At 67.2% G+C, this 52,151-nt stretch carries 50 protein-coding genes and 3 pseudogenes; 24 read left to right on the top strand and 29 right to left on the bottom strand.

Annotated features, from left to right (window positions below; translation table 11 throughout):
* Both CR157_RS23295 and tal read right to left on the bottom strand, forming a co-directional pair.
* Positions 1–176 (bottom strand): hypothetical protein (locus CR157_RS23295; RefSeq protein ID WP_146218658.1); only part of this gene is annotated, 176 nt, incomplete at its 3' end.
* Positions 177–192: 16 nt separating this feature from the next.
* Positions 193–1,152, bottom strand: a complete 960-nt coding sequence (gene tal / locus CR157_RS05910; protein WP_110282556.1) for a transaldolase — start codon at positions 1,150–1,152, stop codon at positions 193–195.
* Between the two features lie 348 nt (positions 1,153–1,500).
* On the opposite strand from tal, the gene rpiB reads away from it, so the two are divergent.
* Both rpiB and CR157_RS05900 read left to right on the top strand, forming a co-directional pair.
* Positions 1,501–1,980 (top strand): ribose 5-phosphate isomerase B, encoded by a 480-nt coding sequence (rpiB, locus tag CR157_RS05905; RefSeq protein WP_110282555.1) that lies wholly within the window; start codon positions 1,501–1,503, stop codon positions 1,978–1,980.
* A 69-nt stretch (positions 1,981–2,049) separates the two neighbouring features.
* Positions 2,050–3,027, top strand: coding sequence for a sugar-binding transcriptional regulator (locus CR157_RS05900; protein ID WP_110282554.1), 978 nt, complete (start codon positions 2,050–2,052; stop codon positions 3,025–3,027).
* A gap of 107 nt (positions 3,028–3,134) precedes the next feature.
* On the opposite strand, the gene ugpC is transcribed toward CR157_RS05900, so the two are convergent.
* The 3 genes from ugpC to malT all read right to left on the bottom strand — a co-directional run bounded on the left by ugpC (position 3,135) and on the right by malT (position 8,778).
* Positions 3,135–4,262 (bottom strand): sn-glycerol-3-phosphate ABC transporter ATP-binding protein UgpC, encoded by a 1,128-nt coding sequence (gene ugpC, locus CR157_RS05895; protein WP_110282553.1) that lies wholly within the window; start codon positions 4,260–4,262, stop codon positions 3,135–3,137.
* On the bottom strand, positions 4,250–5,920 hold the full coding sequence (locus CR157_RS05890; protein ID WP_110282552.1) for an alpha-glucosidase: 1,671 nt from the start codon (positions 5,918–5,920) through the stop codon (positions 4,250–4,252). Before CR157_RS05890 ends, ugpC begins: the two co-directional genes overlap by 13 nt.
* Before the next feature lie 134 nt (positions 5,921–6,054).
* The gene (gene malT / locus CR157_RS05885) at positions 6,055–8,778 is read right to left on the bottom strand and encodes an HTH-type transcriptional regulator MalT (protein ID WP_110282551.1); all 2,724 of its coding nucleotides are present in this window, start codon (positions 8,776–8,778) and stop codon (positions 6,055–6,057) included.
* Positions 8,779–8,922: 144 nt separating this feature from the next.
* Here malT and CR157_RS05880 point away from each other — a divergent pair, with 144 nt between their 5' ends.
* Together CR157_RS05880 and CR157_RS05875 are read left to right on the top strand one after the other, a co-directional pair.
* On the top strand, positions 8,923–9,675 hold the full coding sequence (locus CR157_RS05880) for a trimeric intracellular cation channel family protein (RefSeq protein WP_110282550.1): 753 nt from the start codon (positions 8,923–8,925) through the stop codon (positions 9,673–9,675).
* Positions 9,672–10,964, top strand: coding sequence for a DUF3541 domain-containing protein (locus CR157_RS05875; protein WP_258364072.1), 1,293 nt, complete (start codon positions 9,672–9,674; stop codon positions 10,962–10,964). The genes CR157_RS05880 and CR157_RS05875 overlap by 4 nt, the downstream gene beginning before the upstream one ends.
* On the opposite strand, the pseudogene CR157_RS23290 reads toward CR157_RS05875, so the two are convergent.
* From CR157_RS23290 to nhaD, 5 genes and pseudogenes are all read right to left on the bottom strand, one after another.
* Positions 10,879–11,565, bottom strand: a pseudogene (locus tag CR157_RS23290) (PEP-CTERM/exosortase system-associated acyltransferase); the annotation flags it as partial. The gene CR157_RS05875 and the pseudogene CR157_RS23290 sit on opposite strands and share 86 nt — an antisense overlap.
* Positions 11,566–11,623: 58 nt before the next feature.
* Positions 11,624–14,461, bottom strand: coding sequence for a bifunctional diguanylate cyclase/phosphodiesterase (locus CR157_RS05865; protein WP_110282548.1), 2,838 nt, complete (start codon positions 14,459–14,461; stop codon positions 11,624–11,626).
* A gap of 47 nt (positions 14,462–14,508) precedes the next feature.
* Positions 14,509–15,726, bottom strand: a complete 1,218-nt coding sequence (locus tag CR157_RS05860) for an OprO/OprP family phosphate-selective porin (RefSeq protein ID WP_219999883.1) — start codon at positions 15,724–15,726, stop codon at positions 14,509–14,511.
* On the bottom strand, positions 15,695–16,129 hold the full coding sequence (locus CR157_RS05855) for a hypothetical protein (RefSeq protein WP_219999882.1): 435 nt from the start codon (positions 16,127–16,129) through the stop codon (positions 15,695–15,697). Before CR157_RS05855 ends, CR157_RS05860 begins: the two co-directional genes overlap by 32 nt.
* Before the next feature lie 383 nt (positions 16,130–16,512).
* Positions 16,513–17,997, bottom strand: a complete 1,485-nt coding sequence (gene nhaD / locus CR157_RS05850) for a sodium:proton antiporter NhaD (RefSeq protein ID WP_110282546.1) — start codon at positions 17,995–17,997, stop codon at positions 16,513–16,515.
* Positions 17,998–18,313: 316 nt separating this feature from the next.
* Between nhaD and CR157_RS05845 the strand changes: the two genes are divergently transcribed.
* Positions 18,314–19,027, top strand: coding sequence for a DUF3581 domain-containing protein (locus tag CR157_RS05845; protein WP_110282851.1), 714 nt, complete (start codon positions 18,314–18,316; stop codon positions 19,025–19,027).
* A 46-nt stretch (positions 19,028–19,073) separates the two neighbouring features.
* Complete coding sequence (locus CR157_RS05840; protein WP_110282545.1) at positions 19,074–20,789, top strand: formate--tetrahydrofolate ligase; 1,716 nt, start codon at positions 19,074–19,076, stop codon at positions 20,787–20,789.
* Between the two features lie 53 nt (positions 20,790–20,842).
* Here CR157_RS05840 and CR157_RS05835 read toward each other — a convergent pair whose 3' ends face one another.
* The gene (locus CR157_RS05835) at positions 20,843–21,739 is read right to left on the bottom strand and encodes a universal stress protein (protein WP_110282544.1); all 897 of its coding nucleotides are present in this window, start codon (positions 21,737–21,739) and stop codon (positions 20,843–20,845) included.
* Between the two features lie 231 nt (positions 21,740–21,970).
* On the opposite strand from CR157_RS05835, the gene CR157_RS05830 reads away from it, so the two are divergent.
* Together CR157_RS05830 and CR157_RS05825 are read left to right on the top strand one after the other, a co-directional pair.
* Positions 21,971–22,939, top strand: coding sequence for a magnesium transporter CorA family protein (locus tag CR157_RS05830; RefSeq protein ID WP_110282543.1), 969 nt, complete (start codon positions 21,971–21,973; stop codon positions 22,937–22,939).
* Positions 22,940–23,046: 107 nt separating this feature from the next.
* On the top strand, positions 23,047–24,282 hold the full coding sequence (locus tag CR157_RS05825) for a DUF3422 domain-containing protein (protein WP_110282542.1): 1,236 nt from the start codon (positions 23,047–23,049) through the stop codon (positions 24,280–24,282).
* A gap of 15 nt (positions 24,283–24,297) precedes the next feature.
* Here CR157_RS05825 and CR157_RS05820 read toward each other — a convergent pair whose 3' ends face one another.
* Positions 24,298–25,458: an MFS transporter gene (locus CR157_RS05820; RefSeq protein WP_110282541.1), complete on the bottom strand. Its 1,161-nt coding sequence runs from the start codon at positions 25,456–25,458 to the stop codon at positions 24,298–24,300.
* Between the two features lie 357 nt (positions 25,459–25,815).
* Between CR157_RS05820 and CR157_RS05815 the strand changes: the two genes are divergently transcribed.
* Together CR157_RS05815 and CR157_RS05810 are read left to right on the top strand one after the other, a co-directional pair.
* Positions 25,816–26,952 (top strand): alcohol dehydrogenase catalytic domain-containing protein, encoded by a 1,137-nt coding sequence (locus tag CR157_RS05815; RefSeq protein ID WP_110282850.1) that lies wholly within the window; start codon positions 25,816–25,818, stop codon positions 26,950–26,952.
* Positions 26,949–27,998, top strand: coding sequence for a proline racemase family protein (locus tag CR157_RS05810; RefSeq protein WP_110282540.1), 1,050 nt, complete (start codon positions 26,949–26,951; stop codon positions 27,996–27,998). The genes CR157_RS05815 and CR157_RS05810 overlap by 4 nt, the downstream gene beginning before the upstream one ends.
* 3 nt (positions 27,999–28,001) lie before the next feature.
* Here the strand turns inward: CR157_RS05810 and arfB are convergent, their stop codons facing one another.
* Positions 28,002–28,415, bottom strand: coding sequence for an alternative ribosome rescue aminoacyl-tRNA hydrolase ArfB (arfB, locus tag CR157_RS05805; protein WP_110282539.1), 414 nt, complete (start codon positions 28,413–28,415; stop codon positions 28,002–28,004).
* 108 nt (positions 28,416–28,523) lie between these two features.
* Positions 28,524–28,649, bottom strand: a complete 126-nt coding sequence (locus tag CR157_RS22950; protein ID WP_258364070.1) for a hypothetical protein — start codon at positions 28,647–28,649, stop codon at positions 28,524–28,526.
* A 196-nt stretch (positions 28,650–28,845) separates the two neighbouring features.
* Between CR157_RS22950 and CR157_RS05800 the strand changes: the two genes are divergently transcribed.
* Positions 28,846–30,267: an FAD-binding oxidoreductase gene (locus CR157_RS05800; RefSeq protein ID WP_110282538.1), complete on the top strand. Its 1,422-nt coding sequence runs from the start codon at positions 28,846–28,848 to the stop codon at positions 30,265–30,267.
* A 38-nt stretch (positions 30,268–30,305) separates the two neighbouring features.
* Here the strand turns inward: CR157_RS05800 and CR157_RS05795 are convergent, their stop codons facing one another.
* On the bottom strand, positions 30,306–31,460 hold the full coding sequence (locus tag CR157_RS05795; RefSeq protein ID WP_110282537.1) for a ZIP family metal transporter: 1,155 nt from the start codon (positions 31,458–31,460) through the stop codon (positions 30,306–30,308).
* A 31-nt stretch (positions 31,461–31,491) separates the two neighbouring features.
* Positions 31,492–32,577: a multicopper oxidase domain-containing protein gene (locus CR157_RS05790; RefSeq protein ID WP_110282536.1), complete on the bottom strand. Its 1,086-nt coding sequence runs from the start codon at positions 32,575–32,577 to the stop codon at positions 31,492–31,494.
* A gap of 193 nt (positions 32,578–32,770) precedes the next feature.
* Between CR157_RS05790 and mntR the strand changes: the two genes are divergently transcribed.
* Positions 32,771–33,223, top strand: coding sequence for a manganese-binding transcriptional regulator MntR (gene mntR, locus CR157_RS05785; protein ID WP_110282535.1), 453 nt, complete (start codon positions 32,771–32,773; stop codon positions 33,221–33,223).
* A 295-nt stretch (positions 33,224–33,518) separates the two neighbouring features.
* On the opposite strand, the gene CR157_RS05780 is transcribed toward mntR, so the two are convergent.
* The 4 genes from CR157_RS05780 to CR157_RS05765 all read right to left on the bottom strand — a co-directional run bounded on the left by CR157_RS05780 (position 33,519) and on the right by CR157_RS05765 (position 37,171).
* On the bottom strand, positions 33,519–34,289 hold the full coding sequence (locus tag CR157_RS05780) for a DUF1499 domain-containing protein (protein ID WP_110282534.1): 771 nt from the start codon (positions 34,287–34,289) through the stop codon (positions 33,519–33,521).
* 100 nt (positions 34,290–34,389) lie between these two features.
* Positions 34,390–35,550 (bottom strand): alanine/ornithine racemase family PLP-dependent enzyme, encoded by a 1,161-nt coding sequence (locus tag CR157_RS05775; protein ID WP_110282533.1) that lies wholly within the window; start codon positions 35,548–35,550, stop codon positions 34,390–34,392.
* The gene (locus CR157_RS05770; protein WP_110282532.1) at positions 35,547–36,686 is read right to left on the bottom strand and encodes a DUF1611 domain-containing protein; all 1,140 of its coding nucleotides are present in this window, start codon (positions 36,684–36,686) and stop codon (positions 35,547–35,549) included. The genes CR157_RS05775 and CR157_RS05770 overlap by 4 nt, the downstream gene beginning before the upstream one ends.
* Before the next feature lie 263 nt (positions 36,687–36,949).
* Positions 36,950–37,171, bottom strand: a complete 222-nt coding sequence (locus CR157_RS05765) for a DUF3820 family protein (RefSeq protein ID WP_110282531.1) — start codon at positions 37,169–37,171, stop codon at positions 36,950–36,952.
* A 96-nt stretch (positions 37,172–37,267) separates the two neighbouring features.
* On the opposite strand from CR157_RS05765, the gene CR157_RS05760 reads away from it, so the two are divergent.
* From CR157_RS05760 to CR157_RS05745, 3 genes are all read left to right on the top strand, one after another.
* The gene (locus CR157_RS05760) at positions 37,268–38,203 is read left to right on the top strand and encodes a DUF808 domain-containing protein (RefSeq protein WP_110282530.1); all 936 of its coding nucleotides are present in this window, start codon (positions 37,268–37,270) and stop codon (positions 38,201–38,203) included.
* Between the two features lie 380 nt (positions 38,204–38,583).
* A complete protein-coding gene (locus CR157_RS05750; protein WP_110282529.1) occupies positions 38,584–39,417 on the top strand; it encodes an AraC family transcriptional regulator in 834 nt (277 codons plus the stop codon).
* A gap of 181 nt (positions 39,418–39,598) precedes the next feature.
* The gene (locus CR157_RS05745) at positions 39,599–40,213 is read left to right on the top strand and encodes a LysE family translocator (RefSeq protein ID WP_110282528.1); all 615 of its coding nucleotides are present in this window, start codon (positions 39,599–39,601) and stop codon (positions 40,211–40,213) included.
* Between the two features lie 42 nt (positions 40,214–40,255).
* Here CR157_RS05745 and CR157_RS05740 read toward each other — a convergent pair whose 3' ends face one another.
* Positions 40,256–40,873 (bottom strand): LysE family translocator, encoded by a 618-nt coding sequence (locus CR157_RS05740; RefSeq protein WP_110282527.1) that lies wholly within the window; start codon positions 40,871–40,873, stop codon positions 40,256–40,258.
* A 184-nt stretch (positions 40,874–41,057) separates the two neighbouring features.
* Between CR157_RS05740 and CR157_RS23285 the strand changes: the two are divergent.
* Both CR157_RS23285 and CR157_RS23280 read left to right on the top strand, forming a co-directional pair.
* Positions 41,058–41,252: pseudogene (locus CR157_RS23285) on the top strand (nitroreductase family protein); the annotation flags it as partial.
* Between the two features lie 15 nt (positions 41,253–41,267).
* Positions 41,268–41,459 carry a hypothetical protein gene (locus CR157_RS23280; protein WP_373681011.1) on the top strand — a complete coding sequence of 64 codons (192 nt, stop codon included), beginning with the start codon at positions 41,268–41,270 and terminating at the stop codon, positions 41,457–41,459.
* Here the strand turns inward: CR157_RS23280 and CR157_RS05730 are convergent.
* Complete coding sequence (locus CR157_RS05730) at positions 41,449–42,879, bottom strand: RtcB family protein (RefSeq protein ID WP_110282525.1); 1,431 nt, start codon at positions 42,877–42,879, stop codon at positions 41,449–41,451. The two genes, CR157_RS23280 and CR157_RS05730, sit on opposite strands and share 11 nt — an antisense overlap.
* Positions 42,880–42,922: 43 nt before the next feature.
* The gene (locus CR157_RS05725; RefSeq protein ID WP_110282524.1) at positions 42,923–43,333 is read right to left on the bottom strand and encodes an archease; all 411 of its coding nucleotides are present in this window, start codon (positions 43,331–43,333) and stop codon (positions 42,923–42,925) included.
* Positions 43,334–43,729: 396 nt separating this feature from the next.
* On the opposite strand from CR157_RS05725, the gene CR157_RS05720 reads away from it, so the two are divergent.
* The 5 genes from CR157_RS05720 to CR157_RS05700 all read left to right on the top strand — a co-directional run bounded on the left by CR157_RS05720 (position 43,730) and on the right by CR157_RS05700 (position 46,201).
* The gene (locus tag CR157_RS05720; RefSeq protein ID WP_110282523.1) at positions 43,730–44,305 is read left to right on the top strand and encodes a nucleoside deaminase; all 576 of its coding nucleotides are present in this window, start codon (positions 43,730–43,732) and stop codon (positions 44,303–44,305) included.
* 34 nt (positions 44,306–44,339) lie between these two features.
* The gene (locus tag CR157_RS05715) at positions 44,340–44,825 is read left to right on the top strand and encodes a metallophosphoesterase family protein (protein ID WP_110282849.1); all 486 of its coding nucleotides are present in this window, start codon (positions 44,340–44,342) and stop codon (positions 44,823–44,825) included.
* 57 nt (positions 44,826–44,882) lie between these two features.
* Positions 44,883–45,236, top strand: coding sequence for a hypothetical protein (locus tag CR157_RS05710; protein ID WP_110282522.1), 354 nt, complete (start codon positions 44,883–44,885; stop codon positions 45,234–45,236).
* 77 nt (positions 45,237–45,313) lie between these two features.
* Entirely contained in the window at positions 45,314–45,508 is a 195-nt protein-coding gene (locus CR157_RS05705; RefSeq protein ID WP_146218653.1) for a hypothetical protein, read from the top strand.
* Positions 45,509–45,568: 60 nt separating this feature from the next.
* Positions 45,569–46,201 (top strand): SDR family oxidoreductase, encoded by a 633-nt coding sequence (locus tag CR157_RS05700; protein WP_110282520.1) that lies wholly within the window; start codon positions 45,569–45,571, stop codon positions 46,199–46,201.
* Positions 46,202–46,274: 73 nt separating this feature from the next.
* Here the strand turns inward: CR157_RS05700 and CR157_RS22520 are convergent, their stop codons facing one another.
* The 6 genes from CR157_RS22520 to CR157_RS05670 all read right to left on the bottom strand — a co-directional run bounded on the left by CR157_RS22520 (position 46,275) and on the right by CR157_RS05670 (position 50,376).
* Complete coding sequence (locus tag CR157_RS22520; protein WP_181421972.1) at positions 46,275–46,445, bottom strand: hypothetical protein; 171 nt, start codon at positions 46,443–46,445, stop codon at positions 46,275–46,277.
* A 52-nt stretch (positions 46,446–46,497) separates the two neighbouring features.
* Positions 46,498–47,682, bottom strand: coding sequence for an MFS transporter (locus CR157_RS05690; protein WP_110282518.1), 1,185 nt, complete (start codon positions 47,680–47,682; stop codon positions 46,498–46,500).
* A complete protein-coding gene (locus CR157_RS05685; RefSeq protein WP_110282517.1) occupies positions 47,679–48,245 on the bottom strand; it encodes a TetR/AcrR family transcriptional regulator in 567 nt (188 codons plus the stop codon). Before CR157_RS05685 ends, CR157_RS05690 begins: the two co-directional genes overlap by 4 nt.
* A 106-nt stretch (positions 48,246–48,351) precedes the next feature.
* Entirely contained in the window at positions 48,352–48,684 is a 333-nt protein-coding gene (locus CR157_RS05680) for an antibiotic biosynthesis monooxygenase family protein (protein WP_110282516.1), read from the bottom strand.
* A gap of 122 nt (positions 48,685–48,806) precedes the next feature.
* Positions 48,807–49,424 carry a hypothetical protein gene (locus CR157_RS05675; protein WP_219999881.1) on the bottom strand — a complete coding sequence of 206 codons (618 nt, stop codon included), beginning with the start codon at positions 49,422–49,424 and terminating at the stop codon, positions 48,807–48,809.
* A 250-nt stretch (positions 49,425–49,674) separates the two neighbouring features.
* Positions 49,675–50,376 (bottom strand): 5'-methylthioadenosine/S-adenosylhomocysteine nucleosidase, encoded by a 702-nt coding sequence (locus CR157_RS05670; RefSeq protein ID WP_110282515.1) that lies wholly within the window; start codon positions 50,374–50,376, stop codon positions 49,675–49,677.
* 159 nt (positions 50,377–50,535) lie between these two features.
* Here CR157_RS05670 and CR157_RS05665 point away from each other — a divergent pair, with 159 nt between their 5' ends.
* Together CR157_RS05665 and CR157_RS05660 are read left to right on the top strand one after the other, a co-directional pair.
* Positions 50,536–51,528: a Kelch repeat-containing protein gene (locus tag CR157_RS05665; protein WP_181421971.1), complete on the top strand. Its 993-nt coding sequence runs from the start codon at positions 50,536–50,538 to the stop codon at positions 51,526–51,528.
* Between the two features lie 260 nt (positions 51,529–51,788).
* Positions 51,789–52,151: pseudogene (locus CR157_RS05660) on the top strand (diguanylate phosphodiesterase); the annotation flags it as partial.

Below are 52,151 nucleotides of genomic sequence, written 5' to 3'. Positions count from 1 at the left end.
CGGTCGCGGTCGGGCCACTGGGGATCGGCCGGGTTGTGCTTGAGGTGGTCGTTCCACAGCACCTCGGCGATGTCGGCCATGCCCATGGGGGCGCCGGGGTGGCCGGAGTTGGCCTTCTGGACGGCATCCATGGAGAGGGCGCGAATGGCATTGGCCAGTTCGAAACGGGACGGCATTGCGATACTCCTGCGGTCAGTGGGCGGCGAGACGGTCGGCGATCAGAGCCTCGAGGCGGGCCTGGTCCTCGGCGAAGCGGCGGATGCCCTCGGCCAGCTTGTCGTTGGCCATGGCGTCCTGGTTGTGGCCCCAGCGGAACGCGGGCTCGGTGAGCGGTGCCGGCCGTGACCCGCTGGCGGATTCCGGGGTCACCCGGCGCTCCACCTCGCCGTCGCTGGCGGCGAGCTCCTCGAGCAGCGCCGGCGAGATGGTCAGCCTCGGGCAACCGGCCAGCGCCAGCACCTGGCCGGTGGTGCGGAAGCTCGCGCCCATCACCACGGTGTCGTAGCCGCCCCGGCTAGCGCGGGCGCAGACGCCGTGCACGAACTGCACGCCCGGGTCCTCGTCCGGGGTGTAGTCGCGCCCGGTCGCCTGCTTGTACCAGTCGGTGACCCGACCGACGAAGGGCGAGACCAGGAACACCCCGGCATCGAAGCAGGCCTGGGCCTGGGCGTCGCTGAACAGCAGGGTCAGGTTGCAGTTGATGCCTTCACGTTCCAGCACCTCGGCGGCGCGGATGCCTTCCCAGGTCGAGGCCAGCTTGATCAGCACCCGATCGCGACCGACACCGCGCTTCTCGTACAGCGCGATCAGCTCGTGGGCCTTGCGGATGCTGGCCTGGGTGTCGAAGGACAGCTTGGCGGCCACCTCGGTGGAGACGCGGCCGGGCACCACCTTGGCGATCTCGCTGCCCATGGCCACGGCAAGGGCATCGACGGCCTGCTCCGCCTGGACCTGGCGATCACCGGTCTCGGCCATGATCGAGGCCAGTTCCTCGTCGATCAGCGACTGGTAATCGGGCAGCTCGAAGGCCTTGAGGATCAGCGAGGGATTGGTGGTGGCGTCCTGGGGCCGGTAGCGCTGGATAGCGCTCAGGTCGCCGGTGTCGGCGACCACCAGGGAGTGCTGCTTGAGAGTGTCGAGTCGAGTTGTCATGGCATGGGCTCCTGCTGTGGCGTAGCGATGGTGTTCTTATGAATAGACGTTGATCATATGTTTGATCCTTTTTCCATAAAAGTCAAGGCGTGCTGGAGGGCTAGGGGTGGGGTGTTGGGCGGTCCTGATGGTAGTGGTTGCTGTGTTTTTATGTATATATCTGATATCGCTTTGTTTTCTCTTTGTTCCCACTCGAAGGCGGTGGTTGGGCAGCGGAGGGGCGGAGGTGTCTCATCTGAACGCGAGCTTTACAAATGTTCATTTGGTGATATGTTGAGAAGTGAGAGCAGAGCGATGGGCCTCCTCATCGCTCACTTCCCGTCTTCCTGTTCATAGAGGTGTTCAGACATGTCCAGCAACCCCAAGACCCTCCGTGTGGCCATCGGTGGGGATGAGGCCGCCTTTCAGCTCAAGGAAGTGCTGATCGAGCACCTGCGCTCCCTGGGTCACGAGGTCGATGATTTCGGTACCTACGATGCTGAACCGATCCTGTACCCCGATGTGGCGGTCGCGGTGGCGCAGGCGATTGCCGAGGGGCGCTTCGATCGCGGCATCCTGGTCTGTGGTACCGGCATCGGGGTGGCGATTGCGGCGAACAAGGTGCCGGGGATTCGTGCGGCCCAGGCCCACGACACCTATTCCGCGGGCAAGGCCAGGACCAGCAACGATGCCCAGATCGTGACCCTCGGTGCGCGGGTGGTGGGGCCGGAGCTCGCCAAGAGCATCGTCACGACCTTCCTGGACAACGACTTCCCGGGCGGCGCCTCGGCCGCCAAGCTGGCGCGTATTCAGGAATACGAGCGTGGGCTGCCCCATTCGCGAGTCTGATCACGACGCCTGGGGGGTGTGCTATCGTGTCCCGCTTGTCGAGAACCCGAGGCTTGTGGGACCCATGTCATGAATGAGCGTGTCGAGAATGCCGATATCGATCTGATGACCGAAATCGCCACCCTCTACTATGTGGAGGGAGAGACCCAGGAGGTCATCGCCAAGCGGCTGGGGATCTCGCGCGTGCGGGTCGGGCGCCTGCTCAAGCGGGCCCAGGCGGAGGGGATCGTCGATGTGCGGGTGCGCCAGCACCCCGCCGTCAGTGCCGAGATCGAACGGGAATTGAAGCGGCGCTTCGGCATCAAGCGCGCCCTGATCGCGCTGGATCAAGGCGACGCCGACGCCCAGCGTTCGGCGGTGGCCAGCCTGGTGGCGGATCATCTGTCGCGCAGCCTGGTGGAGGGCAGCATCGTCACCGTGGGCATGGGGCGTAATGTCGGCGCGGTCGCCGACAATGTGTTCACCCAGGGCGAACGGCAGTGCTCCTTCGTCTGCGCCATCGGCGGGTCCCAGCGGGCCGGCGAGTACATGAATCCCGACCATATCTGCCGCCGCCTGGCGGTGAGGTTCGGCGGCGATAGCGAGACGCTCTACGCCCCCGCCCTGGTGCAGAGCACGGCACTGCGCGACGAACTCTACGAGAACCACACGGTCAGGCAGACCCTGGACCGCGCTCGTCGCGCCGACTTCGCGCTGGTCGGCGTCGGCGACCTCAGCGAGGACAGCAACATGGTACGCATGGGCTGGTTCTCTCCCCAGGAGATCGCCGAGGCGCGCCTCTCCGGCACGGTGGGCGACATCATGGGTTGCCACTTCATCGATATCCATGGCCGGCCTTCGGCCACGCCCATGCAGGGGCGCGTGATCGGGCTCGGCCTCACCGATCTGGCGCGCATACCCGATGTCATCGCCATCGCCAGCGAGAACACCAAGGCGGCGGGCATTCTCGGCGCACTGCGCACCGGGGTAGTGGATACCCTGGCCACCAGTGCGACCAATGCGCATACCATACTGCGCCTCGATGAGGCGACGATGGTGGAGCCTTGACGCCCCGCTCGACGTTGCACCGGCTCACTCTCTCACGACGAATCGCCCCGGGCTCCATGAGCCCGGGGCGTTGTCGTGGGGGAGGTGGGGAGTCGTGGCGGCGTGGCTCAGTGGGTCACGCCGGGAATTGGCACCTGGCGCGGGCAGGCGTCGCCATCGGGGCCGAACAGGTGGCAGCGCTCACCGGCGAGCCCCAGTGCGATGGCCTGGTCATCCTCGAGGTGGGTCAGGCCGTCGAGGCGCTGGGTGATGGTCGCCGCGACGCCGTCGAGGCGCAGGTGGGCGAGGGTCTCGTAGCCGAGCTTCTCGGCGACCATCAGCCGGGCCCGCAGGCGCACCTCGGCCTGGTCGGGGGCGACGAAGTCCTCGGCGCGCACGCCGAGCGTGGCGCTGTCGCCGGCCCTGAGGCGTGCCCCGTCCACCGCCACGGCCAGGGTGTCGCCGCTCGGCAGGCGCACGGCGGTGCGCTGGCGGCCCGGGTCGACCACCGTGACCGGCAGGGTGTTGATGCGCGGCGAGCCGATGAACTCGGCGACCTCGAGGGTCCTGGGGAAGTGGTAGAGCGACAGCGGGGGGCCGACCTGGGCGATGCGCCCGCGCGCGAGCAGCACGATGCGATCGGCGAGCGTCATGGCCTCGACCTGGTCGTGGGTCACGTAGATCATGGTGGCGCGCAGGCGCAGGCGCAGGCGCCGGTGCAGCTCGGCGATCTGCACCCGCATGTCGACGCGCAGGGCGGCGTCGAGGTTCGAGAGCGGCTCGTCGAACAGGAACACCGCCGGTTCCTTGACCAGGGTGCGGCCGATGGCCACCCGCTGGCGCTGGCCGCCGGAGAGGTCCTTGGGTCGGCGCTCGAGCAGTTCGGTGAGGTGCAGCATCTCGGCGGCATGGTCCACGCGGCGGCGGATCTCGGCCTTGTCGGTACGGGCGAGCTTCAGGCCGAAGGCCATGTTCTCGGCCACGCTCATGTGCGGATAGAGGGCGTAGGACTGGAACACCATGCCGATGTCCCGCTCCTGGGGCGGGATCTCGTTGATGCGCTCGCCGTTCAGGCACATCTCGCCGCGGGTGATGTCCTCGAGCCCGGCGATCATGCGCAGCAGGGTCGACTTGCCGCAGCCCGAGGGGCCGACGAAGACGACGAATTCGCCATCCTCGATGGCCAGGTCGATGCCCCGCGAGATCTCGACCCCGTCGTAGTCCTTGCCGATGTCTTCGAGTGTCAGACGTCCCATGACAGTTCCTCCTCAGCGGGGCAGCGCGCGATGGCGATGCCGTAGGGTGGCAGCGTCAACTGGCCATCGGCCCAGCGGCCGTTGACCAGGGCCGGCGCCGCCTCCAGTGCCGCGGCGGATGCCGGGGCCGGGAGCGTGCGGGCCTCGCCCGAGAAGTTGAGCGCCACCAGCAGGCGCTGGTCGCCATGGGTGCGCTCCAGGCATAGCACCTCGTCGCGTACCGGCTGGTAGCGGACCGCCCCCTTGACCAGCGCCGGCTGCTCGCGCCGGAAGGCCAGGAAGGCGCGGGTGGCGTTGAGCAGCGACTCGGGATCGGCGTCCTGGCGGTCCACCGCCAGGTCCAGGTGCTCATCGGGCACCGGCAGCCAGGGCGCCGCGCCGGAGAAGCCGCCATGGCGGGCATCGGCCTGCCACGGCATGGGCGTGCGACAGCCATCGCGGCCCTTGTAGGACGGCCAGAAGGTGATCCCGGCGGGGTCGACCAACTGCTCGAAGGTCAGTTCGGCCTCGGTCAGCCCCAGCTCCTCGCCCTGGTAGAGGCAGACGCTGCCGCGCTGGGTGAGCAGGAAGGCCAGGTAGAGACGCAGGGCGGCCTGGTCGCCCTCGGCCTGCCAGCGGGTGGCCAGGCGCGTCACGTCGTGGTTGCCCAGCGCCCAGCAGGGCCAGCCGTCGCCGATGCGCGCCTCCATCTCGGAGAGGGTCTCGTGCAGGTAGTGCGGGTCGGCGGTCTCGGTCAGCAGGTTGAAGGAGTAGCACATGTGCAGGCGATTGCCGCCCTGGGTGTATTCGGCCATCACCCCCAGGGAGTCGTCGTCGCCCACCTCGCCGACGCTGGTGGTGCCGGGATACTCGTCGAGCAGGGCACGCAGCCGTTCCAGGAACACCAGGTTCTCGGGCTGGGTCTTGTCGTGGATGTGCCGCTGGAAACCGTAGGGGTTGTCCGGGCGCACGCCGATGGCGCCTTCCTCGATCAGCGTCGAGGGCGGGTTGTCCTCGAGCGCACCATGGGTGCAGAAGTTGACGGCATCCAGGCGGAAACCGTCGACGCCGCGCTCCAGCCAGAAGCGCACCTCGCCGAGGATCGCCTCGACGACGTCGGGGTGGCGGAAGTTGAGGTCCGGCTGCTCAACCAGGAAGTTGTGCAGGTAGTACTGGCAGCGGCGGGTGTCCCACTGCCAGGCGGGCCCGCCGAACACCGACTGCCAGTTGGTCGGCGGCGAGCCGTCGGGGCGCGCGTCGGCCCACACGTACCAGTCGGCCCGGGGATTGTCGCGGCTTGCCCGGCTTTCCTCGAACCAGGGGTGCTGGTCGGAGGTGTGGGAGAGCACCTGGTCGATGGTCACCTTGAGGCCGCGGGCGTGGGCGGCCTCCACCAGGCGGTCGAAGTCCTCCAGGGTGCCGAACATCGGATCGACGCCCCGGTAGTCGCTGACGTCGTAGCCGAAGTCCTTCATCGGCGAGGTGAAGAAGGGCGACAGCCAGATGGCGTCGACATTGAGCGAGGCGATGTAGTCGAGCTTGTCGATCACGCCCTGGAGGTCGCCGATGCCATCATCGTTGGCATCCATGAAGCTGCGCGGGTAGATCTGGTAGATCACCGCGCCGCGCCACCAGTCGGCGCCGTGCTTGCCGAAATAGGGGGAAGTCTCTGTGGTCATGCACCTTGTCCTTGTCGTGGGCCCCGCGCGGGCGTGAGCCGCAGGAAAAAACCGTCAGGCTTATGGTGGCGGCAATGTCGGCCAGGGACATCCTCCCGAAGGGAGGAGGGACGGCGTAGAAGGGGGGGAGGAGCCTACTCCCCCCGAATCCGGGCGAGCAGGTCGCCGGCCAGGGCAATGGCTTCCTCGCGGCGGCGGATGTTCTGCTTCTGGTAGAGGCTCCTGATATGGGTCTTGATGGTGGTCGGGGCCACCACGAGCTGCTCGGCGATCTGCTCGTTGGAGAGCCCGGCATGGATCAGGCCGAGGATCTGCCACTCGCGGCGGGTCAGCGGCGAGGTGCGGATCAGCTCGGGGACGTCGGGGCACGAGACGATGTCGGCGATCACCGATTCGTCGAGCATCAGCCTGACGCCGCGGCCGAAGTCGCGCTGGCGGCCGGCCAGCTCGACGAGCCGCCGCGCCCGGGCAGTGGCCAGGTCGTCGAGCCGGTCGGTCGCCAGCAGGGCCTGCAGCATCTCGCCGAGGGGGCGGCCGAGGCGCAGGAAACTGCCGACCAGGGCCGTGCGGGAGGCGAGCTCCAGGGCCTGGGCGAGATGCTCCAGCGCCGCCTCGTGCCGGCCGCGCTGCCACTCCAGGGCGGCCAGGCAGAGCCGGTTGCGATTGGCGTCGGTGACCAGGCCGAGGCGTTCGGTCCGCGCCTCCAGGGCCGTCAGCAGGGCATGGGCCTCGTCATGCCGGCCGAGCAGGGTCAGGGCGCGGGCATGGTTGCGCAGGTTGCACTGGGCGAAGTGGTTGCTGGCCGTAGCCGGGTCGCCCGGCGGGGCCTCCTGCCACCAGCGGGCCACGGCATCGAGGTCCTCGGTGGACTGCCACCAGGCCAGCAGGGTGGCGTGGGCATTGGCCAGCCAGTCGATGTGATAGTCACCCTCGGCGAGGATCTTGCGCAGGCGGCGGATATGGTCGGCGCACTGGGCCTGGTCGCCACGGGCCTGGGCCACCTTGGCCAGGCTGATGTGACACTGCAGGCTCCAGCGCTCGCCCTGGTTGTCGAGCACGGCGATCCCCTTCAGCGCCGCCTGCTCGGATTCGTCCAGCCGGTGCCACTCCCACAGCAGCTGGCTACGGATACGGTAGAGGAACTCCGAGACCGGCAGGCGATCCAGTCCGCTCTGTTCGACGTGGGCGATGGCCCGTTCCTGGACGTCGAAGGCGGCCTGCAGTCGCCCCTGGGCGACCAGGGTCTCCGACTGGTGGCAGAGCGACCAGAGCCGTAGCTGATCGTCGCCGATGCGCCCCGCCTCGCGTTCCACCTCGGCGATGCGCTCGAGGGACTCGGCGAGATGCCCCTGCACGAAGCGCGACTCGGCCAGGATCGCCGCCGCCGAGACCGGCGTGGCCGCGAGATAGCGGGCGGGCCGGGTCAGCGCACGCTCGGCCAGGGGGGCGGCCCGTTCGGCGTCGCCCTGGTTGATGGCCAACTGGGCACGCAGGGTGGCGAACTCGGCGGCGAGCTCCTGCCACGCCGGCGTCTCGAGCTGGGCCTCTATCCAGTCGATGGCCTGCCGCGTGCGCGAGAACTGGTACTGGGCGTGGGTGACCCAGCCGTGCAGCAGCGTCAAGTGTGGCGAGGCGGCAAGGCGTGTGTCGCCCAGGCTCGCCAGTGCCCGGGCCATCAGCGAGAAGTGGCCATTGGCCAGCAGGTGGGGGCCGTGTTCCTCGAGCAGGGTGGTCAGCGCCTCGGGGTCGCCCGCCTCGATGGCCTGACCCAGGGCCATGGCCGGGTCGTTCAGCGCCAGCCAGGCCTGGCTGGCACGCCGGTGCAGCTGGCGCTGGGTTTCCGGGCTCAGCTCGTCGCGGCGATGGCGCAGGTAGCCGGCGAACAGCCAATGGAAGCGGAACCACTGGTCATGGGGATCGAGCCGCTGAAGGAAGAGGCCGCGCCGCTCCAGCGCCTCGAGGCGCTGGAAGACCCGGTCGCCCTCGACCAGGCGGGCCACCAGGGCCGGCGAGAAGCGCTCGAGCACGCCGAGCTGGAGCAGCAGCCGGCGATCCGGTTCGTCGAGCGACTGTTGCAGCAGGTCGTCGAACCAGGCGACGAAGTCGGGGTGGGCGCCGCCGAGGCGGTCGACCAGACTGTCGAAGCCGGCCCGGGTCGTGGTACGTTCGATCAGCCAGGCCAGCGCCATGACCCAGCCCTCGGTGCGACGCAGGGCGCGCTCGAGACTGACCCGGGTGGGCGGGAAGCTGAGCTGCTCGGCGCACAGGGTCTGGGCCTCCTCCAGGTCGAAGGCCAGGTCGAGCAGGCCGATCTCCTCGAGCTCGCCGCGCAGGCGCAGCGCCGGGAGGCCCAATGCCGGGCGAGTGCGCGAGATCAGCGTCAGCGTCAGCCAGGCCGGCTGGTGGCGCAGCCAGTGACTGAGCCCCGCGAGGATGTCGGGGTGCGAGAGGTGCTCGAACTCGTCGATCACCAGCCGGCAGGGCTCGGCGACCTCGGGCAGCGCGGTGAGCCAGGCCTCCACGGCGGCGTCGAAGCCCTGGCCGTCGTGCGGCGCCGGGGCGCGTGCCAGTGGTTCGCTGGCCGATGCGTCGCGGCAGAGCGCCGCCAGGGCGGCATGGAAGTAGCCGGCAAAGCGTGCCGGATCGTCGTCGCGCTCGTCCAGTCGCAGCCAGGCGGCCCGCTGCTCCAGGGCCGGCAGGCGTTCGGCCACGAGCGTGCTCTTGCCGTAACCGGGCGGTGCCTGCACCACCAGCACGCGGATGCGCTCGTCGAGCACGAAACGATCATTGAGGCGCGGGCGTGCCACCAGCGACGGTGGCAGGGGCGGCGGTGCGAGTTTTTCCTGGATCAGCGGCATCGGGTTCGGGGTCGGGTCCTGGGTGGAACGGGCCCCCCAGTATGCCCGAGCGGCACCGACCTGCGGGCGGGTTACGACGAAGGTCAAAGGCAAGTCGCCGGTAATGCGCTATGCTGCCGCCCATGTCGTAAGGGAGGACGTGATGTGACAGGGATAGTCTACTGGCTGGACATGGCAGGGGTGATCGTCTTCGCGCTGTCGGGGGTGATTCTCGCCTGCCGCTCGCGCATGGATCCCTTCGGCATGCTGGTGCTGGCGGCGGTGACCGGCATTGGCGGCGGTACCCTGCGTGACCTGGTGCTGGGGGTCCGGCCGGTGTTCTGGGTCGCTGACCCGGTCTATCTCTGGGTGATCCTGGGCACGGTGGGGCTGTCGATCCTGGGATTTCACTATATCCACCGCCTGTCGCGGGTCTTCCTGCCGGTGGCCGATGCCTTCGGCCTGGCCCTGTTCACCGTGATCGGCACCCACGAGGCATTGCTGCTCGAGGCCCCCGGTGTGGTGGCGGTGCTGATGGGGCTGTTGACCGGAGTGGCCGGCGGCATGGTGCGCGACGTGCTGGCGCGCCGAATGCCCATGGTGTTGCGCCGGGAGGTCTATGCCACGGCCTCCATTGCCGGCGGCGTGACCTATGTGATGCTGGAGGCGTTGGGAAGCCCCGTCGCGGTGACCATCACCCTGGCCCTCGGGGTCACGCTCTGCCTGCGCCTGGCGGCCATCCACTGGCGGCTGGCGCTGCCGGTCTTCGCCTGGATCGTCATCCCGCGAGCAGCCGGGAACGGCACGGCCGCGGGCAGTCAGGGGGAGGGGACGGCCCCTTCCACCGCCAGGCCCAAGGTGAGGGTCAGGCTGATTCGCCCGGGGCAGTCGAAACGCAAATCGAGGTCAGAACCATGAGCATCCAGACACCACGTCGTGGCTTTCCGTTCCTCCACTGGGCATGGCTTGGCCTGCTGGTACTGCTTGCCGGCTGTGCCGCCCTCGCGCCGGAGCCCGAACGCGAGCGCCACCGTCAGGCGGGGCTCGCCATCCAGGCCGTCTACGAGGCGGCGCTGCCCGAGTTGCCGCCGAACAAGCAGCGCCACTATGCCCAGCGGCTCTATCGCATCACCGGCGATGACCGTTACCTCGAACTCAACCGTGAGTATGGCCAGCGCCTGCTGCAGCAGCTCGACGAGGAGATCGCCGGACTGGCCGATCCCGGTCATGCCGCCGAGCGCAGCCGCGAGATCGTCGAGGCGTATTCCCAGCGCACCGCCAAGCAGCGGGCCAGGCGGAAAATGCTGGCCGACTGGGGGGAGATCGCCTTCGCCAAGCAACTGCTCTTTCGCCTGGTTCAGGCCGAGTACCATGGCCTTTTGCCGGAAATCGAGAACCTGGAGCGGGCGCGGGAATATCTCGCCGGGGTCGACTGGCGGCCCTTTTTCGTCGATCCGGAGGTCATGCGCATCTATGCGGCGCAGGTGGCCAACCAGGTGATGTTCCTGCATCAACTGGGTATCGCCGATCTGCGCCGCGAGGTGGTCGAGGCCTTCCGGCGCCAGTACCCGGCCGGTAGTACCAGGCAGCTGAGTGAGCAGGAGTACCGCAACAAGCTCTACGGCATGACCCACTTCGTGATCGCCGCGAGCCGTTACTACCAGCAGCGCGTGGATGCCGAGGAGTTTGCCTGGGTACTGGAAGCGTTCGAGCGGGATATCGAGGGCATACTGGCTCGGGCCACCGAGGATATCCAGGCCGAGGTCGCCCTGAGTTTCCTGCTGGCCGGACGGGAGGAGCATCCCGTGGTGAACCGGGTCAGCGATGCCCTGGTGGCGGCCATTGACCCCGCGGCGGGCATGATTCCTTCACCTTCGGGGAGCACCGACCTGGCGCGGGGCGAACACCGTAATGTGCTGGCCATCATGGTGTTGCGCTGGCCGGAAACGCTCTATGCGGGGCCGCACCTGTCCGTGAGCGGATCTCTCCATGAGCAAGTCATGAGGTTGTCGCCGCGCATCGCCGCCGGTGAGGCATGGCGGCCGCGAGTTGAGGAGAAAGCTGCTGCTTTATGTGTCGATAAAGTGGCTTCAACTCTTCATGCATCGCCGTTTCGGCCTGCCGCTGGTCGATGTAGAAGGCCGCCCTCGGGCCATGGTAGTCGATCAGGTCGCCGACCTGCTGGAAGCTCAACCCTGATATCTTGAGGAGCCTCGCAAAGCGTGGCTCCATCATGGCGAACACATGCTGCCTTTTCGCCATGCCCACGATGGCCGTCGCGGCAAAGAACAGGCTTAGCCCTACCGGTAGAGACCGATGCTTGGCCTCCAGGTCGTGAATGTCCTTTTCCTTGACGCCCGCGATATTGCTTCTGGCCTTTCTGAATGAGGGATGTACCGCGAGTCTGGAAACTTCGCAGATGTTCTCCCTGGGAAAGGAGTCGGGATGCAGAGAGGGATGTGTCAGGCTCTGGCCGCCGTAGGTGAGAAGCGGAAGCTTTCGGCCCGAAAGGTCGCAGCCGAACCGTGGCAGGACGACACGCATGCAGCCTACCGTCAAGCCCGTCTGGTTGTGTTCGACGACACAATGAATGGCATGATCGTCGAAGACGTCATATTCAAGCTGACGCTCGGCATCCGTGGGGGGCTCGTAGTGCAACTCCGCGCAGTAGACATCATGGCGCAAGTGGAAGGCACGGCGCTTTTCCTGTTCGTTACAAGGTAGCTTGAAGCTGAACTCGTTTCTGAAACAATCGAATAGCTCTGTGATCGACCGACCTTTCCTGGGGGGTGAGGGGGTGGGGGCCATGTGATGATTCCCTTGCACAGTGGAGGTGTCAGAAACGAGTGTTCTTGTAAGTATTATATTAGCTTTTTTTTGTAAGCATACCGAAAGCCTCTTCGATAGCAATAGGCCTGCCGAGATGGAAGCCCTGTCCATAGGAGATGCCGTACGACTGAAGAATCGGTATCAGGGCTTCCTGATCGACGAATTCGGCGATGGCCTGCTTGCCGAAGCCGCTGGCGATATCGGCAATCGCCTTCACGATGACTCGACTGTCGGCACTCACCGGCAGGCTGCGGATGAAGCTTCCGTCGATCTTGATGTAGTCCACCGGTAGCTGCCCCAGATAATGGAAGCTGCTGAAGCCGACGCCGAAATCATCCAGGGCCGTGCGGCAGCCCAGGTCGCGCATGGCCTGCAGCACCCCGCGCGCGGTGGAAAAGTCGGTCACGGCGGCGGTCTCGGTGATTTCCAGGATCAGGTAGTTCGGGTCGGCGCCACTGGTGGTGAGTTCGTCGGCGAGGAATTGCTTCAGGCCGTCGTCATGGAGGGACTGCCCCGAGAGGTTGACTGCCAGGCTGATGCCCCTCTCCTGCAGCTGTCTCAGGGCCTGCAGGCTGTGGTGAAGTACCCAGCGGTCGATCTGGACGATCTGGCCGCTGCGTTCCGCCAGCGGGATGAAACGACCGGGCGAGACCAGGTTGCCGCCGGGGTCGCGCATCCGCAACAGCACCTCGTAGTGACGAACATCCCGGTCCTCGAGGCGCATGATGGGCTGCACCATCAGTGCGAAGTCGTCGTTCTTGAGGGCCTTGCGTACGCGCTCGACCCAATAGACCCGCTCCTGCAGTTCATCCTTGGCATTCTCGAGGGGAGAGAGCAGGTGCCAGCGCTGGATGCCATCCACCTTGGCCTTGTACATGGCCACATCGGCATTGGCCATCAGGTCGGTGGAGTTGTCGCCGAGGGCCGGGAACAGGGCGATGCCGGTGCTGGCGATGACCCGGTGACGTCTTCCCCCGGCATTGAAGCGGATGGACTCGAGCAGGTGGTTGATCTGCTGGGCGACACGCACCCCCTGCTCGGCATCGGCCCCTTCCAGCAGCAGCGCGAACTCGTCACCCCCCAGCCGGGCGATCACGCCGCGATGGCCCAGCTCCTGGAAGAGCGTATCGGCGACCTTGCGTAGCAGCCGGTCCCCCGCCTGGTGGCCGCTCAGTTCGTTGACGTCCTTGAACTGGTCGAGATCCATCAGCAGCACGGCACCAACCTGGCCCTGCTTCAGGGCGCTACCGAGGGCTTCCTGGAAATAACGGCGGTTGTAGAGCCCGGTCAGCACATCGCGCTCGGCCAGCCAGGTCAGTCGTGCTTCCGCTGCCTTGCGCTCGGTGATGTCGAGCCCCACGGAGATGCGTGCCGTGGTACCGTCGTTGCCGGTGGGCAAGGGGGCATGGTACCAGGCGATGGTACGGTGTCGGCCTTCCGTCATCAGCAGGGTGCGTTCCTCCTGATGCGGCACGGCGAGCCCCGTGGTGCCGACGGTCGGGGCCGAGAAAACGTCATCGAAGTGTCGTCCCAGCAGCTTCTCTTCCCGCACCGCCATCACGGACAGGGCGTAGTCGTTGACCAGGCTGATCCGCCCATGCTCGTCCTGGGTGACGATGAAGACGCGAGCGGTATCCAGCAGGCTGCCGACGAAGTCCCGCTCGCGGGCCAGTTCCTCGACCCGCTCGGCCAGCTGTTCGCCACGGGCGCTGACCTCCTGCTCCAGGGTCTCCAGCTGGCTCGAGAGCTCGAGGGTGGTGCCTTCCAGTACGTCGATCTCGTCGCTGAGCCGGCGCCTGGGGCGGGGAATGGCGGCACGTGCCTCGGCGAAGCCGCCATGGGCGAGCACCGGCAGGACTCCGGCGAGGCGCCGCAGGCGTGCCATGGGGCTCAGCAGGATGGCCAGCAGCAGCAGCTCGGCGGCCAGCCAGCCGCCCAGGCCGACGAGCATCAGGGTGCGGGTATCCTGGCCGATGGCGCGGATCTGGGGGGTGATGTCCGATGCCATCAGGAAGTAGCCCGTGCTGCGGCGGTCGCTGTCCTCCTCCATGCGTACCGCGCTGAGCTCGATGTCGCGTCCGCGATGGCGAAACTGCAGCGGTACCTGTAAGAGCTCGCGCAGCGACGCCTGTTGCGAGGCGCTTCTCAACAGCGAGAGACTCTCCTCCTGACGGGTCAGGGCCACCAGGTGGCCGTTCCAGGCCTCCAGGTGGCGCTCGGTGTCCCCCCTGTCGTCCGGCATGGCGCCGGTGACCAGCAGGGCGACGTCACTGCCGGAGACCTGCTGGGCCTGGCGAGTCACGTCGGCCAGCGAACGTGACAGGATCACGATGCCGGCGCTCTGGCCCTCGACCAGCACCGGTACCGCGGCATACTGCCGGCAATCGTTGGAGCAGCGCAGGGCGGTCAGCGGCATCTCGGTGTCCATGACTCGGCGGACCCAGGCCTGGATCGGACGTACACTCTGTGCCTGGCCCTCCTCCCCCCACTCGGCCAGTTGTGCGCCTCGAGAGTCGAAGACGAGTATCTCGTCGATACCCGCTTCGAGCTGCAGGGTCGGCCACTGGGGGCTGAGGGACTCGAGGATGTCGCTCTGGTCGCGTTGCTCCAGTGCGGGGCCGAAGTGCGGTGCGGCGGCGACCAGGGCCGCGAGCTGACGCAGGCTATCCTCGGAGCGCTGCAGGGCGAGACGGATCTCGCGCATATGGCGCTCATTGTGCTCGTCGCGGCCCTCCTGGAACTGGCGCGTCAGGTTGGCATGGCCGAGCCACGAGAACAGCACCACCAGGCCCAGCAGCAAGAGGCTGCTGAGCGCAATGACCCGCCAGGTCAGGCTCAGGCGGTGTCGTGTTCCATGGACTTTCGTGACACTCATTCCAGCATGTCCCGGGCCGGTGGAGGGGATGCCGCGAGCCCGGCGTGTCAGAAGCGCAGCGAAAGCTGGAACAGCAGCATGTTCCAGCGGCGGCTGGTCTCGCTCGGGTCGGGGTTGTCCTGAATGGGCAGCCAGCCGGTACCGTCGACATAATGATACTCGGCGGCCAACAGCACCCGGGGGTTGACGTTCCATTGCAGTCCCAGGGTGATGTCATCGGCAAACTGGGAGTGAGCGGGACCGGCACCGCTGGCTTCGAAGGCCTTGCCCGAGCGGTCATCGCGGTTGCTGGTCAGGCTGTCATAGCGCACCAGCCATTGCCAGTCGTCATGGAAGCGGCGGGTATACTGGACATACCAGCTCTCCCCCGTCACATCGAAGTTGAACCTGGGATCGTTGAAGCCTTCGAGGCCCGATTTCCGCAGGGCAAACTCCCCGGTGAGGCTCCAGAGCTCTTCATTGTATTGCAGGGAAAACACCCAGGGCTCGAAGAAGAAACCGCCATTGCTGAGGCCGGGAATGCCGGATTCGAAGCGCGCATTGGCACTCGCCGTGGTGAGCGCGGCCACGAAACGACCGCCATCATGTTCATAACGAACCTGGGCGATCGCCGAGGTCTTGGATTTAAGGTCACCCCGAACCGCATCCAGTCGAAGCGTTCGCCGCAGGTCGTCACCGGCCTGAGTGTCGCCAACACCGGCGTATGCCCGCACCGTGCCTTTCGAGAGCCGCTCTTCGGCGTAAACGAGGGCTCCGTCTGCTGAAAGGGCCAGAGAGCGCGTCCTGTCGAAATAGATGGACTGAGGCAGCAGAATGCTGGGGCGGGTGAAGGCCACGTCCCGGGTCTGGTTGTAGAAGCCGAAGGGATTCTTGAAGCGGCCGACCTGAATGCCAAGGGTGCGACGCTGATTGGAGAGCATCTGGTAGTCAATGATGCCGTAATCCAGCACGGGCTCGGCATCGCTGCCGTCGCCACCGGCGCGGCGACTCAGCACCTGGGCAGCGATCAGCACATCCTGATGGGGGCGAATCGAGGCATTGGCGCCGATCTCGGTGAACTTGAGGCTACCGAGGCCGCTGCTGCTGGGGCCGAAGAAGTCGTTACGGTCGGTGATCACCAGGGCCTGACTAAGGAAGCCATGCATCTGCAGGGTGTCGAGTACAGGGGATTCGGCCCGGGCCTGCGCACTGGTGATCAGCAGCAGGCCGCCGAGCAGCATGCCGGCACAGGCCTCAGTCCATCGTAATGACTTGGACACGATCATCCAGGTACTCCCTTTCCAGATAGCCCAGGGCACCGGGGGTGCTGGCAAGACGCTCGCGCATCTCGGCCTGGGTGGTGACGCGGTTGGGTGCCTGGCCAGTGCCCGAGAAGACCATGCGGTCCCAGGCCAGCTGCAATTGGTGGGGGTAGACCGCCAGCCGTTTCTTGGCGAAGCGCGCGTGCACGGGATGGTCATTGGCCAGCACGAAGACCCGCACGGCCTGGCCGTCGGGCCAGGTACGCTGGCGCATGGCGAAGATGGCCCGGGTGGTATCGCGAGTCAGCTGCCGGGTATCGACACCGGCATGGGCAACGAGCAGCACGGGCGCCTCCTCGGCAGTGGCCGAGGAGGCGCCCGCCAGCATCAGCAGGGCCAGCAGCAGGCGCTGCGTCAGCCTTGCCATGGGCCCGGCTCGCCGTCTGTCGAGACACGTGAGGTCGCCACTGCAGTAGCGCGGTTCAGGACGAGGGGCTGCATCGCGTGAAGAGTTCCCGTTGTCGTCTGATGAACGTCAGGTTCATGCACGGTACGGTCTTGGCCCGCACTCCAGGCGTGTATGAGTCGATGACGCTGGCTCCCTGCAAGTCGTTCCAGGCTCGTTGCCCGAGCCCTTGTCGGTATGTCGGGGAAATCGCGGTCAGATCAGCGGGCTACCCGGACCCGGCCGTGCCTTTTCGAGCCACCATAACCTGATACGCTACATCACTGGAAGGCAATGTAGGGTTTTTTGCTTCAACGCTCGGTACGAGGGGGAGTCCCGGCGGCGGGGTGCCGCCGGGCGAGAGGTCAGCCGTAGATGGCGAAGCTGTCGGCATTCAGCCACAGGTGGGTGGCCACGCTGGCGGCATAGCCCAGGGCAATCACCGGGGCCCATCGGAGATGGCCCATGAAGGTGTAGTTGCCGCGGGCCTGGCCCATCAGGGCGACGCCGGCCGCCGAGCCGATCGACAGCAGGCTGCCGCCGACGCCGGCGGTCAGCGTGATCAGCAGCCAGTGGCCATGGGACATGTCCGGCTGCATGGTGAGCACGGCGAACATCACCGGGATGTTGTCGACCACCGCCGAGATCACCCCCAGGGCAATGTTGGCGCCCGTGGCATTCCAGCCGGTGTAGAGGGCTTCGGAGAGCAGGCCCAGATAGCCCATGAAGCCGAGGCCGCCGACGCACATCACCACGCCGTAGAAGAACAGCAGGGTATCCCACTCGGCGCGGGCCACGCGGTTGAACACGTCGAAGGGCACCACGCTGCCCAGGCTCTCGAGCTTCTTCCAGTCGCCGCGCTGGCTGTAGCGGGTGCGCTTGCGCTCCAGGGAGCGCGGCAGGGTGCAACGCAGGAAGTAACCGAAGAACTGCAGGTAGCCAAGGCCCGTCATCATGCCCAGCACCGGCGGCAGGTGCAGCAGGGTGTGGCCGGCCACGGCGGTGGCGACGGTGAGCAGGAACAGCGCGATGATGCGGCGGGCGCCGCGCTTCAGCCAGACGTCCTCCTGGACCGAGTCCGGCTTGCGGTTCTTGATGAAGGCGCTCATCACCACGGCCGGGATCAGGAAGTTGACCAGCGACGGGACCAGCAGTTCGAAGAACTCGTAGAATTGGACAATGCCGGCCTGCCAGACCATCAGGGTAGTGATGTCACCGAAGGGGCTGAAGGCGCCACCGGCATTGGCCGCCACCACGATGTTGACGCAGGCCAGGTTGATGAAGCGCTTGTCGCCCTCGGCGACCTTGGTCACCACGGCACACATCAGCAGGGCCGTGGTCAGGTTGTCGGCGATCGGCGAGATCACGAAGGCCAGCACCCCGGTGATCCAGAACAGCGAGCGGTAGCTGAAGCCCTTGCGGACCATCCATGAGCGTAGCGCATCGAAGACCCGGCGCTCCTCCATGGCGTTGATGTAGGTCATCGCCACCAGCAGGAAGAGCATCAGCTCGGTGAACTCGAGCAGGGTCACGCGGAAGGCATGCTCGGAATCGGCAGACATGCCGTTCTGTACATAGACCCAGCCGATCAGGCCCCAGATGATGCCTGCCGCCACCAGCACCGGCTTGGACTTGCGCATATGGATCTTCTCCTCGGCCATCACCAGGGCGTAGGCGAGGACGAAGATGGCGACGGCCAGGAAGCCAACCGAGGTGCTGGTCAAGTCCAGCTCGCCGGTCACCGCATGGGCGAAGGGGCTGAACAGCAGGGCCAGGACCGCGAGAACGAGGGGGCTCGACCACCAGGCGGGACGCCGGGGTCGTTGGAGTGACTTGCAGGGTGTCAGCATGGCTGAAATGTCCTGAGGAAAGAGGAAGGGAAGGGTTAGAAAGTCGCGCGGATTCTATCACACCATGATGCGATGCAATATGAACGAAAGTCGCTAATCGCCCCGTTTTCCCATGCCGTCCTTGCATACTCTGCTCAGCTTGTCGGGAGCGTCAGGGGGGGCCTGCCGGGGGGCAGCAGGCTCCGCTCCCGTGGTTGCCCCCTGTCATGGTAATCTTCGGTAAGGCTTCGTTGCCGCGGGTTTTATGGCATCATCTGCCCTCCGGCAGTGGCCGGCAGAAGATGGATCGCCAACGATGCAGGGCAGGCACAGCAGCATGTTTCTCGATGAATTCCATACGCCCACGGGGCAGCGGGTACGCATCTCCGCGGAGCAGGCCAGTCGGTTCGCCAAGCGAATCGCCGGCGACTACAACCCCATCCACAACCCGGATGCCCGCCGCTTCTGCGTGCCCGGCGACCTGCTGTTCGCCCTGGTGCTGGCCCGTTTCGGCCTCTCCCAGCACATGAGCTTCCGCTTCCTGAACATGGTCGGCGACGGCACGCCGCTATGCTTCCAGGAGCTCGACGACGGCCGGGTCCGCGTCTGCGACGAGGGCGGCAAGTCGTACCTCGAGGTGGAGCGCAGCGGCGCGACGACCCGTGACGAGACGGTGGTCGAGGCCTTCACCCGCTGCTACGTGGCCTTCTCGGGCAAGAACTTCCCCCACTATCTCAAGCCGCTCATGGAGGAGAAGGGGGTGATGTTCAATCCGCGTCGTCCGCTGGTGATCTACGACAGCATGGGCTTCTCGCTGGAGCGGCTGGACGCCCTGGCGCCCGGACTGGAGCTGGCCCGCTCGTCGCTCGAGGTCACCGGCAAGCGCGGCGATGCCCTGCTGGAATTCCGCATCGCCGCCGACGGTGAGCAGATCGGTACCGGCTCCAAGAAGCTGGTGGTCAGCGGCCTGTGTGAATACGACCCCGCCGCCATGGACGACATCGTGGCCGAGTTCTATCGCCTCAAGGCGGCCTACGAGACCGGCGCCTGAGGTGATGCGACATTCGCCGGCGATGGCGTCGGCCAGCAGGTGAGGCATGCCCAAGACCTCCGGCGGGGGCGAGGGAGCCGGCACAGGTACCCCGCTTCCGGACATCGAGATCGCCCGTCGGGTTCGGCTCGAACCGATCCTCCCGCTGGCCAAGGCGCGCCTCGGCCTCACGCCGGAGCACCTGGTGCCCTTCGGCCAGCATCGCGCCAAGCTGTCCCTCGAACTGCTCGACGAGCTGAAGGCACGGCCCCGTGGCCGGCTGGTGGTGGTCTCGGCGATCACCCCCACGCCCGTCGGCGAGGGCAAGACCACCGCCTGCGTGGGCCTGGTGGATGCCCTCAACCGGCTGGGCGTGCCTTCGCTGGCTTGCCTGCGCGAACCCTCCCAGGGGCCGGTGTTCGGCATGAAGGGCGGTGCCGCCGGCGGCGGTCGTGCCCAGGTGGTGCCGATGGAGGCCATCAACCTGCACTTCAACGGCGACTTCCATGCGGTGACCGCGGCCCATAACCTGCTGGCCGCGCTGATCGACAATCATCTCTACTGGGGCAACGCGCTGGGCATCGACCCCGAGCGGGTGGTGTGGCGGCGGGTGGTGGACCTCAATGACCGCTCCCTGCGCCGGGTGACGACTGGCCCGGGAAACGGCGCCGGGCACGCTACCGGCTTCGATATCACCGCCGCCTCCGAGGTCATGGCGATCCTCTGTCTGGCGGAGGACCTGGCCGACCTGCAGCGACGGCTCGGGCGCATGGTAGTGGCCTGGCGCGCCGATGACACCCCGGTCACCGCGGCGGACCTGCAGGCGGCCGGCGCCATGGCAGTGCTGCTGCGCGATGCCCTGGCCCCCAACCTGGTGCAGACCCTGGAGCACAACCCGGTGCTGATCCATGGCGGGCCCTTTGCCAATATTGCCCACGGCTGCAGTTCGCTGATGGCCACCCGCGCCGCCCTGGCGCTGGGTGAGGTGGTGGTCACCGAGGCAGGCTTCGGCGCCGACCAGGGGCTGGAGAAGTTCATCGACATCAAGTCGCGGCAGTCGGGGATCTATCCCGACGCGGTGGTGATCGTCTGCACCCTGCGGGCACTGCGTTTTCATGGTGGCGCGAGTCGCGAGGCCATGAACACACCCGATCGCGTGGCGCTGGAGCGAGGACTGGGCAACCTGGTTCGCCAGGTCGAGGTGGCACGCGCCTTCGGCCTCGAACCGGTGGTGGCCCTCAATGCCCTGGCCTCGGACAGCGCCGACGAGTGTGCACGGCTCGCTGACTGCTGCCGGGGCCTGGGGGTGAGCATGACGGTGAGCGACCACTGGGCCCGCGGTGGCAAGGGAGCACGGCCGCTGGCCCGCCGGGTGCTGGAACGGCTGGACGCCGGACCGGTAGGGCCCGGGGTGGCGCCGCTCTATCCGGACGACCTGCCCGTCGAGCAGGCCCTGCGTACCATCGCGACCCGGCTCTATGGCGCCCGGGACATCGAGCTGGCGCCACTGGCGCAGGCACAGCTCGATCGGCTGACCCACCAGGGCTTCGGCACCCTGCCGGTGTGCATCGCCCGTACCCAGTTCAGCTTCTCGGACGATCCGGCCGACGGCGGCCTGGTGACCGGCCACCTGCTGCGCGTGCATGAACTGAAGCTGTCGGCGGGTGCCGGTTTCGTGGTGGCCATCTGTGGCCGGGTCATGACACTGCCCGGCCTGCCGCGGGAGCCGGCGGCACTGGCGATGGGTCTGGACGCCGACGGTAATGTCATCGGGCTGGCCTGAGGCGATGCTGATGGCGTCGTGGATCAGCGCGGCGTGGCGCCGGGCCGGCCGCGTCAGACCATCACGCTCACCGGGCAGGGGGCCAGATCGATCACCCGCTGGCTGATGCTGCCCAGCAGTGCCCCCCGCCACTTGCCGAGACCCCGCCGCCCCATGACGATCATCGGGGCATCGTCGGCGTGATGCCGGGCCCGGGCGACGATCGCCTCGGCGAAGCGCTCCTCGTTCAGCAGCACGTCCTCGGTGCCCGCCGGCACCTCCCCCAACGCCTCCCGGGCCAGCCGGAAGACCCGCCCGGACTGGCTCTCCTCCTCGCCATCGTCGTCTGTCGGCCCGGCGCCCGGTTGGCAGAAGATCAGCTCCACTGGCACCCCGGCGCTGCGCGCCAGGTCACCGGCCAGGCCGGCCGCCCTGTAGCAGTGCGCGGATCCATCCACCGGCAGCAGCACTCGTCCGATACGGGACGCCTCGCGCAGGCTGGCATCGGCATGCACGATGGTCACCGGGCAGCGGGCCCGGTACACCACCTCGTTGCTGACGCTACCCTGCATGAACTTGCCCATGCTGCTCAGGTGTCGGGCACCCAGCACCAGCAGGCAGCCGGCATGCTGGCTGGCGTGATTGACGATGGCCCGTTCGGGGTGCCGGATGAAGGTCGCGTCCTCGAGCGTCACCTCGGTGGGGCTGAGCGCCAGGGCGGGATCGATGGCCTCTCGGGCCAGGGCGAAGGCCGTGGCGGCCTGCTCATGACGCAGTGCCCGGTCGTGGTCGGTGTCGACCCGGCGATTGGCGGGAATGTCGCTGAGCTCGGCCGGATGGAGCGGCATCACGTGCAGCAGCTGCAGCGGGGCATCCAGCAGCCGGGCCAGCAGGCTGGCATGGCGTGCCGCCGCCGTGGCCGTCGGCGATCCGTCCACCGGCACGATTACCTGCGAGACGTGCTCACTCATCGACCTCCTCTCCCCGTTGCCTGAATCGGGTGCATGAAAGCGCGGCAGTCGACGTCGGTCCCTGCCGATAGACAAAGCGTAGCGCAGCCCGCGCCGAGGCGTCTCGCCGCTCGGCGGTTCAGGCCACTCTTGGCCGTTTGACGAACGTCACCCTGGCGGGACGCTCTGTCGGGTGCAGCCGTCGCCGGCTTGGCCTATGGTCGTGGCAGACCCTCAACGGATGGAGAGACCATGATCCGCACCCTGCTGGCGACCACCGACGGCCGGATCCTGCCGGGCGACGAGGCCCTGATCGAACGCTGGCGACGGGAGGCCGGCAGTCGCTTGTGGATCGACCTGCAGGGCGAGCCCCGGGAGACGGAGCGGCGCCTGCTGGAGCAGTTCGACAGTCATCCGCTGGCCATCGACGATGCCCACCGCGAGCGTCACCCGCCCAAGATCGAGGAGTTCGAGAACCACACCCTGATCATCTACCGGGGCATCTCCTCCTTCGACGCCCAGCTCAACTACGAGCCCCAGCAGATGGCCTTCTTCCTCGGCGAGGACTACTTGATCAGCCTGCATCCCGGCCGTGCCGAGAGCATCGAGCGGCTCTTCGCCCACGACGGCGGCCCCCTGCTCCGGGAGTCTCCCGAGCATGTGGCGCTGCGGATCATGTATGCCTCCGCCGGCTACTACCTGAACAGTCTGCTGGAGTTCGAGACCGAGATCAGCGACCTGGAGGACGAACTGCAGCTGGCCGGCAACGATCGCCTGATGCGCCGGATCGTCGCCTACAAGTCGCGCCTGGTGAAGATGCGCCGGCTGTTCAACTATCACAAGGGCATCACCCAGGAACTGATCGCCTACGACTATCGCCACCTGCCCCGCGAGAACCCGGCGACCCTGCACGCCATCAACGACGTTTTCGAGCGCTTCGAGCGGCTGCACAGCCTGACCCAGATGTACTACGACATCTGCGGTGACCTGGTGGACGGCTACCTCTCGATCTCGTCGCACCAGCTCAACACCACCATGCGCATCCTCACGGTGATCACCGCCATCTTCGTGCCGCTGACCTTCCTGGCCGGCATCTACGGCATGAACTTCGCGCACATGCCGGAGCTGGCCTATCGCTACGGCTATTTCATCGTGCTGGTCGTGATGCTGGTCATCGGCGTCGGCCTGCTCTGGGTGTTCCGGCGCAAGAAGTGGCTGTAAAAGGGGCTGCGACGGTGACCGGGAACGAGGCGAGTTGACGCAGGGCGGTTGGCCTGACCGCCGCGAGCCCTTAATCTCGGGGCTCCACCTCCTTTTCAGGCCCGACCATGCACCCCCAGCGAGAGCGATTGCACAACGAGCTCCATGCCCGGCCCTCCATCTACTTCGTGGAGCCGGCCCACCTGTACCACTACGCCTTTCTCGATACCGACGGCGTCGGCGACGGCATCGTCCCGCGGCTCTGTGAGCTGGCCGGAACGCGGCTGACGCCGGATGCCGTCCAGGACATCCTGACCCTCGACGATGGCCAGGTGCTGAAATGGGAGCGGCATACGGAGTTTTTCACCCTCACGCTGATGGTGCCGCGGGCGGCGGATGGCGAGGCCTGGCCGCCGCCACCGCCATGGCTGGCCGCCATCGCCGAGGCGCATCGCGCGGCGCTGATCAACGCCACCCTGATCCTGACCGAGTCGGAGTCCCGTTGGGGCGGTGACACCGCGGCCTACGGCTTCCGCGACCCCGCCGGCTCGCGGATCGGCGGCGGCGACGCCACCGTCTGGAGCGACTTCAGGCTCGACGCGAACGGCGTCAACCGCCTGCTGCTCGTCAATCGCGGGCTCAACGACTTCCGCCTGGGACGCATGGCCCGGCGGCTGCTGGAGATCGAGACCTACCGCATGATGGCCTCGCTGGCGCTGCCGCTGGCCAAGGAGCTCGGCGCCGAGCTGCGGGACTACGAGATGGAGCTCGGCGAGCTCTCCGACCACAACGCCGACCAGCAGGAGGCGAGCCCGCGCCCGCTGCTGGCGGCCATCTCGCTGCTGTCGGCGCGCCTCGAGCGCAGCGGGGCCCGCTCCCGGCAGCGCTTCAGCGCCACCGAGGCCTATGCGCGCATCGTCTACACCCGCATCGAGGAGCTGCGCGAGACGCGGGTCGGGGACTGCCAGCGCCTGGGCACCTTCCTGATGCGACGCTTCCTGCCCACGGTGCGTTACTGCGCGGCGGTGAATCGGCGCCAGGAGAGCCTGGCTCAGAGCGTCGCGCGGCTCAACGACCTGCTGCGGACCCGCGCCCAGGTGGAGATCGAGGAACAGAACTCGGCGATGCTGCAGAGCCTCAACGAGCGCTCCAGCAGCCAGCTGAAGATCCAGAAGGCGGTCGAGGGGCTGTCGATCATCGTCATCAGCTACTACATCTTCAGCCTGTTCAAGCTGTCCCTCGAAGGGCTCGATGCGCTCGGCATACCGATCGAGCCGCGCCTCGCCGCCACCGTGCTGGGGCCGCTGGGCATCCTGATCGTCGGCCTGCTGGCCTGGCGGATCTGGCGGGTCAAGCAGCACTGAGCGAGGGGCGGGCGATCATGGCGCCCCGCGCTTCACCCGGGCCTGCAGGGCGAGCAGCCCCAGCATCAGTAGCCCCACCAGGCCGGCGAGCAGCAGGGGGAAGGCCCGGGTGCCGGCCCACTCCAGCAGCGGGCCGGTCAGTGACGGCACGATCATGGCCCCGCTGCCCGCGGCGAGGAAGATCAGCCCGGTGGTGCGCCCGTTCATCGCCATCAGCCGGTTGCTGAGCCCGAACAGGGTGGGGAAGATCGCCGAGGCGGCGAGTCCGAACAGCAGCGCCACCCCCGGCAGCGGCAGCCAGCCCAGGTGCAGCCCCAGGGCGGTGGCCAGCCCCAGCACGAGGCAGCCGCGCAATACGCGCCAGGGCGAGAACCGCCGCAGCAGCGGGATCGCCAGCAGGCGCCCGGCGGAGAGCGTCAGCCAGAACAGCGTCACCAGCAGGGCCGCGTCGCCCGGGGCCATGCCGCTCAGGGTGGCGTAGGCGGTGATCCAGCCGGCGAAGGTGATCTCCATGCCCACGTAGAGGCCGAACATCAGCAGGAAGATCGCCAGCCGCCAGCTGTCACGGGGCGGGGGGGACGGTCGCTCCCCGCCATCGCTGCGCCCCGGCTGGGGGCTGGCCTGTCCGGCCAGCGGCTTGAGCAGCAGCAGGCAGTAGAGCGCCACCGCCCAGAAGGCCCAGGCGACGTGCCCGGTCAGCGCCAGGGCGGCCACCAGCACCAGCGGCACCAGCATGTTGCCGAGCCCGAAACAGAAGTGCAGGGCGCTGATCCAGGGGGGCGACGCCGTGCCATGGGTCCACAGCAGCAGGGTATTGGCGCCGGCATTGATCGACACCTCGGCGAAGCCGAGCAGGAAGACCACCGCCGTCAGTACCGCCAGGGCCTGGCTGAAGGGGACCGCCGCGAGTCCCGCCGCCATCAGCAGGGCCATGCCGATCAGCACCCGATGGCCCGGGAAGCGGTCCACCAGCATTCCCGAGACCACCGAGCCGAGCATGTTGCCCAGTGCCCGGGCGGTGAACAGGATGGCGATCTGGCCCATGCTCGAGCCGGTCATCTCCGCCAGGTGCGGCAGCGCCGGCCCCAGCAGGCCGCCGCTCATGCCGATGGCGAGGAAGGCGAGGAAGTAGGTCAGGGTCACCCGGTGATGGTGCCGGGTCGCGAAGGCCAGCATGTCCGCTCCATGGAGTCGTTGGCGAGGGAGGATTGTCGCACGATCCGTTCGCGAGTCACTCCTCCCCCGGGGGGAGGAGAGCCCGATGCCCCTCCCTCGTGCGGGATCGGTGCGTCCACCTGTGTGCGCTCCAGGCGAGCCGGCGTTCAGGTGAAATCCGAGCAGGAAGAAGGCACACAACTGCGGTGAAATTCAGAAAGAATCCTTCCGGCTCACCATGTCCCGTACGGCCGCGATCGTGTTTCAATCCTCGACTGAGGGGAACCCCCTCTCTGTGACCACGGCTGAAAGTCCATCCATGCCAGGAGGTTGAGACAAGTGGCATCCGATACCCTTCCGGAGAACGTTCCGGCCACCATGGCGGCCATGCTGCTGACCGGGCATGGCGGCATCGACAAGCTGGTCTACCGTGACGACGTCTCCACCCCGACGCCCGGGCCGGGCGAGGTGCTGGTGAAGGTCACGGCGACGGCGAAGAACAACACCGACCGCAAGGCGCGCGAGGGCCTCTACCCGACGAAGGACAAGGGCGAGGTGACCTCCTTCGCCATGGGCGGCGCGCCGACCCTGACCTTCCCGCGCATCCAGGGCGCCGACGTGGCCGGGCGCGTGGTCGCCGTGGGCGAGGGAGTGGACGCCTCGCGCATCGGCGAGCGCGGGCTGCTGGACTTCAACCTCTACCCGGACGCCCGCCGCGACCTCAACCTGATGCCGGACTACTACGGCCACGGGGCCGACGGCGGCTTCGCCGAGTACATCGCCGTGCCGTCGGACCAGTTCCATCAGGTGCCCAACCCCGAGCTCGCCGACGCCGAACTGGCGGCCATGGGCATGTGCTCCTACCAGACCGCCTACCACATGATGACCTCGGCCGGCGTCAAGGCCGGCGAGCGGGTGCTGGTCAGCGGCGCCAGCGGCGGGGTGGGCACCGCGCTGATCCAGCTGTGCCGCATCGTCGGCGCGATTCCCTATGCCGTGAGCCAGCCCGACAAGGCCGAGGGATTGCTGGCGCTGGGCGCCGAGGCGGTGATCGACCGTGGCGACCTGCCGACCTTCGTCGACCGGGTGCGTGATGCCACCGGCGGCGCGCCTGTGGAGGCGGTGATGGACCTGGTCGGCGGCGAGATGACCGACCGCTTCATCGACACCATGATCTTCGACATGCGGCGCCGCGACAGCTACCCGAGGCTCTCCATCGCCGGGGCCAGCGGCGGCAACCTCAGCGAGATCATGTGGACCCGCATCTACCTCTACCAGGTACAGATCTTCGGCGTCTCCCACGGTACCCGCGAAGAGGCCGAGCAGCTGGTGGCCTGGATCCGCAGCGGGCAGCTGAAGCCGGTGCTGCACGCGGCCTTCAGGCTCTCCGAGCTGCACGAAGCGGAGCGTTATTTCGTCAACCGCGGCAGCAACTACCTGGGCAAGATCGTGATCGTTCCCGATAGCCAATGGGATGAGCATGGCGCTCCCTTCGCGCTCGAGGGACAGGCATGAAGGAGAAACTCGTCTTCCAGCTGATGGACACCCACGCCGGCGGCGACGTCAGCCGCATCGTCACGGGCGGCATCGACCTGCTGCCCGGCGCCACGGTCAGGGAGCAGATGCACTACCTGCGCGACGACGCCGACGGCCTGCGCAAGCTGCTGCTGCACGAGCCCTACGGCATTCCCGAGATGTCGGTGGACCTGCTCGTGTCCCCCAGCCACCCCGAGGCCCAGGTGGGCTACATCATCATGGAGGTGATGGGCTACCCCATCTACTCCGGCTCCAACACCATCTGCACCGCCACGGCGGTGCTGGAGCTGGGCCTGGTGCCCAAGCAGGAGGGGCGCCAGCGCTTCGTGCTGGAGTCGCCGGCGGGCCTGGTGCACATCGAGGCGCTGGTGGAGGACGGTGTAGTGGAGGCGATCACCTGCGAGGGGCTGCCCAGCTACATTGACACCTACCACGCCAGCATCCATGTGCCGACCATCGGCGACGTGACCTACTCGGTGGCCTACAGCGGTGGCTTCTATGCCCTGGTGGACGCCGCCGCGCTGGGCTTCCATCTGACCCGCGACGAGGAGTGCGACCTGGCGGCGTGTGCCCACAGGATCGTCGAGGCGGTCCAGGCCGAGCGCGGCTTCTCCCACTACACCCTGGGCGACGTGGGGCCGCTGCCCTTCCTGCACTTCATGGGGCCGGTGGAGCAGGTGGCCGACGACTTCTACCGCTCGCGCTCGACCACCTACGTGCACCCCGGCGTGATCTGCCGCAGCACCACCGGCACCGGCACCTCGGCGCGGCTGGCGCTGATGCACCATGAGGGCAGCATCAAGCCCGGCGACAAGCTGGAGACCGTCTCGCTGCGCGAGACGGGCTTCATCGGCCAGTTCACCGGTATTCGCGAAGAGAATGGCGGCCATGTGGTGGAGAACACCATCACCGGCAAGAGCCATGTGCTCGCCCGCTCGGAAATCGTCGTCAACTGCGCGGATCCCCTGGTGGAGTGCGCTGGCCTGCACCATATCCTCACCAGCGGACACGCCTCGCCGGAGTAGGGATCACACCGGCACCTTGCCGCGCAGCGCCTTGGTCTTGCCCTTGCGGGTCTTCTTGTCCACCCGGCGGCGTTGCGACCCCTTGGTGGGCTTGGTCGGCCGGCGGGCCTTCTGCTGCTTCACCGCACTGCGGATCAGCTCCCTGAGGCGCGCCAGGGCGTCCTCCCTGTTCAGTTCCAGGGTGCGGAAGCTCTGCGCCTTGATGACGATGATGCCCTCCTTGCTGATACGCTGATCGGAGAGGGCCATCAGGCGCTCCTTGTAGAAGGGCGGCAGGCTGGAGGCGAGAATGTCGAAACGCAGGTGCACCGCGGAGGCGACCTTGTTGACGTTCTGCCCACCCGCCCCCTGGGCGCGGATCTGGCTGATGTCGATTTCCCAATCGGCCAGTTCCACCGTATTGGAGATGGTCAGCATGGCATGCCTCGTGGTCAGGGCTCGATGGTGTCAGGCTACCATATCGGCAGTCCCCGGCCTGCCGGCTGCCCCCGGAGGGCATGGGCCGTGTTGGTGCGTGACACCCGTCTACTCGAAGCCCGCCTTGCGCAATCCCTCGAGGTAGTGCTCGGCATCGGTGCGGCGCCGGTAGGGGTCGAGCGCCGTCAGCCAGTCGAGGCAGCCGGTGTGCTCGGGGAAGGCGCCGCGCGCCATCCGAATTCAAGCAAATAAATGCCGTGTGTCACGCCTTGGGGACGGGCGTCTGCTATTCCTTGAATGTAACCCATGGCGGGGGAGCCACGGCCTGTTTCCGTGTCCCCCCGCCCAATCCCGGTCGCTGTGCCGTGGATGGGGCGGCGGCGGGCAAGGCCTGGCATCGTCTGGCAACGTAACGAATGGGAGGTGGGTGATGGCAGATCCGGGAATCACTACACAGCGTCGCGACGCTATCACCTTGGGCGCGGACGCGATTCGCTCATTCGCCGAGCGCCTGCGCGGGGCGCTGATCCAGCCCGATGACGAGCGCTACGACGAGGCGCGCCGGGTCTACAACGCCCTTCACGATCGCCGCCCGGCCCTGATCGTCCAGGCGGCAGGCGTCGCGGACGTGATGACGGCCGTGACCTTCGCCAGGGAGCACGCGCTTCCCCTGGCCGTGCGCGGCGGCGGCCACAGCGTCCCCGGCTTCGGGACCTGCGATGGCGGCCTGGTGCTGTCGCTCGAGCGGATGCGCGGCCTCCGGGTCGACCCCGAGCGTCGCCGCGTCCGGGCCGAGGGCGGTTGCACCTGGGCCGACCTCAACCATGCCACCGCCGCCTTCGGCCTGGCGACGACCGGCGGGATCGTCTCCAGCACCGGCATCGCCGGCCTGACCCTGGGCGGTGGCCTCGGCTACCTGGCGCGGAGCTGCGGGCTCACCTGCGACAACCTGCTGTCGGCCGACGTGGTCACGGCCGAGGGCCGCTTCCTGACCTGCAGCGAAGGCCAGCACGAGGACCTGTTCTGGGCGATCCGCGGCGGGGGCGGCAACTTCGGCGTGGTCACCTCGTTCGAGTACCGCCTGCATGAGGTGGCCGATATCCTCGGCGGGCCGACCTTCTATCCGCTCGAGGCGGAGGTCATCCGTGGCTACCGGGCCCTGATCGCCGAGGCGCCCGAGGCGCTGGGGGCGGTGCTCGGCATCACCCTCGGCCCGCCGCTGCCGTTCGTGCCCGAGCAGTGGCACGGCCGGCCGGTGGTCGTGGTGCTGACCTGCTGGAGCGGGTCGACAACCGAGGACGACGCGATACGCGAGCGGCTCGGCCGCCTCGGCCCCGTCGTGGGGCAGGCTGTCCAGCGCCTGCCCTACCCGGTGATCAATACCCTGTTCGACGAGCTGCTGCCCGCCGGGCTCCATCACTACTGGAAGGGCTGTTTTACCCGGGAGCTGACCGACGAAGCGATCGACGTGCATCTCGACTTCGGCGCCCGGATGCCGTGCCTGCAGAGCGCGACGCTGCTGTTTCCCGTCGATGGCGCCTGCCAGCGTGTCGCGCCCGACGCCACGGCGTTCGCCTACCGGGACGCCACCTTTGCGACGGTGCTCGGCCCGAGCTGGCCGGACCCCGCCGACAGCGAGCACAACATCGCCTGGGGACGTGCCTACCATCAGGCGCTGCGGCCCTATTCCGAGGAGGGGGGCTATGTGAACTTCATGTCCGGGGACGACGCCGATCGGGTACGTGCCAACTATCGGCAGAACTACGATCGGCTGGTCGAGATCAAGACCCGCTACGACCCGACCAACCTGTTCCGCCTGAATCAGAACATCGCCCCGGTGCGGCTGGCTTGACCGGCGTCGGGGGCCAGGGGGCTCCCCCATGACCCTGGTCAGACCTGAACCAACAGGGCCGTGGTGTACATTGCCATGGCCCCCGCGCCGACACCGGACAGGGCGACTCCCGAGAACCATGGCTGTCCCGCGCCGCGCGCGCTGCGGACCAACAGCGTGCCGACCTCAATGATGACCTGGAGGATAGCCCCCGTCCCCACGGCGAACGCCATGGCGGCCCAGTAGGGCGAGAACGCATAGCTGCCGACCCATATCCCGACCACGGCGGGCAGCCCGGCAAGGGCCGCCAGGGCGGCGAACACCCACAGCGGTGGCCGCTGCTTGAGCATGGGGGCCACGATGCCGATACCTTCCGTCAGGTTATGCAGGGTGAAGCCGAGTACCAGAAACGAGCCGAGTGCAACCGAGCCGGTGGCAAACGCAGAGCCGATCGCCAGGCCTTCGCCCAGGTTATGCAGGCCGATCCCGAGGGCGATCGCGGTCGCGAGACGCACACCGGCCAGCGTCTTTCCCTGACGCCGCCCCACTCCCATCAGCACCGCGAATGTCAAGGCGGTGACAAGCCATACCGAGATTTCCCCCTGGAAGCCGGGCGCGGCTTCTCCTGCCAATGCCAAGGCCTCGTCAAGGGTGTCGACCAGCAGGTAGGCCAGGAGACCGGTCGTCAGGGCGAGAGCGAACTGGAAAGCCCGCGTCCCCCCCGCGCGCAGGGCCGGATAGAACAACATGCCAAGTGTCACCGGCACAACGCCGACGAATAATCCGACCATGCCGAAGGTGCGCAGCGTGCCGGCGTCGGGGGTGGGCGTGGCAACGGCAACCTCGATGGTGTGATCGAAGGTGACGCCGCTTGGGGTCAACAGGGTCAAGTGATGAGTCTCGCCCTCCACCCATGGATAGGGGATCCGTATCCAGGCCGTTTCCATGCGTTCCAGTGCCCCCGACGGAGTTTGCATGAAAGCCCAATAGGCGCCGTCGACCTGTACCTGGGCAATCTTCATCGGTTCCGATCCGCCGGCACGCACCCGAAGCGCGATACCGTTCTCGTCGAGCAGGGTGCGCTCGACCGTGAGTTCCTCGATGGGGGGGACGGCGCCGGTCAAGGAACGCAGGGGGTCGCTGGCCAGGAAGGCCACCATGACGGCGACGATCAAGAGAATCGGTAGCACGATCCAGAGCACGGTGCGTTTCATCGGGGTAGCCTCCCGAGGCCTGCTGCGGCCATCACTCCTCCCGGACATCGAACAGACTCATCCAACCCAGCTCGGCGAATTCCGACTGATGGGCGTGGAACATGTAAAACCCGGGCTCGTGATCGGAGAAGGAGAATTCCAGGATCCCGCGCTGGGCCTGGCACTGCATGATGGTGTCGACCATTCGTAGCGTCGGGGTGAGCGTGGTGCCGTGGTCGTAGTAGTCGAAGAAATTCGCATGCAGGTGTAGCGAATTGACCGGGTCGAACTCCGTGACGTTGATCAGGTAGAGCCGCAGTGGGCGAGCCCGGTCTACCGGGATGGGCCGCTTGAAATAGGCGTGAGCGATCGAGTTGACCGCGTAAATCTCATTCTCCTCATCGAAGTTCGTGTCGAAGCCGTTCATCACCAGCACGAACTCCTGCCAGCGCGCATTCTCCGACGAGCCAAGGAGGCGCGAACGCGCGGCCTCGGCCTGCTCCGGGTGGCGGTCCGGGTCCGGGTCGACGATGAAGGCACCGTACAATCCCTTGTGGATGTGTCGCTTGAGTGGGATCGAGTGGCAGTGGTAGAGATGGCAACCGAACGGGAAGGCATCGAACTCGTAGACGAACACGCCGCCCGGAGGCACGTCTCCGGCCCCTGGCACGCCATCCATGCGTGCCGGGTGGATCCCGTGGAAATGCATGGAGTGCGTGTGACTGCCGCCGTTGACAAAGCGTATGCGGATACGATCCCCCTCGGTGGCTCGCAGGGTCGGGCCCGGTACGCGGCCGTTGTAGGTCCAGGCGGGAAAGAACATGCCCGGGGCGATTTCGATCTCCTTGTCACTGGCGGTGATGTCGAATTCGCGGAGAACCTGTCCGTCCGGCAGGCGAGAGACCGTCCCTCTCTCCCAGTCGGTCAGGATCTCGTGGGGATCGAAGCCGTTCCGAGCATTGTCCACCTCCCCCACGGTGATCATGCCGTCATGAGCCTCGTGCGCACCCGTCGGGGCGTACTGGGCGGTATCCGGCGCCTGGCCCACTGCCAGGCGTATCACCGATGAGCCGCCGATCAGCGCACCCGCCCTGAGCAGAAGCCGCCGTGTCATGGGGTACTTGAACCAAGGTCGCATCTCTCGGCTCCGATGGTGCAAGACGAGCCTTCCAGGTGGATGTCCGATAGCAGGCTCGATGATGGGTATGTGGCTATACAATACAGCATAGGCTATATCTCGTGTTCCTGTGGCACCTTGCCCCTGCAGGCACGCCAGCCGCATGGCACGGTTATGTTATGGTGAGATACACGACATCGAGGTAGGGACGGCGATGACCAAGTCGGAAGTGGGCGCCGGTAACGTGTTGCCGGATGCGGATCAGCAAGCGGTCAATTTCAAGCGGGTGCGGGAAGCCCATCAGAGCGAGGTGGCCGAGGATTACGTTGAGCTCATCGCCGACCTGATCAACACCACGGGGGAGGCGCGCGCGGTCGACATTGCGCGACGGCTGGGGGTGGCGCATGCCACGGCAGTGAAGACCATCGCTCGACTGCAGCGGGAGGGGCTCGTTTCCAGTCAGCCCTATCGGTCGGTCTTCCTGACGGAGAGGGGGCAGGAACTCGCGGCGCGTTCGAAACGCCGCCATGAAACCGTGGTGAACTTCCTGCGTGCCATCGGCATCAGCGAAAAGGCCGCGCAACGCGATGCCGAAGGCATCGAGCATCACGTCAGCGACGAGACACTGGCGGCCTTCGAGCGCGTGATCCGAGCCAAGAAACGCTAAACTTTGTCCGAAGAGTCGCCGAGCGCAGGCTACTAGGCAGGCAGAAGGCGTTCGCAGACGACCCGAAGCGCCCCCGGGCGTGTCGAGGCCGTGGCCGCCATGAGACGCCCCAGGACCTCGCCATCCGCGCCCCGGCTGACGGACCCATCGCCGCCCGCGACCATCACCCGCCTCGGCATTCGCGACCAACCACTGGTGCCTCCCGGCGTCTCCCTGGCCTGGGGTGATCCCGAAAGCATGGCGTATAGGCGTTGCCCGAACGCTGTCTGACACGGGGGGAGCCGTCGTATTCGGCTCAGCGTTGTACCCGGCGCTCCAGCGTCTCCCGGTACTTCCGGATCCTCGCCGCATTGGTCCCCACATCACTGCGGCCGATGCGGGAGGCGGAGCGCACGTCGACGCGCACGCCATCGTCGGTCTCGGTCAGGCGGATCGCCACGTCGTCCTTGAAGCCGAACCAGGTGGTGGTGTCGGTGGCCTCGATCCTGTTGGCGGTGACGCCGGCGAGCTCCCAGCCCAGGTCCAGGGCGGCGGCCTCCGCGACCGAGAGGGCACTGTCGAGCGACATGTCCAGGTCGATCGGCCGGATATCCGGGTAGGCCTCGCGCTGCTGGCGGGCGAACGCCTCGCCGGGGTAGTCCACGGCGTTGGGGGCCGCTTCCCGGGCGTCGACCAGCGCCTCGAAGGCGGGCGGGTCCTCGGTGTCGGTGGTGATGTCGTGGATGGGCGGCGCCAGCTGGGCGCGCTGCCAGTGCACCCAGGGCACGGTCACCATGCCGGCGACGGCGACGATCACCAGGCCGCCGGCCAGGGCCGGGCGCAGGCGTCGGCAGAAGATGGCAAGGATCAGCGCGATCAGCCCCACCCCGGCCGCACCAGCGGCGACGTAGGCGCCGTAGCGCAGCAGGCCGAAGGCATCGCCCAGGGGGAGCAGCCCGAAGCGGTAGGCGGGCCCCGCGGCGGCCATCAGCAGCGCGGCGATCACCAGCAGGATCAGGGCGAGCCAGGCGACGCCGACCGGCCAGCGGCCTCCGCGTGGGCGAGTTCTCGGGCGCAACAGCGACATGACGGCTCCTTGGCGTTTCGATAGGGATCAACAACAGCATAAGGGCTTAGCCGCCATCGTGCCGGTCTGCGTCGCCCTCGCGGCTTCGCCTTCTCCGACCTCAGCGAGCGGCTGACACCCGAGGAGTGATCCTCGACAGGTTCGTCCGCAAGGCGTCGAGCTTTGCCGCGGTGCCACTGTCCACCCTTGGCACGAGAGGGCGTTGCGTCGCCGCGAGCGTGGTCACGACGAACGGAGACGTCATCGCGCGCAGCAGCGCCGAATAATCGAGGCCGAAGCGGAGCTCCGTGCCGGGTGCCAGGCGGTGAGGCGTCTCGAGCACCAGGTGGTCGCTGCTGGCGGCGAGCACGCTGACGCCGCCTGGGGGCGTCAGGCCGTCCGGGTCGACGTCCTGCCGCCCGATCGAGGCGATCGTCTGGATGATGGTGCCGCGTTCGCGCATCGGCGTCGGCACGCCGAATGCCGCCTCGCCGGTGGCGCCGCGTGGCACCGTCGGCTTGGCCAGCGACTCGATGACGGGCACCACCAGGATGAAGGCGTCGGTGTGCAGCCCGCTCAGGGGCATCCGCGTGAGGGGGTCGCAGCCCAGCAGGATCGACTCGCCGAGCCGCAGGTCGTTGACGCGGCCAGCGGGAGCCTTCATGGCCCAGGCGAGATTGGCCGAATTGCCGCCGGAAATGATCGGCAGGTGCAGGCCCAGCTCGCCTTCGAGCAGGGTCGCGAGGGCAGACAGCTCGCCCATGTTGTCGGTGCTCGGCACGACGCCGGCACGGCACGCCAGGTTGGAGCCGAGGCCGGCGAGCGTGACGTGGGGAGTGCGCGATAGGCGTCGGGCGAGGTCGAGCACATCGCCCGGCAGCACACCCTCGCGCAGGTCGCCCAGCTCCACCATCAGCACCAGGCCGTGAGTGACGCCGCGCCTGCCCGCCGCGACTGACAGCGCCTTTACCACCTCGAGCTCGCTTACCTGACTGATGCTGGCGCACGCCACCGCCCGATCGGCCTGTTCGGGCGTGGGCGAACGCAGCAGCGTCAGCGGGGCCTGGATGCCCGCGTCGCGGAGCGCCTCGAGGTTGTCGATCCGCGAATCGCCGAGGCGCGCCACACCCCCCGCGAGCATGGCCTTCGCCACCTCGGGCGAGCCCAGGACCGCCTTGGTGACTCCGGTGACGTCGATGCCGCGGCCGGACAGCAGGGTGACAAGCGTGCGAGCGTTGTGCTCGATCTTGGCCAGATCGATCTCGATGCGGGGAGAGATCACGCCATTGCCAGTGGCTGACGCGCCTGCAGTGCGGGAAAGGCGGCGGTGACCATTCCCACCAGCGCCGAGGGGTCGTGCCACAGCGCATCGGTGGCGGGGAGGCCGAGCTCGACCTTGTAGCGGGCGATGGCCGCCGTGACCTCTGCCTCGCTCATGTCCTCGTGGTTGATGGCCAGCCCGATGACCGTGGTCTTGCCGAACAGCTCGATGAGCTTGATCTCCGAGAGGGGAGACGGCATGCGCACCGCCGGATAGTCACTGAGCATCCGGCGGGCCGGGGCATGCTGCATGATCACGGCCTGTGGCCGGCTGGCGCGCAACACCACCGTCGAGCTCAGGTAGGCGGGGTGGCTGAGGGCGCCCTGGCCCTCGATCACGATGACGTCGGGGTGTTCGCCCTCATAGGCGGCGAGCACCGCCCCCTCCAGTTCGCCGACACCGAACTGGGCGGGAATGGCATCGAGCGCGACGCCATAGGCGGCGCCCTGCATGAGGCCGGTCTGGCCCGTCCCCACCATCACGGTGTGAATCCCGGCGTCGTTGAGCGCCTGGGTGAGCAGCGTCGAGGTGGTGCGCTTGCCGATCGCGCCATCCGTGCCCAGTATCGCGATGCGCACACAGTCGACGCCGCCGATCGCGCCGTCGAACATGCGCAGGTGCTTGGTCGGGCGTGGCCGGCGGATATCGTGAAGCGTCACCCCGCTGGCGAGTGCCGCCGCCGAGATCTCCGGGTCGTCCGCGAGGAACTCGTGCAGGCCGGATACCACGCCGATGCCGGCCGCCACGGCCGCCAGCACCACCGCACGGTCCGCCTCGGACATCAGGCCCGACAACGGCGCCAGCCCGAAGATGAGGACGTCGGGAAGGTCATCGGTCGCGGCGAGCGCCGCGGTCAGATCGGCGACGATGGGGATGCCCGCCGCCGCCTCGCCCAGGGCGATGCCCGCGTCCTCGCCGGTCAGGGTGCTGTCGATGACGGAAAGGATGCGATACCGCTCGCTGCTGCGCACCAGGCCGTTGGCCGTCTTGCCATCGATGCGCGCGAAGTTGCCCTCGCAGTACACGATGGCCGATTGGCGGTCGTCAGCGGGGTGAGCGGCGCAGTCGAGAATGGCACGAAGGGAACCAGGAAGCATGAAGCGTCTACCTCGGGTATGGACTCAGAGGAGGCGACGGGATGGTCCCGGCCGATACGGCCGACAGTCAACGAGAGGTCCCCACCAAGGCAAGTGGATGTACGTCAGCATACACGGATGGGGGGCACCCGTATGCTTCCGACTCCCTGGTGGCGGCGACAGGCGGTATTGCAGCCCGTCGCCGGCCGAATCTGGCCGGCCCAGGGCGTAGGAATGTTGGCGATGTCCTGTGAGGTGATGGCGGGGCGTCTCTGGTCAGGCTGCTAGGCCCCATGGGACTCCCTCAGCGGATCGAGCAGCGGACTCAGGCCGTTGTGGTCGATCTCATGCATCAGATGCAAGAGCTGGCCGATCTCGCCGGGCGGGAAGCCCTGGCGGGCGAACCAGTTGAGGTAGGGGCCGGGAAGGTCGGCGAGCAGCCGGCCTTCGTATTTGCCGTAGGGCATCCGTCGGGTAACCAGCTTTTCCAGATCCTCGGGTTTCATGCATCGCGCTCCTCTGCAGTGCTCCGATTATGCCATGCTGCGCTTGTGGCGAAGGGAGACCATCGCCAGCCCCCTTGGCGGAACAGGAAGACAGCCGTGGCAGGTGCAAGCTTACTGACACTGATCGACGATATCGCGACGATCCTCGACGATGTGTCGTTGATGACCAAGGTGGCGGTCAAGAAGACCGCCGGAGTGCTCGGCGACGACCTGGCGCTGAACGCCCAGCAGGTCAGCGGGGTGAAGGCCGACCGCGAACTGCCGGTGGTGTGGGCGGTGGCCAGGGGCTCGCTACGCAACAAGGCGATCCTGGTGCCGGCGGCGCTGCTGATCAGTGCCGTCGCCCCCTGGGCCGTGACGCCACTCCTGATGCTGGGGGGCGCCTTCCTGTGCTACGAAGGCGCCGAAAAGCTCTTCCACGCCTTTACCCACGACGAGGCCGAATCGGCGCAGGAGCATGAGCGCCTGGTGCGGACCCTGTCCGATCCGGATGCCGATGTGGTGGCGCTCGAGCGGGACAAGATCAAGGGCGCGGTGCGTACCGACTTCATCCTCTCGGCGGAGATCATCGCCATCACCCTGGGCAGCGTGGCCGGTGCGCCCTTCCTGCAGCAGGTCGCGGTGCTGGTGGGCATCGCCCTGATCATGACCGTTGGCGTCTATGGCCTGGTCGCCGGTATCGTCAAGCTCGATGACCTCGGTCTCTACCTCAGCCAGCGTAGCGCTGTGCCGGCCCAGGCCATGGGCAACGCCATCGTGCGGGTGGCGCCCTACCTGATGAAGTCGCTCTCGGTGATCGGCACCGCCGCCATGTTCATGGTCGGCGGCGGCATCCTGGTGCACGGGCTGCCCGCCGTGCATCACGGCGTCGAGGCGCTGGCTCACCTCGCGGCCGACCTGCCCAGCGCCGGGGCGATTCTCGGCCCGCTCGGCGAGACGGCACTGAATGCCGCCTTCGGCGTGTTCGCCGGCGCCGCTGTGCTGGCCGGGGTCAAGGCCTTCGGTATGCTCAGGCGGCGCCGCCATGCGTGATCGCCAAATCCCATACGACTCCCAGCCTGGCTGGCGGACACTCACCCCTCCAACGTGACGCCACCTCGCACGGCCGCCTCAATCTCGAACAGCAGTGCAAGCACCCCGGACAGGAGGTCGAAAATGGCAGAGATCATGTTGTTCCACCACGCGCACGGGCTGACTCCTGGCGTCGTCGAGTTTGCCGACCGGCTGCGCCGGTCCGGGCACATCGTTCACACGCCCGATCTCTTCGATGGCCGCACCTTCGACGACTTGGCGGACGGTATGAGATTCGTCGAGGAACTCGGGGTTGGCGAGGTGTTTCCGCAATTTTGTCCAAGCCTGCGGCTTGGGGTTGGGCCTAAGCTATGCCTGAGTGGTGGTCAGGGAGGTGTGGCATGGCGAAACAGTCCAGTCGGTTCGACTACTTCAAGAGCCGGCATATTCCCGAGCTTACGGTCCTCCAGGCGGCGCTGAGCGATTTCAGCTACGACCGTCATGCCCACGCGGAGTACGCCTTCGGCGTCACCCTCGCCGGGCGCCAGGATTTCTTCAGCGGCGGGCAGTTTCACCGCAGCCCGCCCGGCAACGTCATCCAGTTCAATCCCGAGCAAGTGCACGACGGACACCCGGGCGGCGACAGCACCCTGGGGTACGTCATGGTCTACGTGCCTCCCGCTCGGCTCGAGGCGCTGTTCGCCGATGCGGCGGGGTGCGAGCGCGCCGGCCGGTTCAGAGGCAGCGAAACCTTGCTGGCGGACCCCGAGCTGCGCCAGGCCATCCTGGAACTGGCGCACCTGATGACCCAGCAGCTGGGCTCTCGCATCGATCAGGAGCACGCCCTGCATCGAATGGCGACTCGCCTGGTGCAGCGAGCCGGCAAGTTCCAGCCGGGCGGCACGGTGAGCCGGCCCGATGCTCTGCTGCTGCGCGCCAAGGAGTACATTCTCGCGCACCTGGAGGCGGATCTCTCGCTGGACGATATCAGCCAGGCCGCACACCTCTCGAAATACCACTTCCTGCGCCTGTTCCGTCAGCAGTTCGGCATCACGCCGCACCAGTACGTGCTCAGCTGCCGGGTCAATGCCGCGCGCAGCGCCCTGGAGGCCGGCGTGGTTCCCAACGACGTCGCCTTCCGCTATGGCTTTGCCGACCTCAGCCATTTCAACCGCCGATTCAAGCGCATCTATGGCATGACGCCCTACCAGTACCAGCGTAGCGTCACCAACTAAGGAAGCACTATACAAATGCCTGCGCGGGCAAATCGCTGCGTTGCGCGGTGCGCGGAATCCTCACATATCCCCCATATGCTCCGGTTCCTGTGCTCCGTGCTCCATGCTCCGTGCTCCGTGCGCCTTGCGCTTCATCCCGCTCGGCAATTTGTAAAGCGCTTCCCCTGACCGAGGTATTCCAATGTTAGAGATCGTCGCCTATGCCCTGGGCGTCATGTACACGCCTGGGCCCGTGAACCTGCTCGGCCTCAATGCGGGGCTCAACGGCCAGGCCAGAACCTCCCTCGGTTTCTTCCTCGGGGTGGGGCTGGCCATGTTGGTGCTGTTCATGGTGTTCGGCTGGGCCGGTGCGGCCTGGGTGCGTGGCGATATGCTCGCCGTGGTGGGGGCGTTGGGTTGCGGCTATATCCTCTATCTCGCCGTCAGGATCGCCCGGTCGAGCATCGACCTGGGCGCCGTACGGCAAGCGCCGCGCGTGCTGCAATTTCGCGATGGCCTGATCATGCAGCTCTGCAACCCCAAGGGCATGATAGCGACCCTGCCGATCGCCACGATCCAATTCCCCGCCGCAGGCATCCACGGCGTCAGCCTGCTGCTCTGGTCGCTGGGGCTGGCCGCTCTGGCGGTGGGGGCGCCCGGCAGCTATGCGCTGATGGGCGCCGTTGCCGGGCGGCGGATCGAGAACCCGAGTATTCTTGCGGGGTTCAGCCTCGCGATGTCGGTACTGCTGGTGGGTGTCTCCGTCTCGATCGGTTATGAGCACGTCTGGCTCCCTCTCGCGACCGGCGCAGGTTGATGGATCGTCATCTACCCCATCGGAGACTCGACCGACCTGGGCTCACTCCCGCCGCGCCACCAGCAGGCCCACGCCGGCGCTCGCCAACAGGCTCGCGCAGGTGCGGTTGAACAGTCGGCGCATGATGGGGCGCGAGAACCAGTGACGCAGGAAGGCGCCGAAGCAGGCATAGCCGGCGATCGCCACCCACTCGAGCGCCAGGAACAGGGCGCCCAGGATCAGGAACTGGACGGCGACATTGCCGCCCGGCGCGACGAACTGCGGGAGAAACGCCGTGAAGATCAGGATGGCCTTGGGATTGCCGGCGGCGAGCAGGAACTCCTGCCTGGCGAGGCCCCAGAGACCCAGCGGGCGGGTGGCCATGGCCTCGTCCCCGCTCTCGGCGTTCCACAGCTGGAAGGCCAGCCAGAACAGATAGCCGGCACCGAGCACCTTGATGACCAGGAACAGTTTCTCGGAGGTGTGGAGCACGGTCGCCAGGCCCGAGGCGGCGAGCGTGATCATCACCACGAAGGCCGCCAGACGGCCGATACCGGCTAGGCAGGCCATGCGCACGCCATAGCGCTTGGCGTTGCTCATGGACAGCAGGTTGTTGGGGCCCGGCGCCATGTTCAGGGCGAAGCAGGCCGGCACGAAGAACAGCAGGGTCATCGAGTCCATTTGGGCCACCTGAGTGGAGTGGTTCAGCGTTCGATTCTGCAGCAGCGGTCTCTGACGGACAATCCATGCCTTCGCCCCGAGTACCGTCCCCGCTGTCTGGCACCGCCTGGGCCGGGATGCAATGCCTTCCGGGATGACAGATAATGAGCAGGTTAACGATTCACACCCCATCCCTCGAGGTCCCATGAATCCCACCATTGACCTGCTGAAGTCCCACCGCTCGATCCGCAAGTTCACCGACCAGCAGATCCCTCGCGAGCTGCTGCTGGAGCTGATCCGCGCCGGCCAGGCCGCCGCGACCTCCAGCCACGTGCAGGCCTACAGCGTCATTCATGTCAGGAATCCGGCCAACCGCGAGAGGATCGCCGAGCTGGCCGGCCTGCGTGCTTCCGGCGTGCCCTACGTGATCCTCAAGCCGGGACGGCTCACCGACGAGCCTGCGACCGAGCGGGTGGCCGCCTCGCTCGAGGAAACCGACGGTACGAACACCGTCTCGCGCGGCACGTCGTCAACGGCTGGTGCCTGCACCTGGTACATATCTCCTGCGGGAATTCGACCCCGCCACCGTGACCGGGCTACCCCTTGATGCAGACCAGCGGCTTCAGCTTGGCCACCTTGCGCGCCAACCCCGCCGCCTCGGCACAGTCGACCACCGCATCGACATCCTTGTAAGCCTGGGGGGCCTCCTCGGCGACGCCCCGGAGCGATGGGCTGCGAATGATGATGCCGCGCTCGCGCAGCTCCCTCAGCAACTGGCCGCCCTGCCAGCTCTTGTGCGCCTGACGACGGCTCATGGCACGCCCGGCACCATGGCAGGCCGAGGTAAACGAAGGCACGCGAGGATCGGCATTACCGGCAAGCACATACGACGCCGTGCCCATCGAGCCCCCGATCAGTACCGGCTGGCCAACGGCGCGATACTCGTCGGGAAGCTCCGGGTGGCCGGGGCCGAAGGCGCGGGTCGCCCCCTTGCGATGCACGAACAGCCTCCGGTTCACGCCATCGAGCCTATGCTCCTCGAGCTTGCAGGTGTTGTGCGACACATCGTAGAGCAGTGTGAGATCGGCCTCGGGGAAAAGCTCGACAAAGGCCTGTTGCGCGAGGTGCGTGATGATCTGGCGGTTGGCCAGCGCGCAATTGCTGGCGGCACGCATGGCGCCAAGATACGCCTGGCCGGTGTCGGAGCGCAGCGACGCGCAGGCGAGTTCCCGGTCCGGCAACTCGATGCCATGCTCGCGGGCGCTGGTCGCCATGGTCTTCAGGTACTCGGTACCGACCTGATGGCCGAGACCGCGCGAGCCACAATGAATGAACACCACCACATCATGCTCGTCGAGCCCATAGGCACGGGCTGTCTCGCGGTCATAAATCTCGCTGACCTCCTGGACCTCGAGGTAGTGATTGCCGGAACCCAGCGTGCCCATCTCCTCGCGCTGGCGTTGCTTGGCCTTGTCGGAAACGGCATCGGCGCGGGCACCGGCAATGCAGCCTTGCGCCTCGATGTGTCTCAGGTCATCGCGAGTGCCCCAACCTTGTTCCACTGCCCATTTGGCGCCTCCGGTCAGCATCGCATCCATTCGCTTGCCAGCCAGGCGGATCGGGCCATGACTGCCGACACCCACCGGAATCCGGTGGTACAGCGCGTCGGCCAGAGGCTCCTTGAACGGCTCGACATCGGCATGCCGTAGGCCGGTACGCAGACAACGCACGCCGCAGGAGATGTCGAAGCCCACGCCGCCGGCGGATACCACACCGCCCCGATCGGCATCGAAGGCCGCCACGCCACCGATCGGGAAGCCGTAGCCCCAATGCGCATCCGGCATGGCATAGGACGCCGAGACGATGCCCGGCAGGCAGGCGACATTGACGACCTGGTCACGGACTTTCTCGTCCATGGCCTCGATCAGCGCTTCGGTCGCATAGATGACACCCGGCACTCGCATCTTGCCGGTCGGCTCGATCCGCCACTCGAAGTCCGACACACGGGTCAGGGCTGCCGTTTTCATGCTTTCCCCTCCCTGATTCCCAAGGTTAGACCGCCGCCACAGCCTAGACATCGACGACACACTGCGCGCGCCACTCCCCTGGCCGGTCTTCGTGGACCGCCAGCTCGGTATAGGTGGCCCCCTTGACCTCTATCGCCGGCCGATGGCGAGCGATATCGACGACTTCACCACAAGCGCTACCAAGCAATTGCGAGCCTTGAAGCTCGACCTTGAAGCGGCAGAACAGCATATGGCGGGTCGCCATCTCGTAGATGAGCGCATTGAGCCAATCCGCCAGAAGCAACTCCCGGTCGGGCGCCTCGCAACGCACCTCGCAGGTTTCAAGACAACGGATCTCGCTTGGCTCGGCGATCACCGCCGTCAAGGCGACCGCCGCCTCCTCGAAGGCTTGCTCGAGCGTCTTGCCGATGCCCCGAACCCCGATATCGGCGCCGTGATGGAAATGTGACCACATACCGCTCCAGCGCCCCCTTGGCGCGAATGGCGGCGGAAGGTTTCTATGGATAGTGAAGGCCACCGGTTACCTGACTTCAAGGACCGGGGTGTTCAAGCCCAAGCGCAGCGAGGCGGCGGAGGGAAAGCCGACCAGCTCGGCGATGGTCTCCACCGGGTGAGAGCTGGATTCCCGCAGTTCCTGGCTGCGCCGCAACCGCTCGGCCTGCATTCATTCAGGTGGTGATGAAGCGCTACTCTAAGCGTAGCGGCTCCCGGCAAGAATGGCCGAAGGACCAGTGTCGTCGATTTCGGGCCAATTGCCTTATGCGGTGAGCCGAATGTGAAGCGACTGACGTGATCGTCTGGACTGCGAGTACAACGTGATAACGATGTTGAACAATCAACCGGAGGCGCCATGGAAATGCTGCTGAACGCACGGACGGAAGTGACGGATGCGGCGCTGGCCGCCATCGCGCATATGCCGACCGCCAGTCTGCCGGTGCTGATGGACGATGACTTCGCCCGGCGCCTGACCGATGCCGACGTCATGCGGATCGCGGTGCTGCTGGCGCAGAAGAGCTTTGATGAGGGCGGCTGCCCCATCGGCGCGGTGATCGTCGACAACGCCACGCGCCGGATCCTCGGCAAGGGGCACAACACCCTGGTGCAGGAGAACCACCCCTACCACCACGGGGAGACCTCCGCCATTCGCGATGCCGGCCGCCTCGACTTCGGCCGGTCCACGCTCTTTACCTCCCTGAGCCCCTGCGAGATCTGCGCGACCCTGCTCCACATGCGTGGCTTCTCCCGCGTGGTGGTGGGCGATGTCACCAATGCCTCGGGCACCGAGCCCCTGCTGCGCGACAAGGGCACCCAGGTGGATATCCTGGAAGACCCGCGCGGTATCGAGCTCTATGCCCGCTTCCGTGCCGAAAGGCCCGAGCTGGACCTCGAAGACTGGAAAGGCGTGAGGGCAACGCGTGAGCCATGACATCGGCTCGGGTGGCGTGAGGCCGGCGGGCGCCATGACGCCCCCCCTCACCACCGAGCGGCCGATCGGCGTCATCAGTGATACCCACGGGCTGCTGCGCCCCGAGGCGCTCACCCTGCTCGAGGGCTGCGGGCTGATCCTGCACCTGGGCGACGTGGGCAGCCGGGACGAGGACGTCACTATGCTCGAGCGGCTGGCCGACCTGGCCCCGGTGGCGGCGGTGCGCGGCAATATCGACACCGCCCCCTGGGCCGAGGCGCTGCCGCTGACCCGCGACCTCACCGTCAACGGCTGGCGCCTGCACCTGGTGCATATCCTGCAGGGGTTCGACCCCGCCACGCCCTGCGACGCCGTGCTCCACGGCCACTCCCACAAGCCACGCCACCAGTGGCAGGATGGCCGGCTGCTGTTCAATCCCGGTGCGGCCGGCAGGCGCCGCTTCCGCCTGCCCATCACCCTGGGCAAGCTGTGGGCCGACGAGCGTGGCCTGCGCGGCGCCATCCTGCACCTGCCGCTGTGAGCATGGTGCGCCGTGTGGCAACGGGAGTGTTACCGCCAACATATGGACCTTGAATGCATGAAGACTACCCAGGAAACCGAGCTGGCCCCGCGACTGCGTGAGCTGTTAATGGGCCTGCCCGACGAGGCGCTGCCGATCACCTACCAGCAGGCCGCCGAGGCCCTGGGCCTCACGCCGCCGCGCACCATCCAGCGCGTCGCCCGGGCCCTGGAGGCGCTGATGCGCGAGGACGTTGCCGCCGGGCGCCCGATGATCGCCGCCCTGGTGGTCAGCCGCCGCGGCGACCTGCCCCGGCAGGGCTTCTTCGAATTGGCCGTGGAGCTCGGCCGCTTTCCTGCCGACCCGGCCCGGCACGAGGCGGCGTATCGGCAGGAGTTCAGGCAGGCATTGGCCGGTCGATGGTGGCCGTAGCGAGGGCCCGAGTCGACCGCCTGGTGCTAACATGCCAGACTGCCTCCCTTGAACTACCCCTGGCGGGATGCCTTCGAATGAAGCTCAAGTGCCTGACATTGGAGAACATTCGCGCCAAGCCATCGCTGTCGATGACGCTGGAGCCGCGCCTGGCCATGCTGGTACGTCGGACAGGGGCGTCACTGTCCAGCCTTCTTCACCGCCTCGACTCGGCCATCGAGGAGACGTTGGAGCGGGAGATCTTCGTGGCTGAGATCAACGATGGAACCTGATGAACAGAAAGTTGACGCCAGCCGCCGCCGAACATCTAGCCAAGACGACGAGGAGAGCCCATGACGACCCTGGTGATCGGTGCCAACGGCCAGATCGGCCGCCAGTTCTGCGCGCTGGCCCGCGAGGCGGGCGAGCCCATCCGCGCCATGATTCGCGAGCCCGCTCAGCAGCCCTGGTTCGAGGAGCGCGGTATCGAGACGGTGATCGCCGACCTGGAGGGTGACTTTACCCACGTCTTCGACGGCTGCGACCAGGTGCTCTTCACCGCCGGCTCCGGTCCGCACACCGGCCCCGACAAGACCCTGCTGATCGACCTCTACGGCGCCATCCGCGCGGTCGACGTGGCCCGTGAGCATGGCCTCTCACGCTTCCTGATGGTCAGCGCCATGCGCGCCGAGGACCCCCAGGCCGCCCCCGAGAAGCTGCGTCCCTACATGGTCGCCAAGTTCGCTGCCGACGCCTACCTGCGCGCTTCCGGCCTGCCCTACGTGATCCTCAAGCCGGGCAGGCTCACCGACGAGCCCGCGACCGAGCGGGTGGCCGCCTCGCTCGAGGAAACCGGCGGAGCGAACACCGTCTCGAGGGCCAACGTCGCCCACGCCCTGCTGCATCTGGTCAAGGCCGGGGGCCTCGTCGACCGCGAGTTCGTGCTGCTCGACGGCCAGCGACCGATCGCCGAGGTGCTGGCTTGATACCAAACTCTCCCCCGTGCTGCAGATCGCCCTGTGCTCCGACATCGCCGCGCTGCTGGCGGTGGCCGCGTTCTCAACGATCTACTTCATGTTCCTGCAGGTCGGCAGCGGCTGCATTGGCTTCTTCGCGAGTCTTGTGCACCGACACGATGTCATTCCGATGCAAGTCCACGACTTCCCAATCCTCCGGGTGGGACTTGTCCGGATGCGTGTAGACGGCGCGTACTTCATATCGCTGTTCCATGGCACCCTCCTGACGTTGGATGGATACTTACCAGTCTAGCGCTACGACCCGCTCAAAGGGCATGCCAATCGGCAGCGCCTCGTTCGTTCAGTAACCACGCCCCCAGCCCGGCGACAGCGAGTCCCAGGGTGGCGAAGAGCATGAAGGTGGTGACATGTCCTTCGGCCCCGACAAGCCAGCCGGCCAGCGGAGAGCCGGCGACCTGGCCGACCGAGGTGGCGAGCAGCGGCAGCACCGGGGCGAAGGAGGGCGCCTCGGTCATGATCTGGGTGCTCCTGACCAGGTAGAAACCGCTGAGGGTCATGTACCCGGCGCCGAACAGGGCCGCGGATGCCAGGGCGAGGGCGAAGTTGCCGGGAACGACGACCAGCAGCGCGAGGCTGGCGGACATCACCGTGAGGCCGGCAGCATGGCTCGCGGCCGGCCCGAAGCGCGCGATGAGATCACCGGCGCCGGCGCCTGCCAGCCCCCCGACGCCGACGGCCAGCCACATCCAGGCGGTCTGGCTCGGCGCGAGCCCCCCGGCGTTGATCACCGCATCGGGGGCAAACACCCAGTAGGCGGCGCTCACGCCCCCCATGCCGACGGCCAGGCCGCTCAGCCGGGCGATCCCGAGCCACTGCGACCGGCTCACCGGCAGGGCGATCGGGCGGGGCTGCGATGGTGAGGGGCGTTGGCCATCCCGAGGCAGGTAGCCCAGGGCCGCCAGGGCGCCCAGGGCCGCCAGGGCGGCGAACCCGAGATAGGCGCTGCGCCAGGCCTCCGCCCAGATCAGCACCGCCGGCATGGCGATCGCGATCCCCAGGCTGGTGCCCGCATTGATGGTGGCGTTGACCCGCCCGCGCAGGACCCAGGACGGCACGACCCGGTGAACCGCCTCGGCCATGACCGGCGATGACAGCCCGGTGCTGATCCCGCAGATCAGCACGCCGGCGGCCAGCAGCAGCGATGACGGCGCCTGGGCGATCGTCGTCAGCCCGACCCCGGCCAGGCCGGCGGCCGCGACCCCCGTGCGGCGAACCCCGAGGCGGCGTATCACCCAGGTGGCGGCGAGGATGGCGAAGACGAAGCTCAGGAAAGGCAGGGCGCCGATCACCCCCGCCATGGACGGGGAGATCGTCAGCTCGTCGCGCATCGCGGGCAGGAAGAGCCCGAACACGAAGCGGGCCAGGCCGTAGGTGATGGCAATGACCCCGCTGCCGAGGGCCGCCATGCCGAGGGGGGACAGGGGCCTCATGGGGTCTCGCTCCGGGCCGTTGCGAGGAGGGCGTCGGTCACCGCCCGAGTGTCGGCCAGGGCCGTCTGTACGCCCAGCAGGGCTACCGCCGTATTGCTGCCTTCCAGCACCATGAAGAGGCGTCGCGCCAGGCCGGCGTGGTGGTCCAGCCCGTCGCGTGCCACGGCGGCTTCGAGGCGTGCCAGCAGGTCGGTCTTGGCGGCCGCCGCCAGGGCATGGATCTCGGTGCTGTGCTCGGCGAACTCGCCCATCGCCTTGGCCATGATGCAGCCATGCTGGCTGTACCGTTCCAGCCAGTGGCCATGCGCCTCGACCAGCGCCAGCGTTTTTTGGCCCGGCGCGGCCGCGGCCATGGCCGCCTCCAGGCTGGCAATGAAGCGTTCATGGCGGGCCTTCAGGACGGCCGCCACCAGGGCCTCCTTGGAGGGGAAGTGGTTGTAGAGCGTCATGCGCACCACCCCGGCGGCCGCCACGATGCGGTCGATGCCGGTGGCGTGGAACCCCTGCTCATAGAAGAGTCGCTCGGCCGTGGCGAGCAGCTGGTCGCGCTTGGAGGCTGGCATCGGAGGTTGCTCCTGTATAGACCGATCTATCTAAATGCAGGCCTATTGAAATACAGGGCATCCGGCGGTGTCAAACGATACCGCAGTGAAGAGCGCCCGGCTGGGATCAGGCGTCGCTCGCGCCACCGACCGTCTGGATGACCTCGAACCCCTCGAACGTCGGCGGGCCCAGGTACAGCCCCTCGCGCCGGCTCTGGCCGGCATTGGCGTGGGCCTTGCGGAATGCCTCGGAGTGCGTCCAGGCCTCGAAGTCCTCGCGCGAGCGCCAGACGGTGTGGGAGGCGTAGAGCACGTGATCCTCCTTCTCGGGGCCGCGCAGCATGTGGAACTCGACGAAGCCGGGCAGGCCCTGCAGGTGGGTCTCCCGCTCCAGCCAGATCTGCTCGAACTCCTCCACTCTCTCGGGGGTGACCCGGAAACGGTTCATGGCAATGAACACGGTGAGGCTCCTTGTGGCGGGTTTCCAATAAACGTCGGGTGACGATGCCACCTCGCCTGCGTCGGGGCAAGGTGGTATCGAGAGCGGAACGCGGCCGGGTCTCGGGACCCGGCCGCATGGCGTCACACCTGGTGGTGCCGGCAGGTCACCGTCGGGTTGAACGGTTCGAGGCTGCCGTTGGGGTTGTCGCGGAACCACAGGTGCTGATCGTAGTGCGCCTCGAAGTGGTGGGCCTCGTCGGCGGGGGTGGTCGGGTCGTCGACCATGTAGTTCCAGGTGCGCCCGGCCAGGGTCGGCGGCCCGCCGTTGCCCGCGGCTTCCCAGGCCTTGAGGAACACCAGGTTCTCGACCGCGACCAGCACCAGGGAGCCGTCCTCCTGCGGCTCGTAGAGCAGGATGGCGGGGTTTGCGAAGTCGGTATGGGTGCCGGTGCCGTCGACCCGCGGCGTGGTGACCGTGAGGCCGAGCAGGTCGGGACGCAGGTAGTGGATGCCCATGGCACCCAGTTCGGCGGGCATACCCTCGACCTCTGCCGTCACGCATTGCCCGGAGGGATCCGGCAGGTAGCCTTCTGCCAGGGCCACGTTGACATCCTCGAAGCGGAGCGTGGCGGCTCGCACCGACTCGATCAGCGCCGCCACCTCATCGTTCTGGACATTGCCTGTCGGCGGGGGCGCCGCTGCCAGTTGCGCCGCTGTCAGGCCCGCCACGATGACACCACCCCACAGAACTGCACGCATAGGATTTTCCTCCCGGCGCCGCCGGGCCGGCCGCATCGGGCAGAGTGCCCACCGGCGTCCCAACCCGAGCCCCCTCGCGGCCGAGAGGAGGGTGACTCGGAACGCATCGACCATCTCCGTCATTATAGTGGAGCCGGCGCCCGGGCGGGCCTCGGCAATGCCGTGAAGCGAGGGAGGGGCTGAAGATCCCGTACGATAACCAGTTGAGCGAGGCGTTAGCCTGAGTTGATCGGACCAGGCTACCTCCAGATCATGTCCGCAAGTCGAGCTTCAACAGGCCTTCGGCGATCGCCTCGCCGAGGCGGTCGACGGCGGAGGCCAGCCTTTCGTCGATGACATGGAGATATTCCGTCCAGTCGTCGACGTGGCGCAGTTCCGTCTTGCCGTCCGAAATGCCGCGCAGGACGACAAGCGGCACGTCGAAGCGCATGCAGGCGCGCAGGCAGGCATAGCTTTCCATGTCCACCATGTCGGCGGCGATGGCGTCATAGGCCGAGCCCGAGACGATATTGGCGCCGGTCGACAGCGAGGCTTCACGAATGCCGGGAATGCGCAAGGGCAGCGGGACGGTCGCCGGCAGGTCGAGAAAGGGCGTGGCGCCCTTTTCGAAGCCCAACGGGGAGGCGTCCATGTCGCGGTAGGAGACGGAGATCGCCTGATAGATCTCGGTCTGTTCGAGAACCCGGCTGCCGGCCGATCCCAGTGACACCACGAGATGCGGCAGGCGCTCGCGCTGGTCGAGGGCGGCAAGGGCAGCGGTGAGCTCGACGGCCGCCTCGACGGGTCCAACGCCGGTCATGAAAGGTTCGAAACGCTTCTTGAGATGCGGGCCGTATTCGGCCTCGGCCGCCATCACGAAGAGGATGTCGCGGCCGCCCAGTGCCGTCAGCTTGGCCTCGACGGTCTCGCTGAATGCATCGGCCTGGGCGTTACGGTTACGGGTCTTCTTCATCGACGCTGCTTACCTTGCCATGGGTTGCCTCGGCTCAGTGTACTGCCTTGACGGGGTGTCCACCGCTCCTAGGCTGAAGGGAAGTTCCCACGCCGCTGCCAGGAGGACGCCAGGGCCATGGCGCATGGCGCGCGTGACAGCCACGGGAGGAGGTTCCCCATGCCATCCAGAGAACGCTATTCCATTGGCAGTTGGCTGGGCGCCGCCCTGGGGCTCTTTCTGGCGACACCCCTGGCCGTCGCCGAGGTTCGGGAAGCCGCCGGTGAATGGCGCCGGATGGCACCGCTACCCGAGGCGCGCACCGAAGTCAGCGTGGCCACCGATGGCGAGCGCATCTTCCTCGCCGGCGGCTTCCTGCAGGCCGGTGAGCGCGACGCCACGGCGCCGCGTACGCTCTTCGTCTATGACCCCGGCGACGACCGCTGGGAAGCCCTCACGGAGCTGCCGCGTGGCGTCAATCACGCCGGCTTCGAGTATCACGACGGCCGGCTCTACGTGATCGCCGGTTTCGATGAAGCCAGCTTCACCCCCACCGACGCTTTCCACATCTACGACATCGACGCGGACCAGTGGCGCCAGGGCCCGGTGGTCCCCACCCCGAGGGGCGCCTTGGCCACGGCCGTGCTGGACGGGCGCATTCACGCCATCGGCGGCACCACCCACGGCCGGGAGGATGTCGGCGTCCACGAGGTCTACGACCCGCAAAGCGACTTGTGGAGCCAGCTCGCGGCCATGCCCACCCCGCGCAACCATCACCGTGCCGCCGCGATCGACGGTCGCATCGTCGTGCTCGCCGGCCGCGACGACTCTACCTTCCGCCTGACCACCAACGAGATCTACCATCCCGACGACGATCGTTGGGAGGAGGGCGCCCCGGTGCCCACCGGGCGCAGCGGGGTCTCCGCGACGGCGCTCGACGACTGGGTCTACCTGTTCGGCGGCGAGACCTTCACGCCCGAGCGGCGCACCTTCGACGAAGCGGAGCGCTACCATCTGGAGGAGGATCGCTGGGAGCGCCTGCCCGCCATGCCCACGGCCCGCCACGGCTTGGATGCGGCGGCGGTGGAGGGGGCCATCTACGTCATCGCCGGTGGCCCGGAGGCCGGCTTCGCCTTTTCCGACCTCAACGAGCGGTTGATTCCCGACGACTGACACTCGCCTCTCCGTTGATCCGGCGCATGGGAATAGCCATACTTCAGTTCTAGGCTGAAACACAAAGCAACATAACGATACAGCCGTACGCAAGGGATGCCCCTATGGCAACGGCTTCCACCGAGCCCCGCATCACCCTGCACCCGCACGACCATCGGGTGCAGGTGTAAGGAGAATGACCGAATCGTTGATCCAGGCGTGCGTTGTTCCACGCTATAGCTGGCGTTATCGTTGTCCATCTCTTGACGTTAAGGTGGCCCATGGAAGCTGGAGCATCCAAGGCAACAGAAGAGCATTCGCTGGTGGATATTTCCCTGGGGCTGGATGAGCTCGCCGAAGCGTCGACCGAACGCGCGCTGCTCGAGGTCCTGCATGCCATCCGCACCCATCTCGGTATGGAAGTCGCCTTTATCTCGGAGTTTGAAGACGAAAGACGGATCTTTCGCTTCGTGGACGAAGAAGAGGGAGCACCACACCTGGAAGTCGGGGCGTCGGATCCTGTTGAGGAAAGCTACTGCCAACGGGTCGTGGATGGCAGGCTGCCGGAAGTGATCCACGATGCGCGACAGGAGCCAGCGGCGCTGGACCTGGCGGCCACCCGGGAGATGCCGATAGGCGCCCAT

Origin of the sequence: Halomonas sp. LBP4, from assembly GCF_003202205.1 — a bacterium.
In the GTDB taxonomy this organism is placed as follows: Bacteria; Pseudomonadota; Gammaproteobacteria; order Pseudomonadales; family Halomonadaceae; genus Halomonas; species Halomonas flagellata.
The sequence above is the reverse complement of the archived record's forward strand: the minus strand, read 5'-3'. Positions and strand labels throughout refer to the sequence as shown.

What these genes read in the sequence shown, in the direction of transcription:
- tal (WP_110282556.1), bottom strand. Translation starts at nt 1,152, where the DNA reads ATGACAACTCGACTCGACACTCTCAAGCAGCACTCCCTGGTGGTCGCC.
- rpiB (WP_110282555.1), top strand. Translation starts at nt 1,501, where the DNA reads ATGTCCAGCAACCCCAAGACCCTCCGTGTGGCCATCGGTGGGGATGAG.
- CR157_RS05900 (WP_110282554.1), top strand. Translation starts at nt 2,050, where the DNA reads ATGAATGAGCGTGTCGAGAATGCCGATATCGATCTGATGACCGAAATC.
- ugpC (WP_110282553.1), bottom strand. Translation starts at nt 4,262, where the DNA reads ATGGGACGTCTGACACTCGAAGACATCGGCAAGGACTACGACGGGGTC.
- CR157_RS05890 (WP_110282552.1), bottom strand. Translation starts at nt 5,920, where the DNA reads ATGACCACAGAGACTTCCCCCTATTTCGGCAAGCACGGCGCCGACTGG.
- malT (WP_110282551.1), bottom strand. Translation starts at nt 8,778, where the DNA reads ATGCCGCTGATCCAGGAAAAACTCGCACCGCCGCCCCTGCCACCGTCG.
- CR157_RS05875 (WP_258364072.1), top strand. Translation starts at nt 9,672, where the DNA reads ATGAGCATCCAGACACCACGTCGTGGCTTTCCGTTCCTCCACTGGGCA.
- CR157_RS05865 (WP_110282548.1), bottom strand. Translation starts at nt 14,461, where the DNA reads ATGAGTGTCACGAAAGTCCATGGAACACGACACCGCCTGAGCCTGACC.
- CR157_RS05860 (WP_219999883.1), bottom strand. Translation starts at nt 15,726, where the DNA reads ATGATCGTGTCCAAGTCATTACGATGGACTGAGGCCTGTGCCGGCATG.
- CR157_RS05855 (WP_219999882.1), bottom strand. Translation starts at nt 16,129, where the DNA reads ATGGCAAGGCTGACGCAGCGCCTGCTGCTGGCCCTGCTGATGCTGGCG.
- nhaD (WP_110282546.1), bottom strand. Translation starts at nt 17,997, where the DNA reads ATGCTGACACCCTGCAAGTCACTCCAACGACCCCGGCGTCCCGCCTGG.
- CR157_RS05845 (WP_110282851.1), top strand. Translation starts at nt 18,314, where the DNA reads ATGTTTCTCGATGAATTCCATACGCCCACGGGGCAGCGGGTACGCATC.
- CR157_RS05840 (WP_110282545.1), top strand. Translation starts at nt 19,074, where the DNA reads ATGCCCAAGACCTCCGGCGGGGGCGAGGGAGCCGGCACAGGTACCCCG.
- CR157_RS05835 (WP_110282544.1), bottom strand. Translation starts at nt 21,739, where the DNA reads ATGAGTGAGCACGTCTCGCAGGTAATCGTGCCGGTGGACGGATCGCCG.
- CR157_RS05830 (WP_110282543.1), top strand. Translation starts at nt 21,971, where the DNA reads ATGATCCGCACCCTGCTGGCGACCACCGACGGCCGGATCCTGCCGGGC.
- CR157_RS05825 (WP_110282542.1), top strand. Translation starts at nt 23,047, where the DNA reads ATGCACCCCCAGCGAGAGCGATTGCACAACGAGCTCCATGCCCGGCCC.
- CR157_RS05820 (WP_110282541.1), bottom strand. Translation starts at nt 25,458, where the DNA reads ATGCTGGCCTTCGCGACCCGGCACCATCACCGGGTGACCCTGACCTAC.
- CR157_RS05815 (WP_110282850.1), top strand. Translation starts at nt 25,816, where the DNA reads ATGGCGGCCATGCTGCTGACCGGGCATGGCGGCATCGACAAGCTGGTC.
- CR157_RS05810 (WP_110282540.1), top strand. Translation starts at nt 26,949, where the DNA reads ATGAAGGAGAAACTCGTCTTCCAGCTGATGGACACCCACGCCGGCGGC.
- arfB (WP_110282539.1), bottom strand. Translation starts at nt 28,415, where the DNA reads ATGCTGACCATCTCCAATACGGTGGAACTGGCCGATTGGGAAATCGAC.
- CR157_RS22950 (WP_258364070.1), bottom strand. Translation starts at nt 28,649, where the DNA reads ATGGCGCGCGGCGCCTTCCCCGAGCACACCGGCTGCCTCGACTGGCTG.
- CR157_RS05800 (WP_110282538.1), top strand. Translation starts at nt 28,846, where the DNA reads ATGGCAGATCCGGGAATCACTACACAGCGTCGCGACGCTATCACCTTG.
- CR157_RS05795 (WP_110282537.1), bottom strand. Translation starts at nt 31,460, where the DNA reads ATGAAACGCACCGTGCTCTGGATCGTGCTACCGATTCTCTTGATCGTC.
- CR157_RS05790 (WP_110282536.1), bottom strand. Translation starts at nt 32,577, where the DNA reads ATGCGACCTTGGTTCAAGTACCCCATGACACGGCGGCTTCTGCTCAGG.
- mntR (WP_110282535.1), top strand. Translation starts at nt 32,771, where the DNA reads ATGACCAAGTCGGAAGTGGGCGCCGGTAACGTGTTGCCGGATGCGGAT.
- CR157_RS05780 (WP_110282534.1), bottom strand. Translation starts at nt 34,289, where the DNA reads ATGTCGCTGTTGCGCCCGAGAACTCGCCCACGCGGAGGCCGCTGGCCG.
- CR157_RS05770 (WP_110282532.1), bottom strand. Translation starts at nt 36,686, where the DNA reads ATGCTTCCTGGTTCCCTTCGTGCCATTCTCGACTGCGCCGCTCACCCC.
- CR157_RS05765 (WP_110282531.1), bottom strand. Translation starts at nt 37,171, where the DNA reads ATGAAACCCGAGGATCTGGAAAAGCTGGTTACCCGACGGATGCCCTAC.
- CR157_RS05750 (WP_110282529.1), top strand. Translation starts at nt 38,584, where the DNA reads ATGGCGAAACAGTCCAGTCGGTTCGACTACTTCAAGAGCCGGCATATT.
- CR157_RS05745 (WP_110282528.1), top strand. Translation starts at nt 39,599, where the DNA reads ATGTTAGAGATCGTCGCCTATGCCCTGGGCGTCATGTACACGCCTGGG.
- CR157_RS05740 (WP_110282527.1), bottom strand. Translation starts at nt 40,873, where the DNA reads ATGGACTCGATGACCCTGCTGTTCTTCGTGCCGGCCTGCTTCGCCCTG.
- CR157_RS05730 (WP_110282525.1), bottom strand. Translation starts at nt 42,879, where the DNA reads ATGAAAACGGCAGCCCTGACCCGTGTGTCGGACTTCGAGTGGCGGATC.
- CR157_RS05725 (WP_110282524.1), bottom strand. Translation starts at nt 43,333, where the DNA reads ATGTGGTCACATTTCCATCACGGCGCCGATATCGGGGTTCGGGGCATC.
- CR157_RS05720 (WP_110282523.1), top strand. Translation starts at nt 43,730, where the DNA reads ATGGAAATGCTGCTGAACGCACGGACGGAAGTGACGGATGCGGCGCTG.
- CR157_RS05715 (WP_110282849.1), top strand. Translation starts at nt 44,340, where the DNA reads ATGACGCCCCCCCTCACCACCGAGCGGCCGATCGGCGTCATCAGTGAT.
- CR157_RS05710 (WP_110282522.1), top strand. Translation starts at nt 44,883, where the DNA reads ATGAAGACTACCCAGGAAACCGAGCTGGCCCCGCGACTGCGTGAGCTG.
- CR157_RS05705 (WP_146218653.1), top strand. Translation starts at nt 45,314, where the DNA reads ATGAAGCTCAAGTGCCTGACATTGGAGAACATTCGCGCCAAGCCATCG.
- CR157_RS05700 (WP_110282520.1), top strand. Translation starts at nt 45,569, where the DNA reads ATGACGACCCTGGTGATCGGTGCCAACGGCCAGATCGGCCGCCAGTTC.
- CR157_RS22520 (WP_181421972.1), bottom strand. Translation starts at nt 46,445, where the DNA reads ATGGAACAGCGATATGAAGTACGCGCCGTCTACACGCATCCGGACAAG.
- CR157_RS05690 (WP_110282518.1), bottom strand. Translation starts at nt 47,682, where the DNA reads ATGAGGCCCCTGTCCCCCCTCGGCATGGCGGCCCTCGGCAGCGGGGTC.
- CR157_RS05685 (WP_110282517.1), bottom strand. Translation starts at nt 48,245, where the DNA reads ATGCCAGCCTCCAAGCGCGACCAGCTGCTCGCCACGGCCGAGCGACTC.
- CR157_RS05675 (WP_219999881.1), bottom strand. Translation starts at nt 49,424, where the DNA reads ATGCGTGCAGTTCTGTGGGGTGGTGTCATCGTGGCGGGCCTGACAGCG.
- CR157_RS05670 (WP_110282515.1), bottom strand. Translation starts at nt 50,376, where the DNA reads ATGAAGAAGACCCGTAACCGTAACGCCCAGGCCGATGCATTCAGCGAG.
- CR157_RS05665 (WP_181421971.1), top strand. Translation starts at nt 50,536, where the DNA reads ATGCCATCCAGAGAACGCTATTCCATTGGCAGTTGGCTGGGCGCCGCC.